We start from the raw sequence: 57,671 nt of genomic DNA, 5'->3' as shown, positions 1-57,671 counted from the left end.
GATAACTTACAAGGTTTTGCCGCCTGCTTAAGCTAGACTTTTCAAAGTGATTCTCGCGTTCCACAAAAAGTGAAAGCCTCCTCAACTACAGTTTAGTTGCAATCCCCACAGGCCTTCCTTCGACATGTCGTGGAAGCTTGGTGGGCCGGGCCCGAAACTGCCACTCGGTCCGGCTTTGCAAAGTCCGCTTCCTGCGCATTTACTCCGGCATTACCAACTCCGCGATGACATCGTCAGCAAGGCAAAGAGGCGCAAGCGCGACCGCCAAAAAACCGCCGAAGGTATTCGGGTGTCTTCGAGTGGCGCACTCAAGCCAGATGCCCTTAACTTCATGGGCTCAAGGGGGCACGATCATGACGTATGAGCATTTGTCACCCCGGTCGCAGGTGGTTACGGGGCAGGGCATCGCCGAAAGGATGGAGTATCTAATCGAGCTCCCGTATTTTCCAGTCAAACCTTTGGATCAGGTTGAATCCTGGCTCCGTGATGCAATTTCGACCCATGTCGATCGTCCGCTTAAACCTATAACATTTCTGCTCACCCCAAATGGCATGGGGGCGAGTTGGATGATCGACCGCGTGGCGGAGGCATTTCCTGCTTACCTTCAGCAAGATCAGCGAATTTCCTGTCATCCCGCTGTTGTTGCACACATTCCGTCCGATGGAAGTATGCGTGAAATCGGGGCCGAGGTTTGCCAGTTCGTTGGGGCTCCCAAACATCACATCGGCGGACCGGGCCCACATGCCACCGGATGGCTAAAACTGCTGACCCAGATCGGGACACGGATGCTGCTCTTAAAAGACATGCAGTCGCTGAGCAACCTTCCCAAGTCGCGCCAAGGCCCTGTCCTGAACATGATCAGAATTGCGACATCTCGCTATGGACTACAGACGGCGCTTGTTGGGCCACCTGAGCTGCATCCCCTGGTAATGAATGACCCGCAATTGGCTGATCGGACACAACTGATCGAAATTCAGCCCTTTAAGGCATCAGATCCCGCGCTTACTGTGTTTCTGGAAGCGTTCCAGAGGTGGTGTCCGCTGCGCCGGACATCTGACCTGTGCGATGATCAAAGCCTGCGCAAAGCCCTTGTTCGACGAACGGGCGGAACCACGCGCAACATGCTCGATGTACTGACCCAACTGGGGTCTTACGCGATATACAGCGCTGAAGAGCGGATCACTTACCAATTGTGGCGCGACTATTTCGCAAGGTCTGAATATGCTTGAGAAGTCGCTGCCAATCACGGTCGCACCTATCAGTGGAGAGTGCCTGACTTCATTCTTGATGCGCACGGCCGCAGTATACGGAGTCAGTGTGGATCGACTGATCCAGCATTGCTTGCCCGGGCAGGCGGCAAAAACATCAGCGTCGGCAGATGCCCTGACGATTAATTCCGACGACAATATTCTCGCGGCAATCGCAAAGTTACTGCGTGTATCTCTGGATGACCTTCGGGCAATGACACTGCCCGCGCATCTATTGTCCATCAGCCCTGGCCCTAGCACCATCGCGGTTAGCGGTGCTGCACGGGACCCCGATACACTTGAAGTAGCGCCAAGCCAGAAACTGCGATTTGGCTGGTGTCCGCTTTGCCTTATGGAAGATCGGGCAGGGGGCGGGGATCATTTCTTGCGTCTCGATTGGCCACTTGCCTTCGTCACGATGTGCTCGGCCCACAAACGGCCACTGATTGAACGTTGCCAAAACTGCTATCATTTCGTGGAAAACCCGGACTACGCGCTGTATCGCGATCAGATGGCGCTGATCTGTCCGCGTTGCTTTACGCCGCTTGACGCGCGATTGGGATATGATTTCGTTGCCAACCAGCATGCCCAAGGCTGGAACGACGATGCAACGCTCCAACCGGTTTGGGATCAGATCATCACTTACCAACAGTTCTTCCTGAAGGTTGTGCGACAGAGGGCAGGGCTATCTAAGAGGCAGCGCCTTGTCTCTGAAGTTCGCGGATTACTCGATCTTTTGCTCAGCGCCGAGAAGCCAAATGACCTGCGTCCGGTTGATGTGCTCGACAGCGCGTATTTTCCATTACCGGCCAAGCTGGGCTTCTCAACCCGTCAGTTGGCACAGCCGTTCCACATCTGTCATCTGGTGGAGCGTTGCAAGGCATTGGCAATCGTGATTTGCATGCTTGAAGACAAAGGTGAAGCGTTCGGGTTTGAATCTGGCGCAACACCTATGCACCGACTCCGAGAGCTAATGTACCGCAATACCTATGATCAGTTCGAGCGGCACATACTCAACATCGCCAGACTCGTGCTTCCAACCTAAAGGGGCAGTATTCTAGAACTTATCCGTAAATCGAGTCTCATAATAGGAGTCTCATTTTTAAGGGTACTTAACAACGATGGTACCGTTATATGCAACAGACGCATAATCCACATTATGTAAATATAGGTGCGGATTTAGTGCCTGATACTCCACGCAAGAACTCAGAGTGAGTACGCTTCACTCCAATTTGAAGCTCAACCAAAACTCACTTGCACGCGAACTGCTCAGAACGAGACTTGGTGATCAATATGTCAGCGGTGCATCCGCATTGATCCGCAGTGCAAGAAATGGGTGCGTATGGAAGTTCGAAGGTTTGTCCCAACGTCCCAATCGAACCGCCCACACCGCACGTCGCACGAAAGACTTGGCCGGATGCCTTGATACGCAGAGACTCGAGCCCCGCATTGCACCGATAACCCTTGAGCCGGTTGAGATTGCGCAAAATGATTTCATTTGCACGCAGACGGCTTCGGTTCCCGCAAGCAGTTCTTCCTACCATCGTGGCTCTGGGCAGCCTATCAGGATGTCCTGCACCACCCGGCAAACCAGCGTCCATGATCGCCATTTGCGCGTCTGAATACTCGTAGAGCTCGGTTTCAAAATCGACCCGAAGCGGTTTGAGCGAAATTGTTGCGTCAGGAAAGGCCTGGCGAAGTTCGAGGGCGTCAGCATGGATTTTGTCAAATTCGGCTGGCTTCATGGTGACGTTGATGTGTACGGGTACATCAGGAACCAAAATCTCCCCCACGCCTTTGAAGTGATCAAAATCTGCAAACTCACTGTGGTACGTTAAAATCACAGCGTTCAAGTGCGGTTTGATCTTGGTCCAGAACCGATGTGTCCGGGACGCATTTGAAATTAAACTCACCGAAAACCCACGCGCACTCGCCTCTTCCAAGATGCGTATAATCTGAGGGTGCATGGTCGGCTCTCCCCCAGTGAACTGTAGCCAGACACGTCGATTGCGGTGTGTGACGTAGTGGATTTGGAGCCGGTCGTAAAAGTCGACAACGTCATCCGGATTTTGCCAACGCACCGTGCCGTCATGAAGAGATTTTGGGCAATATGAACAGGCATAGCTGCACGCATTTCCGAGCATCCAGTCAACAAGCACAGTACGGGCATGAACTGCGTTTGTGTGCTCAAAAGAAACGTAAGTCGGTCCGTTGTTGTTCAAGTCAAACCCTCTGCCTCTGCAGCGCACAGTTTCGTACAACTTGACTCAAATCGACGAAGGACCCAAGCTTTCACTGTTTTTATCCAAATCATTTAGAGGGCCGGTACGATGATGACCGTAAGTCCAAGCGTGAAGTTAATTGTCGCTTTCTGTGTAAGGGCAAGGTTTTGCCTCGCTCTTCTTTGTCTCACGACCACACCTGCGTTGGCTGAAAGTCGTTGGGCACTTGTCTTGGGTGTGGGCGAATACGAAAGTCGCGCAATACCATCGCTCAGCAACGCTGTGAATGACTCTCGTGCGATTGCGGCGTCGCTGAACGACATGGGCTTTGAGGTCTATTATTTAGAGAACGCGACCAAGGCCAAAATTGAAGACACTGTTGATCAGATCGGACAAAAGCACCGGGGCGCAGAACTTGGTCTGTTCTACTTTGCTGGCCACGGGTTACAGGTCGATGGGAAGAACTATGCCCTGCCCTCAGATCTGGTACCGGCCGGGGCCGATTTTCTACAGCGCAATGCGATATCAGTGAACGATCTGATCAAGACGCTAAATGATTTCGACACGCAGTCGCTGGTTGTCATTTTGGACGCATGCCGCGACTCCCCTTTCCCTAACGAGGAAGCGATCGGGGTTGGCCTTGCGTTGTTTGACGCGCCTGACAACACGATAGTGGCCTATTCGACGGCACCAGGTGCGGTTGCATTTGACGGAGCGTATGGCAACAGCCCTTATACGGCTGCGTTGGTGACAGCGCTCGAAAGTGCGGAAACTGAGTTCCGGGACGTATTGAGGCTGGTGCGCGCGCGGGTTCGGTTGGCCACGGGCGGTGCTCAGACCCCCTGGTATGTCGACAACTCCAAGGAGGCCATCATGCTGCGCCCCCGGTTTGCCGAAGATGCCGAAGCATTGGCGCAACTTGTGTCCAACCGCGACATAACGCTTTCGACCACTGCGTGGTTGACCGTTGTGGACAGTGCGGATCCCAGAGATTTCGAGCAGTTTGCATCGCTTTTCCCCGAGGACACGTTGGCCGAAGTTGCGCAACGGCAACTGACGCTAGTGAGCGCAGAAGGAACACCAAGTTTTCCGTTGCTGGATTTGCGAGTCAGAGGTGCTGATGAGGACGTTCCCGGAGGGCTGCTGGTTCAAATCACTGCATGTGATATCTTGGCGACGGGGATTGGGGATCCTTTGGCTTTGGTCGATCCTGTCCCTCATGACTTGGTCAATACACGGGCAGCGATGCGGGCTTGTGTTGAGGCAGTTCGCGATGATCCCACGAATGCCAGGCTTCTTGGATTGCTGGCCCGGGTCCTCAATCTGGATGAAAGGTTCGAAGAGTCACTGCACTACTATGAACTTGCCGCAGTGCGTGGAAACCCGACGGCGTATACTGGCATCGCAACGGCATACCGGCTGGGTATGGGAGTTGAACCGGACAACGAGAAAGCGTTTGAAGCGGTTCAAGAGGCGGCGCTCCTGGGCTCGGCCCCTGCCCGGCTGCTTCTGGGCGTCTACTACCGCGAAGGCTGGGGACGGCAACAGTCATTCCCTGAGGCCAGACGTTGGATGAGGCTGTCGTTGGACGCAGGCTATGCCCCAGCCTACGTCGCTTACGGTGGCACATATCGCAAGGGCCTTGGTGTGCCAAAGAGCGATGAAACTGCTTTGGAGTTTTACCGAACGGCTGCAACGCTTGGAAGCTCAGACGCTATGAACCTTATCGGAAGGGCTTACATGGCTGGTAAAGGCGTTCAGCGGGACACCAGAACCGGTATCCGTTGGCTGGCCAGGTCAAGCGAAGAAGGAAACCCCTTTGCCGCATTGGAACTCGGCAAGGCCTTCCAAAAAGGCAACGGAGTTGAGAAAGATCTCGAAAAGGCCCTTTCTTACTTCCGTTTGTCAGCGCAGAGGAACTTCGTTGGCGCCCACAATTACATCGGCAGCATCCTGCGCACAGGAACTCGGAGCCGCCAACCCGATCTTCCCGAGGCCTATGCCAACTACATCATCGCAAGGGACGGTGCGTTGCTGCGAGACACGCGTGACTCGGTCAAACAGTTGAACGATGCTGAAATACGCATTGCATCAATTATAGGTGAAATGTCGTCTAAGCAAATCGAGAGTGGTGAGCAGATGGCGGCTGATTGGATAGAGCAGTACGGTCTGCTCGATTTCAATCTTGTCAGCGAATGATCCACGACACGCCCATCGCGCAGGCTCGCCAAGACCACGAAACCTGTCAGTTAGGCGACGTGCCGTTCGTTTTTCTGTCCTATGATGAACCGTGGGCAGATTGGAACTGGAGGGACTTAAAATCAAAGATTCCGACTGCAAAGCGTGTCCACGGAGTGAAAGGGCTGGATGCGTGTCACAAGGCGGCTGCGAACGCTGTTGACGGACAATGGTTGGTGACGGTTGACGCGGATACACGACTTGATCCGCGCCTGTTAGGTGCGACGATTCCGACAGCGCTGATGCATGATTTGTTTCGCTTTGATTGGCTCAGCAGAAATCAGGTCAATGGATTATGGAGCGGTAACGGCTCTGTCAAACTTTGGCCGACCAGGCTTTTGCAGGAAATGCGAACGCATGAAGCAGCGCCAGACGACAAGGTGTCGATGGACCATGACATCGGCGGTGTGCTTCCTGGTCGCTCAGGCCAGATTACCCGGCCCGAACGCGGCGCCTATACTGACCCTGCGCGGACTGCCTTGCACGGTTTTCGAGCCGGATACAGAGAGGCCGTATTCCTCTACCAGTTGGCTATTGAAGAGGTGGAAAGGCTGTCGCTGGACCAGTGGCAGCGAGCCAGTGTTGCCCGCGTTTTGGGCACATGGTGCACGATTGGGCGGCATGCGCCGAATGGGCATTGGGTTTTGTATGGTGCCCGTCTTGGATTACTTCACCACGCGCAGACGCAGTTGCGAGACCCCAGGTGTGTCAACGATTATGCGTGGTTGTCGGAGCTCTGGTCGCGCGACGTTGCTTCGCGATATGGGATCGCCGGAACCAACGGGCCGTGGAGGTGGGATTGGCTGGAAGACGACCTGCGCAAGATGGGCGACTGTATTCGAGCGGAGCTGAATTTCCCGATTGCCGAATTCGATACTGTCCAATCTCAATGGTTGATCGACGCGGACTTGCTGTCGGCAACCCCCGCGGCAAGTCGACATGATGCGATTGGGTACCTGACTATGATGGCAGCAACAGACACTCAAATCGCCGAGGTTGCCCGCGCTCTATTTGATGTCGCTCGGACGCTCGACCACCCTTCAGCGTTTCACAATACCGGACTGTCCTGTCTACGCGCCTGCCAAACCCCGACGTCAAAGAAGATGGCAGATTGGTACTTGCGTGCCGCCGATGCATTGGGGAACCCGCACGCTTCCGGCAAAATTGAACACTTACGTACAGAAGGCGTTGTTGAAGATAAAAACCGCCCTGCCCGGCGCGCCTGTGACTACCCGACGGTGCCAGCGGACAAGGTCAAGTCTTTGGATGCCGACGGATATTGCTTTGTCTTTGACAAGGCCGTTCAACCGACGATCGAGATGGAAAAACATGTGCCTGACCCCAGTCTGTGCACGGGGGACCGTGTGATCGGGTATTCGTCCTACTGCCAATTGACAGGTCAGATCATTCCTTCCGGCATACGGTTTGGCGCCGTTCGGACGTTTATGAACGCACCAGATCAGGTGCCGTACGCCGTCCTTCCAAAGCATTTGGGAGAGCGCCGTCAGCCCAAATCCAAGAAAGAAGCGGCACTTTTTGCGGAAAGCGATTTTAAGTCGGGCGTTCTATCGGAAAATGCAACCGTGTTGGTATGCGATGGCCCATACCGCGACGCTTACCTTGGCGCCGTCGAAACACTTCTCGGAAATGGAAGAATCCAAACTTGGCCGAAAGCTGACGCCGAATGGCTTAGGTTCTTGACGCCAGCGATTGCGCGCAAGCAAGCGTTTCTTGAAGCCGCAGACAAGTTAGATGAGGATACGGCTACAGCTCTGATCCGGACGGCGGATGCTGTGTGGGGACGTTTACCCTAAAGAACAGCTCTGGCTGCGCCTGCACTCTCACAAGACACGCCGTCTGCGAATGCAGCACCTTGCTGCTGATCAAAGGATTTTGTCTGACGAAACAAAGTGGTTCCATCGGGCGCCTGATACTCAAGTGTCACCCTATGATCTTCTGAGATCGAATAGAGGTCACCCTCCCCCATCTGAACTCTTACAGTAGACTTTGTGTCCACTAAGCGAACAAACAGCTCATTATTGTAGATGACCGCGGCACGCGGCGCTGACCCTGGGAAAGTGGCCCGGTTTCCAAGGGCAACCTGTGCGATTGTCCCGCAATTGACCATTCTTTCAGATCGGGTGCTGGCCTCAACGGTTGTACCAGCATCAACAATTGCAACATCCTTAAAGCCAGCGGCTTGAAAAGCGGCGGCAATCTGAGTGATCGATTTGGAGGTCTGAACGGACGACACGCCCCCTTCTGGTTTTTCAACCAGATACAATCCGTCTTCGTTCGGTATCGCATCGCATCCGGTCAACACGAGCGCTGCACATCCGGCATAAAAACAACGTGGAAGTATGGTCATCAGTACAGGCCCCCACCAGCAGATTGTTGACGCTGGCTGTCACCAACCCTTTCGCTCTCAACTGATCTGTTAACGCTCGGCGCTACCGATCTATCGGTGCCAAGAGCTTCGCCACATGAAGTGTCGATCCCACGTTGGTTCACGCACCCCAGGTTGACCAGCGCATTGACAGCCTGCTCGACAAATACACCTGCCGGATAGCTGCTGAGGTAGTTGAAATATGCACTTGGCGTGTTTTGGGAGACTGTGTTTTGCCACAGCCTGTTTTCGGCTTCGTCCGCGCTTGCTGCGGTCGATCCGAAAATCAATGACAAGAAAAATGCACGCCAAAAAAGGGCGAGGCGGGTGATCTGAGCCATTTCAATACAACCTAAAAATCTAATGACCGGATCATAGCAGAAACCAGCGGTTAATCAAAATAGGAATATCAACGTCAGGCTGCAAAGACAGAGTTTGGCCCGCACCGAGTGGCTGCAACCGACCTGATTTCCGATGCGCGGTTGCCATGCCATGTGCACCCAACAACCTGCCAGAATTGCGTGATGTGCTCTAAGCGGGCCATCAAATACTCTTCTGACGTCGCCGTCCCCGCACCCTCATCCAAGCTTGAGCGCATGTCCAATGGCACATATTCAAAAATTATTTCCGGCTGATTGATCAAAGTCGGTGGAAACATGTTGGAAATAACCAGACTGCGAAATCCAGACCGCTGACAAATGGCTTGGAGATCGTTCAGGCTGTCTTCGGCAGTTTTGGCATCATCCAGATGGATCAGCGCCCAGCTTGTTTTGTACACATCCTGCGCTGATGGGGCACCGTTCAATGAGACATCAACCGCCTGATGACCAGCGGAAATTGCTCGCTTGAACTTGTTCCAAACCATCAGGAAGCCTTGTCGCTGAAAATAGACAAACATCAATTCCTTGTTAGACTAACCTCAGTTTTTGCGAGAACACCAGTTTTGAGAGTCGATGTATTACTTGTTGGAGACTTTCGCTTTCCGGGCGGAACGTCCACGTCCATAGTCTCCGATGTGAGGGCGTTGCACGGCGCAGGCTACCGGGTGGGGTTACTGGCCTATGCGAGTAACCTTTTCGATGGGCGGCGCAGCTTTCACCCCGGGATTCGAGCGTTGGTTGAGGATGGCTTGGCTTATCTGGTTCCGCCCGGTCAACCGGTTGAGGCAGAGCTGTGTTGTCTACATCATCCGGCCGTTTTCGAACACCTGCCAGCGTTGCCCTTGGGGATCAGCTGTCCACGTTTTGTGATGATTGTGCATCATCCCCCCATCGATGCCGACGGAAATGAACAATATGATTTGTTGCGTACAATGCGCGTAACCGAAGCACAGTTTGGCCAGGTGGATTGGGCGCCCGTTGGCCCAAAGGTTCGCGACGCATTCAACAGGGTCACCTTGGCCCCTGCCCTGACACAATCAGATTGGGTCAATACAATCGACGCAGATGGGTTTCGCAAAAGTCGTCCCAGATTCAGGGGGCAGCCGCCGGTGCTTGGTCGGCATAGTCGGCCCGGTATCGAAAAGTGGCCGGACAGTGAAGCGGAATTCAAGAATGCTTATCCGGATACGGACCAACTCCGTGTTCGTCTGATGGGATGGGGCAACCAGCTCGATGAGATTGTCGAGGAACGACCTCAGAACTGGGATGTTCTGCCCTTTGACGCCATGCCGGTTGAAGACTTTCTGGCGGGTCTGGATTATTTCTCCTATTTCCATAGCGAGGTTTGGGTTGAAGCCTTTGGACGATCCATTCTGGAAGCAATGGCGACCGGTCTTGTTTGCTTCTTACCTGAACACTTTGAACCGCTCTTTCGAGACGCAGCAGTTTATTGCGAGCCGAGTGAAGTCTTGGACAAAGTACTGGGCTTTGAAAATGACCCCAATGCCTACACCAGGCAGTCAGAGCGTGCTTTGGACTTCGTGAAATCTCATTTCGGCCCGGACAAGTCCGTCGCTCGGGTTGCAGCGCGGATCGGCCCTCCGAACCGGCTGCCGAAAGCTACCGCTGCACGCAAGGCTGGTGTTCTTTATCTGACGTCCAATGGTGTCGGAATGGGCCACATCACCCGTTGTCTGGCAACTGCACGACGTTTGCCTGATCAATGTGACCCTGTCATCGTGACGATGAGCAAGGCCTTTAGCGTTGCCGAGAAACAGGGCTTCAAGGTTGAGTACTTGCCGTATTTCAGATCCATTGGGATTGAGTACAGTGATTGGAACCAAAAACTCTCGGTCGAGTTGGACATGGTTCTGCGATTTCACAGGCCCAATGTGTTGGTGCTCGATGGAAATGTTCCCTACGATCCCCTGCTTCGGGTTCTTCCGGATTTTCCGCAGATGTGGAGTGTCTGGCAACGCAGGCCGCTTTGGCCGGCAGATGTACGCGAAGATCTCCTGCAGCATACGTCCCAATTTGACACAGTATTGGAACCAGGTGAACTTGCTGCACCCGTTGATCGTGGCCCGACCGTTGAGCGTAGAATAGAGGCACGGCAAGTGCCGAGCATCCGGTATCTTGATCAGTCTGAGATGCTGGATCGCAGAGCTGCGCGTGCCTTGATCGGGCTCGATCCGGATCGTCCCGCATTTGTATTGCAACTGGGATCCGGCAACAATTTTGACATGCCGGGGGTCCTCAAGAAAATCTGCTCTATCGGCGATCCCGCTTTGCAGCCGCGCCCGGTTCAGCTTGTTTTCGCGCGATGGCGCATAACGCAAAAAGAGCCGGATTTGCCAGCGTTCGTGAAGACTTTGGATGTCTTTCCGATTTCAAGACTGCTCAATGCTTTCGACGGTGCGATAGCGCTGGCAGGCTACAATACGTTTCATGAGAATTTAGCGGCCGCTCTGCCCACTTTATTTACGGCCAACCAACATCCCGAACAGGACGAACAATGGCTGCGTGCAGACTATGCTGCACAATGTGGCTTGGCACTCAGTGCGCGCAGTTATGACACAATACAGTTCGAGCGAGCGCTACGCCGCCTTTTGGACCCGAAAACCCGCGAAACGCTGCGCCTGAACTGCAAGCGGGCAAGATTGGAAAACGGGGCGCAACAGGCAGCCGATCTTATTTCGACACTGGCCATGACGCGAAAACCAAGCGGTGTCGCGTTTCATGCAGTTTAGGTAGGTTGGCGCATGACCGCCCGCGTCACAATCGGAATGCCCGTCTTCAACAACGCTGAAACGTTGGAACGCGCGGTGTCCTCTGTGTTGGCGCAAACCTTTCAGGACTGGGAACTTTTGATCACGGACGACCAGTCCGACGATGAAACATATGTAATTGCACAAGAATTGGCGACCGCCGAACCGCGTATATCGGTGCGTAAGAATGATCGACGGATGGTCTTTCACAACTTTGAGCTTGCCCTGAGGGAGGCACGCACAGCCTACTTTGTCTGGCTCGCAGGTGACGATTATTGGGATCCGGCGTTTCTGGAAGAGACGGTTGCCGCGCTTGATGCTGCGCCTTCAGCGGTGTCAGCAATCCCTTCTGCAGAGTTCATCGGTGACTCGCCTCAGCCTATCCCCAACCTCGGATTTCTGAAGGGTCTCAAGACGGAGAGGATAAAACGCTATCTGGCCCATCCAGGTGGAACACGGATGTATGGATTGATGCGGACCGAGGCTGCGCGCGCTTCTTTTCCGATACAAGCCGGATACGCATATGATTGGTATTTCATGGTGTTGTTGCTCTCGAAAGGACCGCAGCTTTCGCTCCCCTCATGCCTGCTTTTTCGAGAGGAAACGGGTTGGATCAGCTATGCAGCATGCGGTGTGGAAGGTGCGAAACGGTCCAAACTCAAACGATGGCCAATCTTTGGCATCAGTTGGCAATTGCTCAAGACCAAGAGTATCCCCATCGGAGCACTGCCCGCCTTGCTTGCCCTGAATGCGCGCAAACATGAGGAGTACTTGGCGGTCAACGAACCAAGTGTTTTTTTGCACCGACTTGGCTTGTTCAAAAGAGTTGGGCTGCCACTATCAAATCGGAAGGATAAGCTTTCTGAACTTGCAGAGTATCACTCTGACAAAAATCTGAACTTCCCCGGTCTTGCGGACACTGCACCAACTTCAGCACCGGTTGTTGGACGCCAACACTCCGAAGTAACCGCCGTCGTGACATGCCGAAACGCAGAAGCATTGTTACCAGCGTTTATAGATCATAACCAAAAAATGGGCGTCGAGATCGTTGTGATTGACCATGGATCGACCGATGCCACGGAAAAGATCGCTACCGGACATCTGGGAACATCTGTCAAGGATGTCATATCCACACCCTTTACGGGTGCGTTTGATCTGACTGCTCAATTGGAACTGAAGTCTCAGGTCATACAAGCCCAAAAAAGCGATTGGATAATTCATGCGGATGTGGATGAATTCCTGACACCCAAAGATGGAATGACCATTCGGGAGGCTGTCAGTTCCGTCGATCAGGTCGCATTCGCATGCGACGAACACCTGCATCTGCCATTGTTCGATGATGAGGAGCACGATCGGTTAAACTTCCGTCGAACGATGAACCAAACCACAAGAATGATGGAGCGCGACGAAAAACAACGACTTTTTCGTCGCGACGCACCCTTGGATGTTTGGATGGCGACGGGCGGGCATACCATCACACGAAGAGTGGAAGACGTGGCCGCCGAGAGGTTGCGACTTGATCATTATCTTGGCTTTTCGCTGGATGATATCCGGGGGCAGTATTATAGCCGTGTTTTTGCCAAACGCGATTTGCAGAAACTATGGCACCTTAACCGAAAGGCAGCTGCGCAATTTGACATCGTTGGGGCCATTGACAGCCTGCCGTCGGAAACCGAGACACTACCCATATTTCGTCGTACCGAAGAGTCGCCAGTCAAGATCAACTCTGGCGCGGACCTCGTTGTTTTAGCTCAGAAAATAAATGATTTCGAAGATCTTTCGTCTCACTTGGCCGCTTCGTTTCCCGGGCTGCGACTGCATCTTGAAACGTCGATCATCCTCCCACAAACCGCACTCCCAGTACTGAACATCCTAAGCCATCCTGCTTGGATCCACCGTTTGGAGAATACCCGGGGGGAGGAACGGCAACAGGCAAGCGCATGGACGCGCCGACTGGCCAATGCACGGCAAACGGCCATAGAGCGGTCGACACCCTACGCCGAAATCCGCATGGAAGATCTCCGAGCCGGACGGGTCAACATGAGACAAATCCTCCAACGGATACTGCTCGGGGCCCCCAATGCCGAGAACAGCATAATCTTGGGAAGTGCGGAAACTATCTCGATGGAGCCTTACACGTCTCCCGTAAAAGACATCACAAAGTCTCTCGCCGCTGATTTGGGCTATCGGTGAGACACTATGGCCGATCGCATCGTTCTTCATGTAGGACCACACAAGACCGGATCGACGGCGCTCCAGCATATGTTTGCAACGAACCGACGCCTTTTGGCACGATACGGAATCCACTATCCGATCACAGGGCTCGATGGGGCGGCACATCAGGATGTGGCGCGCGCATGCTGGGGCAAAGATAGCTCTCTGCTGGTGGAATTGGCCAATGAGATGGACGAACACGACACGGTCTTCATCTCAAGTGAACTGATCTCAGCATTGGACAAAAAGGGGTTGGCGCGTTTGAAACCGGCCTTTGGCGAAACCCAAGTTGAGATTATCTATGTTATCCGTCGCTTGCCCAACTTACTGGCAAGCCATTGGCGCGAACTGATCAAACATGGTCAAAAACTATCGTTTGAAGAGTACCTTGAGAACGCTGTTGTTGACACCGGGCGGCCTAATCTTGTTCCTCCGCTGCCAATGCTGCATTTGGACCGTCTTTGCGAGTTCTTTGGGTCGGGCACCTTGCGCATTCTCTGCTACGATGCGCGGAAAAGTGATGTGGACAATTACGGTCAGGATTTCGTCGACGATATTTTTGGTATTGGTCACGAAGACGCTTTCAGGACCAAACAGTTAAACACGACCGCCCCAGACTGGCAGGTCGAACTTGGTCGCCACATGAACATACTTGGCAACACCACCCTGAACTACCCCCAGCGGCTCAATCTAAGAAAGAAACTGTTTGAGCGTATGGCGGATGATGCGTTGGGCTGGATGCCCGATTTTGCCGCTCAGTATGACGCTGCCGTACCGATCAATCTCTCGGATCAAACGGACTGGATCGCGCAAGAGCAAGAAGCGGTTGTGCAGACGTATGGTAGCCATTTTGTCGATCCTGTTGAAAGCTATCTGGCGCCCACATCAAAGCAAATCCGACAACTGCCGCTGGGCATGCTCTCACCTCAGCTCAGATCCAATATAGAAATTCTTTTCAAAGAGTTGTCAGCGAATCTCGATCCTTCACCGCCAGCCGGATAGGTCGATCCACACCTAACAAATGGCCAAAGAGCTGAACACAAGTGTTTACCTCAAACCTGTAGTTGAGCTAGATTTGACGCATTGATCGAATGCATAGAAGTAGCTCAGTATTCAAACAAATTTGGTGGGCATTGCACGGTTTTTCGAACCGGAGTCTGCCGCACGACAATGGTGTTCCGCCACCGCAAAACAGGTTCACCCACAAAGAACTGCAGCTAAAGGGAGGCGCCCGCGATGATAGCAAATGAAACGCTGGATGGAGTTGCCATTGGCATCTTTCTTGGTGTGCAAGACGGCGCAGCACAGGTTGTTTTTGCTGGAAACCCTAAGGACAAAGCCATTGCTGCAAGGTCAACCGTTGCACTGGGGTCAGAGGACACGGGATGCGAAGTAGCACTCCTATTCGAAGACGGGCGTCGTGATCGGCCACTCATCATCGGTCGTATCGTTCAACCAGGAGTGTTCGAGCCGGAACGGCCAGCGGTCGACATTGTCAGAGATGGTGACCGTGTGATCATCGAAGCGAAGGACCGAATTGATCTTCGCTGTGGAAAAGCGCGTATCATTCTTGAGAAGGATGGACATATCACCATTCGTGGCAGTTATCTGGTCAGCCACGCCTCTGCATCCAACCGGATCCGTGGCGGATCGATCAACCTGAACTAATGGCGGCCCCTGCCCTACCCAATATCCTTCGACAACATGCCGAACAGGCAGCGTTCCTCTGGATGCAATATGACGCGACTCTACAGGAAAAAACTCCGGAAAACCCGGATGACCAAGAAGCCCATGAAGAAGAAATTGCTCGACTGACCGAACGGTTGGAAGCGCATCTGGATGGTCTTCGAATTGCTGGCGCCGAGGGGCTGGCAATGGCCGAAGATCGCCTTGCCGAATTCCCGGAACCAGGCGAATTGTTCGTCGTCCGAATGCTGCAGCCGAGTGCGAAGGATATGCATGTGGCAAGTTTGGAAGTGGACAAAGTAAGGGCGTACTTGGAGCGTCATATTTGACCACAAGTCAGGATTCCTCCGACAATGCTCCACTCTTGAGGTCCTCGATGCCGACATAGGACCACTTCCCGCTTCTTCGCTGAAACATACCGGCCAGATCAGTCGCCCAAAGGGTGTCACCAATAGTGACAAGGCTTGTCAGTGGAAATGGTTCGCGCGCACAGCCCGTATTGTATGGGATCAACTCTTCATCTTCATGGATGTACAGGTTGTGCAGATTGGATGCAGGGTACTCGGCAATAGCGATAAATCGGTCCCCGTCGTTCAACGCCGTGCGATGCAGGGATGGCTGCTTGTCAGCAAAGAAAAGCTCAAAACCATTGTCGAAATCGCCTTTGTAAATTTCCGCTCCGTTGCTGTCACCAGACAACACGATATGCCCGTTTTCGGCATGACCAGAGATGAGTCTCGCGCCGGTCGCTATTTCGGTCCTCGCGACGTTGTCCTGACGCACCCGAACGAGCACGCCAAGCGCACCACAGAACACATAGTCAGAACCTGCTGCAAAACCGGCATACAGAGGAGGATGTTTTCGTGCGTACTCTTTCACTCTCTGAGACTGAATTTGCGCATCATCAGAGTCTGGTGGTTTCGCGCTTGGTTCCAGCAAGGGTGTCCATTGCTTGCTCGACCAGGAAAACCGCCACAGGTTCTGATACTCACCACACGCATAGACTTGATCTTCGTCACCCGAAACTGAGTAGATGAAGAAGTCTTTTGGTGGTTGCGGTGCTCCGAAGAGTTCTTCTTCAGACGGCTGCAAGGCGAACAATGCACCATGCGCAACTATCCACACCAAATCACGGGTTTTGTCATAATGTGCGCCTTGGACAGAGCCCTCCCCCTCCACGTTGAAAGACTCAAACGTCCATTTTTCAAAATCAACCTTGTAGACAGACCAGTTGTCTTCATCTGAATCGTCAATGGCGATGGCGTGTGTTTCTGAGATCGGAAGCGTAAACATTCGAATGGCCCTTCAGCATTGCGGCAAGTTACCCAAACAAACGCGACTGACGCTTGTCCTTGGAGGCTTGGCTTCGTGGTTTGAACTTCTTCAGGTTTTTGTTTTGGCTTTTCGCCGTCGAGTATTGTTGAGCGATGCACTTCTTCGCCTGCTTCGCGCACTCGCCATCAACAGCGGATTGGTTGTATTCGACACATTCATCAAGCAGGTCATTCGCTGTTTTCAATGCATTCGCCACTGACGGAGGAGACATCTCGCGGAAACGTTCGTCAAACTGATGCAGGAAACCGTGACCGCGCAGCGTGGCAAGGCTTGTTGTTCCGGTTGCCGCTGCGTACGAGCGGCCGCTTTGCACCGTTGCATCCCTGTTGGCAATTCCACGCGCGGATCGTGGATTGGCCTCGCAAGCTGCTGAACCGTATGCGTTACCACCCACGCATATACAACATCCTTCGCCTTCAGATGGAAATGCTGGGTCACTTGGCGGAGTACCGCGATTACCCTGTCTGACGTATTGGTCTGGAATTATATGGTGCGCCTGGCCCCCGCGCGCGTTACACGCGTCCTTTGTTCCATCATAGGACCCAACAAGGCAGTTTTCGCTTTCGAAGACAACTGGCGGCCCCGGTATGCCCGCGACGATCCAAGGGGCATCATCTCCCGGATCGCTCGCATGGTTGGTCGTTGCCATATCCGTGAACCGCACCACACCCTTGCTTTCCACTTTTACATCCATTGACCACTTTTTCGCGTAAGCCGCGCCTGTGTTCTTTGATGTGATGATACCTTTCTTCGGGGCGCACCCTGCCTCATCCCCAGACACCTTGGACCACTTACTGGTATTCTCCATGCTGACTTCCTTACCTCCGATCAGCACCTTGCTACTGCCTTTGGTTAAATCGCTGTCCATGGCGAAATTCGGATAAGGAATAGGCACACCCGGTGGGGTCGCTGGAGTTTGAGGTGGGGTAAAGCACGTGTCAGGGAAGGCTGCGATGATTTTGCAGCTTTGGGCCTTTGCCGAAATCTCCAGATTGTTGGCAAAAACAGTCATGTGGTGAGGCCCCCAACAACCGCAACACCACACGCGCCATCATCGGCCGAGGACTCGATCAAAAGCGGCTTTCGATGAGCGTAGTCTTTGCGCACCGCAGCGAGAGCCCATCCCAGCATGACCGGCACCACCGCCGCACCTATGTTTCCTAAGGCCGCTGCAATTGGCCAAATCGGGTGCACTTCACTGCGTTCGCGTTGCGTGCGCAATGAGGCAAGCTCGCTTTGTTTGAACCAAAAAGTTTCGCCAATCAGGTCACCGATTTTCACCCCGATTTCATGTAGACCAAGACCAGCCTCAGACAGTGCATCCTTGTAAGCGGCAGTCATCCCCTCCCCGCGCAATGGAAGATTGAAACCATCTTCGTCCTGACCGTTGAGAAAATGTGCTTCTTCTCGAGACAGGCCAATGCCACCAACATTCATGCCGGGACCCGTCCCTTTACAAAGAACTGCCGCGGCAGCCTCTCCGGGAAGAAAACCCTCGGGATTGTCGGCTGTTAGAAGACGTTGCTGAGATAAATAGTGCTGGATTGTACGCCCTGTCAGATAGCTATCGACCCCTAAAATCACGATTTCATGGTTAGGATCCCTGGCAAGGGCCTTGCGTGCGGTGCTGAGCGCGACGATGCCAGAAGGGCGGCCGTGCGCCACCAGCCGACTGCGCAAGGAATAGTCCAGACCTAGGTTCGTCTGCACCCGATTTAGAAAGCTCTCGGCATCAAGAATGGGCCGCCCCGGTCGTTCTTCTTCTGGCAAGCACAGGATGACCTCGACACTCCGGCGATCATTGGCCCGCTTCAACACTTCCAACAAAGCACCCGCTGCCAGGTGCGCCCATCGTTTCTCTCCGATCCACTGTCGCGGCAGAGGCACAGCTGCGCCCCTTAACCATTCTCCGCCCGGCCCTGCGAAACGCGTTTCGGCAAAGCCATCAATGCGGGCGCGCAATGCTGCACAGGAAGACGGCGCATCCAAGCCAACTGCCGTGACCATACCTGCCGCAGAGATGCGCAATCCGTTCACGCGTCTTCGCTTTCGCCGCCGACTTCGGCAACAGCACGGATGTAACGACGTCCTTCTTCGCGGGTGCGAACCATGGGTTCCGTTGGCGGCCCCAGCCAGAGCTCGTTAAACTCGATAAATGCCTTTTGGATTCTCGCTTCCAATCGCCAGACCAAACTGAACTGTCGCGCTTCGGTGTCAATCAAGAGAGTGTCGGCCGCGACATCCTGTTCAAGGCATATTTGACCATTTCGAAACAGCGTGACCGGTGTTGTAGTCTTAGGCAAAGCAAACTGTTCCCGACCCTCAGGAGTGAGGCCGACCAGAAGTACCGGGGCGCCTTCGCGTAACACACGCAGCCATTGATCCTCTGGTGCAGACTGGAAATAACGGTCATCAAAATCCGGGGGGAGAAATGGAAAGATGTTGTCGACATAGTTCTGATCGTATGTGCCAGCATATGGTGCGCGATCCGGCCAGTTCCGACCAATCGGACCCAACGCCATCGGTTTGTAGCTGCCGTAGGGTGATGTGACCTCTTCACCGATGGCTTCGGTAAGCGGCAGTGCAAGACCTGCAAGTTGGTCCTGATAGGCGGGAGAGGCAAAACCACAACCGACGGGATTGTCGTCGTAGGCCTTGGGCCTTTCGTCTTCGGGGTCAAACGTGTCTTGTCCCCCAAATGCATGGTCGTACCCGATCGGAACCCGGCGGAATGGTAGCGCCTTGGTGGCACGGACTACGGGGCCGATCACCTGCCATTCACGGTAGCCCACGACATCAAACTGTTTCGACCAATCATCAACTCTGACACCGACGCGAACCCGGTCCGCTTGTTTGCCTTGCGGAGCATACGCTGCCCCGTGGACGATAACCTCGGGATGTGGCTTGCGAAACGCGAAGTCAGTTTCCCGAACCGGAGCGGAATAGGCTGGTTCACCGGAATACTCATCAGCCATGGTCAACGGTGTCTGTACTTCGGCCAGTTGTGGAAGTTGGCCAGCTTCTGCTGGAAAATCCCACGTCCCCTTGAACACAAACGAAAGATACTCGCGCCCGGCTTTATCCAGCCCCATTGTTTTTTCATGAACAAAGCGGGTTTGGTTATAGACTTGCATCACCGCGCCCTAGGAGAAGTCATACGAGAACCCGTCATCGCCACCTTTGACCGTGACCGACGTCAATTTAGACCCATCAAGCGTGCGATCCAAAAGCTGACGAGACATCTGAGGCAGCAGAGTGTTCGTCAGGATCGCATCTATCATTCGCCCACCGCTCTCAATCTCGGTGCAACGGGCTTTGATCAGCTCGAGAGTGCCTTCGCCAATGATCAGTTCTGCATCATGCTCTTTCTCAAGGCGCTTGGCGATGGCGTTGAGCTTGTGCCCGGCTATCACTTCGATCATCTCATCTGACAGTGGATAGTAAGGAATGGCGACAAGCCGCCCCAGCAAAGCTGCGGGGAACACCTTGCGCAGGGGTTCCTGCAACGATGCGGTCAGATCGTCGAGATCACAGCCCACTTTGCCTTGTTCGGTCATGGCCATGATCTCGTCGGTGCCACAGTTCGACGTCAGCAATATGAGCGTATTTTTGAAATCGATCCGGCGCCCTTCGCTGTCATCCATCATGCCCTTGTCAAAGACCTGAAAGAATATCTCATGCACATCCGAGTGAGCCTTTTCGACCTCGTCCAACAGGACAACTGAATAGGGTCGTCTTCGGACTGCCTCGGTCAGAATGCCACCTTTCCCGTAGCCGACGTAGCCCGGGGGAGCGCCCTTGAGTGTGCTGACAGTGTGCGCCTCCTGAAACTCGCTCATGTTGATCGAGATCAGGTTTTGCTCGCCGCCGTACAACATGTCAGCCAACGCAAGCGCGGTCTCGGTTTTGCCAACCCCGGAAGGTCCACAGAGCATGAATACACCAATTGGTTTTTCAGGGGCTGACAAACCGGCGTAAGAGGTTTGGATACGCGAGGCGATCATTTCAATCGCATGATCCTGGCCGGTCACGCGACTGGTGATGGTTTCCACCATCTCCAGTGCTTTTTCCGCCTCGCTGGCCATCATCCGACCAGCGGGTACGCCAGTCCAATCCTGAATGACGGACGTTACTGCCGCCGTATCGACGGATGGCAGGATCAGCGGCGTTTCACCTTGCTCCTCGGTCAGTTCCGCTATTTTCGATTTTAGTTCGGAAAGGGTGGCCTCACGTTCTGCTGGATCCAAGGCTTCTTCTGCCTCCTGATCTTCGCTTTGCGCGTCGATTGATTGTCCGGTGGATCGGAGTTTTGACCTAAGATCAATAATATCGGCGACCAAAGCCTTCTCAGCCTCCCAGCGGGCATTTTCGCGCTCCAGTTCACCCTCAACGATTTTCAGATCGGCGGCGGCTTGGGTGGCCCGGTCCGACGCGTCAATGCCAATGACTTGTTCGCGCTCGGCAATGGCCTGTTCGAGTTCCAGTGCAGTCTTGCGCCGCGTCAGGTCTTCAATTGCGGCTGGCGTTGCATGCTGAGATACCGCAACGCGTGCGCTTGCCGTATCCAAAAGACTGATTGCCTTGTCGGGCAACTGGCGCGACGGGATGTAGCGGTGAGAGAATTCGACAGAAGCAGCAATGGCTTCATCGAGTATTTCCACTTGGTGATGTTTTTCCAAGACGCCCGCGACGCCGCGACACATCCGCGTGGCAACCTCTACGGATGGTTCCTCCACTTTGACGACCTGAAAGCGCCGAGTCAGCGCCGGGTCTTTTTCGATGTGTTGTTTGTATTCATCCCATGTGGTTGCCGCGACGGTGCGCAACTCACCTCGAGCGAGTGCCGGTTTCAAGATATTGGCGGCGTCGCCGGTTCCTGCCGCCCCCCCTGCCCCGATCAGCGTATGCGCCTCGTCAATGAACAGCACAATCGGTGTCGGAGAAGACTTCACCTCGTCAACGACGGACTTCAGCCGCTTTTCAAATTCGCCCTTCATCGAAGCGCCAGCCTGCATCAACGTTACGTCCAATGCCCATAGGGCAATACCCTTCAGTTGCGGAGGAACATCCCCTTGGGCGAGCCGCTGAGCGAAACCTTCGACAACCGCTGTTTTCCCGACGCCGGCTTCGCCAGTCAGGATCGGGTTGTTTTGTCGCCGCCGCATGAGAATATCGACCATTTGGCGAATTTCAGGATCGCGGCCGATCACCGGGTCCAGCCTGCCGTCTCTCGCATCTGCGGTCAGATCGGTCGCATATTGCTCAAGCGCCGATTGTCCACCCGGTGCAGGTTTCTTGTCCGGTGCTTCAGGCGTCGAACCTTCGACGCTGTCTGCCAAAAGTTCGTCCAGTTGGTCTGCCAAGGCGGCGCCATCCAGTTTGTCGAATTCCAAGCTGATGCGGAACAACAGCCCTTCCAACACCCCTGTTTTGAGCATGGCAAGAAGCAGGTAAGCCGAGCGCACCGTTTCATCACCATACTCCAACTGGCCCAGTGCCCACGCTTCGCGGATCGCAAGGAAAAGATGATCGGAGAATTCCTCGACCGCGCCTGCGCCAGAGGGTAGACCGTCCAAGGCTCGGGTGAGATCGGCGTCCAACTTGCCCTGATCAACGCCCGATGCGGCAAGCAACAGACTCAAATCGCTTTGCGGCTCCGCAGCGATGGCGTGTACGAAATGAGCAAGCTCAACATAAGGGTTTCCACGCGACTTGGCGGCGCCAGCCGCAGCAGAAAAGCTTTTTAGGCACAGTGGGTTGAGCTTGCCTACAAGCTCTTTTCGCTTGATCGCACCGGACGCGGCAGATTGGGCCATGTTCAGACCCTCCTTCTGGAAAATGGACTTCTTCAAAACACAAGCGGGCAAAAAAAATGTCGCGCCCACAGTCAGGCTAACCTATCGTGAATTCAAAGATAAAGACATTTTTGAAACCGGAATCCCAAGAATTTATGAGGGGTTGATACATGACAGGTCAGTTGCCGGGCGACATCTTCACCGTTGGGCAGGTCTTGAACAACACCTATCAAGTTGATCGCATCCTGGGGCGCGGCGGCACCGGCGAGGTGTATCTGGCATCTAATCAGATTACGGGTCGGAAGGTCGCCATCAAAGCGTTGAATCGCAACTTCTCTGGCAATGCCGATTACATCGAACTGATGAAACGTGAGGAGCAAATTCGCGCAATCCATCATGATGCTGTTGTGCGCTACACGGAATGCTCCCTTTCTGATGACGGCCATGTTTTTCTGGTGATGGATTTTGTCGACGGTCCGCCGCTGTCAGATGAAATGGCGCGGCGACAGATGTCTGAGCGGGAACTGCTGATCATTCTGCACCGCGTCTTGGGAGGCCTGGAAGCAACCCACAACAAGGGCATCATTCATCGCGATCTTTCGCCTGACAATATTATCCTGAAGGAAGGCGATCCTGCTCAGGCAACAATCATAGACTTTGGCATCGCAAAAGACACCGCTTCTGGTGCGAAAACTGTCGTCGGATCTGATTTCGCGGGCAAGTATGAGTATTCTGCTCCCGAACAAATCGACGGTCACGTCGACGCACGCTCGGACCTTTATGCCCTCGGTGCCACGCTGTTGGCAGCGTTTCGCGGCGAAACACCTTTCGCCAGCGCCGCTGTGGGCGAGATCATTCGCCGCAAGCAAAGTGCACTCGATACAGCAGAAGTGCCTGACAAACTGAAAGGGTTCATAGACCGGCTCACCGCGCCGGATCCGAACAGTCGCCCCGCCAGTGCGGCCGAAATCCTGCGTGATGTCGACATGGCGGTTGCTCCGTCCGGTCGATCGACTGAACTCGAAAAAGAACCTCGCAAGAAGCGGGCTTTGGTCCCAGTTTTGGCAACGCTGGGCGTGGTAGTGGTAGGAGGCGCCCTATGGGTTGGCGGTGCCTTCGATCCCCCTGCTCCCGTTGAGACCTACAAGCTGGATTTCAAATTCGATACTTCAGGCCCACCGGCGCTTACGACATTTGCTCCAACTGACGAGGATGCAACCGCCTTGAGGACGAGCGTCACCGCCGCGTTTGGCGCAGCTCCTATTGGCAACATCACTCTGGCGCGCGGCGTGCCAGATGATCAGTGGATAAAGAACGCCTCCGACATCATCTCAGTTCTCGCGCCTCTGGAGAGTGCCGAGTTAAGTGTTTTGGAACGCACGGCCCAGATTACTGGTCTGGCCGCCAACGTGGATAAAAAATCTACAGTGATCCAAAATCTGCGCACATTCGCTGCGTCAACAGGGTGGACGATCACAAGCGACCTCAACGCTGGGCCACTTGTTGTGACGTTGGCTGACATACAGTCAAAGCTGTCTGGCTTGGCGGATTGCGGTCCACTCGAGGTGTCCGGCGACACGGATGGTCGCTTTGGACTGACCGCAGCAATTGACGTTCAGGGCAAGGTCGCCGACGTCACAACACGCACTGCTCTGATCGACGGCCTGACACCGCAGATCGGTGAACGCGGGTTGAACGTTCAGGTGGATGTCTTGAACCCACAACTTTGCGCAATCCGGCAAATCCTGGACGATGTTCCAATTGGCGATGTTTCCATCGCCCTCTCCAATGGCGAAACCGGCGAACGCAATCTCTCTGGTGTCTTCACGACAGGTCAAAACCCTGTCGTGGATATTCTTATACCCGACACATACGCTGATGGTGCGCTCTGGGTGATGGCAGTGAACCCGGACGGAACTTTGTTCCATCTGGTGCCCAACATCAACCGACAAGAGTACCGCATCGCCGAAATGGCAGAGGTGGAGGGCGGGCTGCGTCGGATACGCGTTCTGCACACGATTGACGAATTCCTTGCCGACAACAGCAAGGCCGCGACGCGCATTGCCGACACCAATTACGGGAAGTCCGAAATCATCGCGATTTTGAGCGACGAATCACTGTTCGACGGTCTGTACCCAACAACAATGAGTGTGGACGGCACCGTCGAGGCCCTGGAAGGGGTCATGAAAACCCGACCTGAGAACGTTCGCGCGGTCAGGTTTTCCATCATTGACGCACGCCCGTGACAGGAAAAATTTGACCGAATCGGACATTTCTACAAAGCTCAAGTCACTTTTTGTTGTAGCTTTTTTGTCTAGGAATTTCGTATGGAGCTGTCTGGCTTCCTTAGTACTGTGGACTCGGAATCCCCCTCTGGCGTTGATCTGCGCAACGAGGCCGCTTTTCATGCGATCGAACGACAGCTGGAACCTGCAGCGCGCGAAGTTCGTAAATCGGAACGTGAAGACGATCCACCCACGGTTGCAAATGTGGGATGGCAAGACCTTTTTGATGATGCCGCAACGTTGGCTGAGACAGGTCGAGATTTGCGACTCTTGGTGATTGTCGTTCGCGCGCTCAGCAATACAAACGGACTTGCCGGGCTTGTGCAGGGATTGCAGCTGATCACGCAAACACTGGACCAATACTGGGATAGCGTGCACCCGATGTTGCGTGACAGGGACTCGCCCAAGGATGCTGCCTTGCGCCGCACAAATGCGCTCAAACAGCTCGAAAACGATGACAACGGGCTCCTTGGCGATTTGGAAATGAACGCCCTGCTGCAACCGCGCGGTATCGGAATTATCACCGGCCAAAATATGGCGGACGCCGCACGCACCGATTTCGAATGCATCAACGAAGCGCCGCAAGGATTGTCTGAAGAGGACAAGGTCAAAATACTAGCGCGCCACGAAAAGAACCAAGCGCGCGTCATTGCGGCGTGCCGCGCCATTGCAACAGAAGACCCAGACGTTGCAGACACCCTGAAGGCCGACGTCGCCACAGCTCTGGCTGAGCTTGCCAGGCTTTGTGAGGCCTACTCCGCATTGGGCAAGTTCGAGGACGGTACAGGCCTCATTTTTCCGGAACTTGAGCTGTTTCTGACTCGCACCAAACAGGTGATGGAGGCGAACATGCAAGCAAATGCGAGCGAACATCCAACCACACAGATGGCCACGTCGGGAACAGGAAACGGGCCTGCACCAACGGCCCCGGCGCAACAGACATACAGTTCAGGCGTCAACAGCCGCGAGGACGTGATCGCCAGCCTCACTCAGATTATCGAATTTTACAATCGTACCGAACCAAGCAGCCCGATCCCCCATCTGGCGGAACGAATGCGGCGTATGGTTCCAATGAACTTCATCGAGTTGATGGAAGAAATCGCACCCAGCGGGATCAAGGAATTCAGAAACGTCGCTGGTGTTGGCAACGGCAAAGCAAAGTAATTTCAATGAAGGACGTAGCAAATCATGGCAGACAGCAAACAGAAGGTCATAGAGCGTAATCGCGCGCCAAGAGTGCAGATTGCATATGACGTAGAGCACTACGGCAGCCCGACGACGATTGAGTTGCCGTTCGTGATGGGAGTGGTTGCGGACCTCGCCGGGGCTTCTGAGAGCAAGGAAGCTGTGAGGCCCATCGGCGAACGAAAATTTGTCGAGACTGACGCAGGCCGGTTCCCGAAATTCATGGAAGCGCTCGCGCCACGCGTAAAGGCAAGGGTAAAAAACACCTTGCCTGGCAAGGACGGCGAAGAAGCAGACGAAGAGATGTTTGTCGATCTGACCTTTGAGTCCATGTCAGATTTCACTCCGGACAAAGTGGCGCAACAGGTGCCCCAGCTGAATGAGCTGCTGAAGATGCGGCAGCAACTGGAAGAGTTGCTGAGCTACATGGACGGGCGCGTCGACGCCGAGAAGCGAATTGCTCAGCTTTTGGCGAACGAGCCGCTTTTGGCGGAGGCAGCAGAAGCTGCGATGAGCAACAAAGACGGAGAGGAGGGTTAAGCCATGGCCGATACAGAAGCACAAGGCGCGTCAAAGGAAGAAGAAACGCTGGATCTTGGTGAATTCTCCGCTCTTCTGGAAAAGGATTTCCGGATCAAGGACAGCGAAAGCGACAAGCTGAAAAACCTTGTGGGGAACCTAGCACTTGCAGCGAAGGAGCGCAGCGGTGCTGCGACGATTTCCGGAAATGCGGTCAAGTCAATCAAATCTCTGATTGGCGGTATCGACAGTCTTTTGACCGATCAGATGAACGAGATCATGCATGCCCCTGAGGTACGCGAGATCGAAGGCACATGGCGTGGTCTCCACTATCTGGTGAACAACACTGAGACGGATCAAAAGCTCAAGATCCGAGTGATGAACATCACAAAGGAGGATCTTGCGGACCACCTTGAGGATTTCGAAGGCCAGATGTGGGATCAGGCCGATATGTTCAAGAAGGTCTACACCGATGAGTATTCCATGTTCGGCGGTGAACCTTTTGGTTGCATCGTCGGCGCTTACGAGTTCTCGCAGCATCCAAAGGATGTAGGTATGTTGCGCAACTTGTCCGGCATCTGCGCCGCAGCACATGCTCCATTTATCGCTGCTGCAGCCCCACAACTGTTCCGTATGGACAGCTGGCAAGAGCTGCCAAACCCGCAGGATCTGGAACAGATCGTATCCTCCCCTGACTACGCAAGCTGGCAATCCCTTCGTGAAAGCGAAGACGCCCGGTACATTGGGCTCACGATGCCACGCGTTCTGGGTCGCTTGCCCTACGGTGCCGAGACCGTTCCAGTGAAGGGCTTCGACTTTGAGGAAAAGATTGAGGGCAATCACGAGAACTATGTCTGGATGAATGCCGCGTTCGCGATGGGCGTCAACATCAACAGATCACACAAGCTTTATGGTTGGGGCACCCAGATTCGTGGCGTTGAGTCCGGCGGCACGGTGATGAACCTGCCCGTGCACACATTCCCGACCGACGATGGCTCTGTCGCGATGAAGTGCCCAACCGAAATCGCGATTGACGATCGCCGAGAAGCGGAGCTTGCGAAGCTGGGCATGATGCCCATTCTTCACCGCAAGAATACCGATACCGCTGCCTTCATCGGAGCGCACAGCCTGCAGGACGACGAGGCCCGCGCTGGACGCCTTGTTGATCCTGATGCGCAAGCCAATGAGAGGTTGTCTGCAAACTTGCCCTACCTGTTCCCGGTCAGCCGGTTTGCGCATTACCTCAAGGCGATCGCACGCGACAAAGTCGGGACGTTCAAGGAGCGTGCCGACATGCAGGTTTGGCTCTCAGAGTGGATCAACCGCTACGTGCTGGCCAACACGGCAATGGCGGACGACACGGCAAAGGCAAAACGTCCGTTGGCCGCAGCCGAGGTAGAGGTGGATAGCGTTGAAGGCCGCCCCGGCTACTACAATGCGCGTTTCTTCCTCCGCCCCCACTACCAGCTTGAAGGCATCAATGCGTCGCTCCGGCTGGTTTCGGAACTTCCATCGGTGAAGGGCGCATAAGCGCCCTCGCCTTCACCTTTTGGCATAAGGAAATTTCAAAATGGCAATTACTGGCTACCTTCTCATCGACGAAATTCAGGGTGAATCGCAACGGGCTGATCACGAAGACGAAATTGATATCGTTGGGGTCGAGTGGAAAATCGCCCAAGCCGCATCAGCACAAATCGGGCGCGGACGGTCTCGCAGCCGTGCGCAAGTCGGTGCTGTGAAACTGACCAAAACCAAGGATGCCGCATCGGCCTATCTTGCTTTGGCTTGTATGCAGGGCAAATCCTTTACATCCATGACTCTTGCCATACGCAAGGACAGCGGTGACGCGCATTTGGACTACCTCATCATCACCATGGAGAACGCCACGATCTCGTCGTTCCGCATGGCCGGTGGCGCGAACCTCGGCAAGGACTCTTACGTCGAAGATGCCGACGCCGACAGTTTCTCGGACGGAGCGACCGACACAATTCTCGAAGAGATCGGTGTTGTGTTTGAGAACGTGACCTACAAGTACACGGTTCAGGCTGATGACCACTCCGCCGGTGATGAACACGAAATCACATTCGACATCGCCGCGGGCGTCTAATTTATGATGCCCAGAGGGGGATCAATTGGCGAACCACAGGCCCAAAGCGAGGCGCTTCAGCCATCGCTTTGGGATCGGTTGGTCAACGATCTTCCGGGGTTAGATGCGGAGATTGATTCACTTCGTCGCGGCCTTGCCAAAGATCTTGGTGGCGCGGAAAAACTTGATGAGCTTCTGGAACATGGCGTGTCTGCATCTGCTGACGACACGGTTTTGGACGACGACACCAAGAAACGCCTGTTCCAGCTGACCCAGAAACAAGACCGACGCCGCACCATTCAGGCCAGTGGCATAATGGTGACACGAGAGGTTCTACGAGAAGCCGTGCGGCGCGACATCGAAATGCTGTTTAACGTGGAACGTATGGAAGCCGAACCGATGATGACTGATCGGGAAGCCAACAGATATCAAACCGCGAAGGACCTGCTGGCGGACTATCCGCAGGTCCAGACTTCGGTTCTCAACTACGGTGTTCCATCCTTTGCCGGCCGTACAAGTACAGATTTCGACAAATCCACCTTGCGACGAGAATTGAAGCAAACGCTGATCCATTTTGAACCGCGGCTGAAACCGGACAGTATCCGGATCAACATCCGTCAAAGCGAAAAGATCGGCATGCGTATTGATGTGGATGCCACATTAATGCTGTCGCCCACGCCAGAGCGGCTCAGGTTATCGACCACTATTGATCTTGATAGCGGATCGGCTGCCACCGTGCTGGAGGATCGCTGATGGATGCCACGTTTCTCAGCTATTATGAAGATGAGCTGACACACATCCGAGACCTCGCAAAGGAGTTTGCGCAACTTCACCCTGCCGTGGCGCGCAACCTATCGCTTGATAGCGTCCCCTGCCCGGATCCTTATGTAGAGCGGTTGCTTGAGGGTGTCGCATATCTGTCGGCGCGGACACGTCTGAAAGTTGACGCGGAAAGCAGTCGCTATGTGCAAGCGTTGCTGGACGCGCTGTATCCCGATCTGGTGGCGCCTGCGCCTGCGATGTCGCTTATAAAGTTTTCGCCTGGAGACCAGGTCGAGGAAATGGTTACGGGGTATACGGTACCGCGGGGAACCAGCATGGTTTCCGGGCTGCGCGATGGTCTTGCCACGCGCGCCCGGTACACGACTACGCAAGACGTAACTCTTTGGCCGATCAAGATCGAGGCGACAGAATACCTGCAGGATATCGGAGCGCTGCAAGCGGCCGGATTGGGAGACGACTTGAACGGCGCTCGCCACGCGGCAGGGATCAAACTTCAGCTCAGCTCTGCGTCCGCCATACCGTTGCCCCAGATCGAGATTGATCAGTTAGACCTGTATCTTGGCCATCAAGCGCGCGGCGGACAGTTGTTTGACGCGATTCATGGGCACGGCACCACTTTGGTGGCGCGTGGCAATAGCGAAGGATACTCTCAGGCTGGCCGTATTGAGATGATCGGAACGGCACTCGCGGAGACTCTATTGCCGCCTGTGTCGGAGTCGTTTCAGGGCTACAGCCTTTTGCGCGAATACTTTCTGATGCCGGAACGTTTCCACTATGTCCGGTTGACTGGCTTGCAAAGTTTCGTAAGGAAATCAGACGGCTCGGTCGACATCATCATCCTTCTGGACAAACAACAACCTGACCTGGCGGACCTTTCGGTCAAAGACTTCCAGCTTTTTGTAACACCCATCGTCAATCTCTTTGAACGTGAATGCAACGTCGTGGAATTGGACCGGGCCCGAACCGCGCATCTGGTCCACGCGGATCGCACCCGCACAATGGACTTTGAGATATTCCGGCTCTTGCGCGTCGAAGATGTGGAAACAGATGGACCGCAATCCGCGATCCCATCTTCTTTTGCTGCCACATCAGATAAAGGCTCGCGATTATCCTATGCCACGAAAAGACGCCCAAGGCGTCCGGTGGAAGACGAAATTCGGCGTGGGCAGATGCGAACGTCTTATCCAGGTGATGATTTCTATATCGCGCTCAGCCACGATGGTTCCGCCGCCACGCGCGACGTTCGTCGTTTAGACATCCGTGCCCTATGCACCAACCGTGACTTGCCGATTTTGGATGACACCCCAGTCTTAACACTCGAGACTGGTGCGCCTGTGGATGACATCACTTTGCTGCAGGCAATCAAACGCCCCAGGGCCAGCTTGCAAGCGACGCTGCCGTCCGCCAGCGCGCGCGAAACGCGTCGTGACGAGATTGCATGGCGTTGGATCAGCCAAATGGCACTGAATCAAGTTTCACTCACGGAGACTTTCACAGATGCGGAACCCATTCGGGCGCTATTGTCGCTTTATGCAGATCGAGGTGATCCAGTTTTGAAGCGCCACGCACAAGCGCTGCGCTCCATTTCTGCTAAACCAATAATGGAGCGCCTGCCAATCGCCGGCCCCATGTGTTTCGGACAAGGGACCGAAATTGGTCTCAGCCTTGATGAGGCAGTGCTGGCCGGACACTCACGTCTGTTGATGTCCGCCATTCTGGCGCAGCTTTTTCGTCGCCATGCCGCCATCAATGCCGTTGTTCGCACAAAAACCATTCTCATTGGATCGCAAGAGGACGTCTCATGGCCGCTCAGCCTCGGCAATCGCGCGATGATATGAGCGATACTCTCGCTCAAATTGCAAGTGACGCAGGGTGCAGCGAGTTCTTCGCCCTTCTCCGGCGTATTGAGGAAACCGATGGCCGTCGGTTTGGTGCAATGGGCGGACCGGAGAACGAGCCTGCGCGACTGGGTCAACACATCAGACTTTCCTTTGCGACACGCGATGTCGAAAGCGTTTCTGTCGACGGCGACCAAACACAGGTTAGTGCCAACGTTCTTGGCTTGCTGGGACCTGAGGGTCCCATGCCGCTTTTCATGACCCGATGGGTGATGGCGCGCCTGTCGAACCGTTGGTTCGCAGGCGACAGTGATGGGGTCACATCTGACACGGCGTTTCGAGATTTTTTGGATGTTCTGCAGCATAGATTGATTGCTCTCTACTGGCGCGCATGGGCCGATGCGCAATCCGAAGTCCAAGCGGGTCGTGGTGACGGGCGCACACCCGCAATCATTGCCAGCCTAGCGGGGTTGGGATTGCCTGGCACGCCCGATCCCGATCATGACAAAGCTAAACTTGCGCATGCCACGAAGCTCGCTGTGCGCACGCAATCGCCAGAGCGTTTGGTTAGCTATCTGGAAGACGTAGCTGGCGCGCCGGTGTCTCTGAATGAATTTGTCGGTCATTGGGGCGAAATCCCGCGTCATCAACAAAGCCGTCTCGGAATGGCATATTCCACACTCGGCGCCGCAGTTGTAGTCGGCGAGCGGTGTTTCTCGCGTCAACATCGGGCCGAACTGCGATTTGGGCCGCTTTCATTTCAGCAGTTCAAAGAGCTTCTGGACGACCCAAAGAAGCGCACCGCTATCCGTCATGCTATCCTGTTTGCAAACGGACATGACGTCACCTTTGACATTCGGCTTGTACTGGATCGTGCCGAGGTTCCAGCTGCGCGTCTCGGAGGTTGCCAATTGGGCCGAACCGCCTGGATCTTGCCCAAGAGGGACCGCGACGCTGACGAAGTGACCTTCCGTTTGGAGGATGCAGCGTGACCGTAAATCTGATCATAGAAAGCGCAGCAACACCACAGGCCCGCATGAGCTTCACTTACGAGTTTGGGCAAGTTGTGATTGGGCGGGGTGCAGCTGCCGACTGGCAGCTTGATGACCCTGAACGTTACTTGTCCCGCAGTCACTGCATTCTGGCGATGGCCGATGGAAAACTGACGGCAACCGATGCAAGTCGCGGAGGAACGTTTGTGGATGGTTCCGAAACCGCGTTGGGGACTGGCAATTCAGTTGTGCTGGAAGATGGTATGCGCTTGCGTATGGGAGATTTCGTCTTCCGGGTCGATATGGCTGCCGACACGGTCCCAAATGAAAATCCGGAAGTACGGCAACGCAAACCTTCGCCATTCGATTTTGGTCAAGATGATACGCTAGTTCGGCCCGAACCTGCTCCGCGCCCTGAGAGCTTACCCGATCCGTTTGACCCCTATGATCGCGCGCCGGGGCACACGGGCGCTGAGCAGATCGAAAGATCATCACCTAAACCTTTTGGCCTCGACGATCCGTTTGATTTGGACCTTGGGGAAAGGACGCAACCGGCGGCGGTTCCATCCTCCGGCGGCTACTTCGATGCCCCCATTTCACGTGATGAAGCAATTACGCCTGCAGAACCCCAGGACCAGGAACGGGAAGACACAGTGGTTGTGGAATTCGCCGCAGGCACTCAGCCCGAGGACACGAATGCGGCGACACCGCCAGAAACCGTCAAAACCGTCACAGATGATGAGGTCCTGGCTGCTCTGCTCAAAGGAATGGGCCTGGGAACAGAAGCATTTGGCTCTGATCCCGTAACGCAAGCCAACGAAATAGGGCGTCAGTATCGCCTTCTGATCGACGGCGTGATGCAGCTTCTGCGGGCACGGGCAAGCGCCAAACAACAGGTCCGTGCGGCGCAGACGTTGATCTCGAGCGCAGACGTGAACCCGCTGAAGTTTTTGGCCACGGCCGATGATGCGCTGGACGCCATGATCTCCGGCGATAGGCCAGGCTATCAGTCCGCCGAAGATGCAATTGTGGGCGCTTACCGCGATCTGGCTGATCACCAATTGCGAACATGGCACGCACTGCAATCGGCACTTCGGCGCATGATTGATCAGTTCGATCCAGAACAGATTGAAAAGGAAATTGCCGAAACCGGCGTGCTTGAAGCTTTGCTTGCAGGGGGCAAATCCGCTCAGCTTTGGCAGACCTACACTGAAAAATACAAGGACATCGCCCGCGCCGCCGAAGAACGTTTTCTCGGTGAGGTCGGTGACAATTTTCGCGACGCCTATGAAGGCAATGGGAAGGAGACACCAAGATGACATTCACACGCCGCAATGCTATTCTCTCAGCGGGAGGTTTCGCCTTTCTGTCAGCTTGCCTGGCGAATGAGCCCGTACCCGGTTCCATTATGGCAACGGCCAACATGACCGCCGGTGCGAACCCCGGTCCTGATGGCAGTGGACGACCATTGACGGTGACGCTGGTTCAACTGCGGTCCGCCAATCAGTTCTCCAGTGTGGATTTCGCGACGTTGCAGGATCCGGAGAGCGCTCTCGCCGCGGATCTTGTGCGAGCGGACACACTGGTGCTGGCCCCCGGCGGTACGGCACAAGGGACATTCCCGGTCGAGGTGCAGCAAGGCGCTTCGACCCTTGGGATTGTCGCTGGGTTCCGTCAGCCCGGTGGCAAGGTGTTCCGTTTGACGCAAGGCTTGCCTGCGACCGGCGATGTACTGCTCAACATCTCGGTCACCGGCTCTGGCCTCTCGGTTTCTTAATAAGGACGATAAGTCACATGAACGACGCCAATCGGGTGATCTGGTCAGAGGGGCTGTTCCTGCGCCCACAGCACTTGCAGCAACAGGATCGCCATACCGACGTTTTGGTACGGGGTGCACTGCAGGCGCCTGAGCATCAAAGCTACGGATTTACGCTGCTTGAGCTGGACAGTGGCGCGATACAAGCGGGACAAATCGGGCTAGGAGAAGCGCAAGGCATTTTCCCAGATGGCACACCTTTCCTGCTGCCAGACATGAGTATCGGAACCAAGGCTCGACCCGTGTCCGCGGGTACGAAAGCTGGCGTCGTCAAACTCGGTATTCCGGCGCTGCAACCAGGCAGTGCAACAATGGACCCCGAGAGCGGAGGCGCACAAGGGGCGCGTTACTTGGGACAAATCACCACTGTCCGAGACACAATCAAGGGCGGCGCGGACCCGGTGGAGATCGAGGTCGCCCGGCTTGCGCCCAAGCTCTTTCTCCCCGAGGATTCCACGGACGGTTACACCGTTCTCCCGATCGCGCGCATTGATGGTCTGCTTGCTGATGGGTCGGTCGCACTCGACCCTGATTATCTCCCCCCTGCCCTCGCAACCGCAGCAGCCCCTTGGTACGCCGCCTTTCTACAGGAGGTACTGACCGGTCTGGATAGGATCGCACAAGCGCATGGTGGCGTGGTGATGGGCGGCGCGGGCGCATCTGTCGAAAACCTGCTGATCCTTGAACTGGCAAATTCTGCCCGCCCACGCATTGCGCATATGATGGGTCAAAACCTCTTTCATCCGTCTTCTCTGTTCCTCGAACTTGCCGGATTGGCCGGACGGATGGCGACGTTCGGGTCCTCAGCCCGCACCATGACAGAACTGCCAGCTTATCAGCATGAAGACCCACAGCGCAGTTTCATGGCCATCGCTGACACCCTGCGGTCGCTCATTCTGTCGTTACGGCACGTTGAGCAGAAATCCATCTCTCTCAAGGTCGCGGGGCACTCCAAAAACGTCTGGACTGTCCGGTTGGATGACAGCGGGATCATAAATGATCACCGGATTGTATTGCGTGTTGGTGGAGATATGTCGGAAGCGCATCTGCGCAAGATCTTTGCAGAGCAGGCCACCGTGGGTGCTGCGGATGAGTTCGACACACTTTGGAAATCCAAGCTGACGGGCATTCCACTGAAACCACTGCATTCGCAGCCTCGCGAAATTCCATATGATGGTGAACGTCTCTGCCTTGAGCTTGACCGTACGTCCGACCATTGGGCCAAGCTTGCAGATGCGCCGGGATTTGTTCTCGGGGTTGCTGGTAAGCTTGAGAAAGAGCCCTTGATAGATTGCTACGCGGTGAAACGATGACGGACGAGGATCCCTTCGGTCTGGAAACGGACGCCGGGCGCACTCGCATCCGCCCTGCGCGCGCAAAACCGTCACCGCCTGCGCCCATACCGCATGCCGGAGCCATTGATACGTCCGCACGCATGCGCCAGAACCGGGCGGGCGACAATCCACTTCTGTCAAACTTCGGACTGCTGCTGGGGTTAGCACCAGAACTTGAACGGGCGCAGCAGGTGGAAAACCCTGAAACCTTGCGCGCCCGGCTGCTGGACAATCTGACATACGCGCGCGACGGGGCTGTATCGGCGGGTGTCCCACTCGCCCGTGCTGACCAAGCGGCCTGGTTTGTTGGAGCGCTGCTAGACGATATTGCGCTCAACACACCTTGGGGCGGACAGTCGCATTGGCCCGCTCAGCCACTTGTCGCGTCGCTTTATGGTGACGTGGACGCAGGCGAGCAATTCTTTATGCGGGCCGAAGACCTGCTGAGATATCCCGAACGTGACCCAAACATGTTGGAATTGGTGTTTCACTGTTTGTCGTTTGGCTTTCGCGGCAAACATCGCAGCACAGGAGCTGCAGGTGACGGCGCTTTGTCTCAAATTCGAGCGCAAATGGCCCGCCAACTTCGTGACCTCGACGCAGAGGCCGCCCCCCTTTCACCCAATTGGAAAGGTGTCGTGGCCGCGCAAGAGAAGGAAAAATTCATCATCCCGGTTTGGGCCATGATGGTGATCGCCTCTGTTGCAATGCTGCTCAGCTATGTCTTTCTGTCGATGCGATTGTCGGATCAATCTGAAGTTCTCTACACTGCTGCAAGCGCCCTGCCCCCTTTGCAACCGGCCGAGATTTACCGACCGGTTCGGGATACCGCGCCGCCCGCCGAAATTGAGCTTGAGGTGGTCAGTCTCGATATGCTGCCGCTTTTTGCTGCGGCTGCTCCTCAAGATGATCTCTCGGCCCTAAAAGGTCGCGAGGATGTATCGCTGACGGTGCTTGCCGTTCAGGCAACGAACCCCGAGGTCTTTCGCTCGGCCAAAGCGGACCTGAACACTGAATATCTGGACCTTGTGCATTCCATTGCAAAGGTAATCATTGAAAATCAGGAATTCATCGGGTCGGTGATAATCCTCGGTCATACCGACAACATCCCTGTCCAACGCTCCAATCCATTCGGGTCAAATCAGCGATTGTCCGAGGCGCGGGCACAGACCATTGCCGATATCCTGATTTCACGCGGCGTGTCGATTGACTTGATCGAAGTACGTGGACGCGCGGCTACAGAACCAATTGCTGACAATGCGACGTCAGAAGGACGGGCTCAAAACCGCCGGATCGAGATCCTCCTTGGAAAGAAGGTCTGAGAAATGAAGATCCTGAAAAAGCTCTTTGGCTTCCTCTTTTCCCGCTTCTTGTGGACGCTCTTTGGTATCGCGCTGCTCTGTGGCCTGATTTGGTCCCTGGGTGGGATTGTGAAGATCGGTTCGGTCGCACCGCTAGAATCCGCCGTTGCTCGGATCGTGACCATTGGTCTGATCTTGATTGTCTGGCTCGTATCCATGCTACTGAGGCAAATGCGGGCTGCGCGGGCCAACCGTGTTTTTGTCACTGACCTGGCCGCACCACCCGAGCCCGAGGAAGGAGCACCCGGGGACGCCAACATTGCCGAGATCGAAGGCAAGTTCAAAGGTGTGTTGGATCAAATGAAGCGGTCCAAACTGGGTGGGCGCAAATTCCTGCGCGACATGCCCTGGTACGTGATCATCGGGCCGCCAGGCACGGGCAAAACAACCGCCTTGCGACAATCCGGTTTGCATTTTCCGATTGATCTATCCGACGACCTAAAAGGGATCGGAGGCACGCGGAACTGCGACTGGTTCTTCACGGAAGATGTCGTTCTGATCGATACGGCCGGCCGATACATTGAACAGCAGAGCGACTCGCAGGTCGATGCGGCGGAATGGTTTGGCTTTCTCAAGATGCTCAAGAAGCACCGCGGAAGGCGAGCTCTGAACGGGATTGTTCTCACCCTATCCGTCAATGATCTCTTGGAAGGCGACGACTCCATTCGGGAACACGGCCGTATCATCCGGGCGCGTCTTGCGGAGTTAAAAGATGAACTCGGCGTCGATCTTCCTGTATATCTTCTACTGACCAAGACCGACTTAATCCCCGGATTTGAAGCCTTCTTTGGCGACCTGACAACGCGCGAACGCGAGCAGGTCTGGGGCAGCACTTTCAATGTCGAGGCCGGGCTTGATCCGGAGATTGTCGATCGGGAGATGAAAGCCCTCCTCAGCCGGCTGGAGAGCAAAAGCACGGCCCGCATTGCCGAAGACCTGCCGATTGAGGAACGCGCGCAAGTGTTCCGCTTTCCAACTCAAATGGACACCCTGACACGTCCATTGAAACTGCTTTTGGATGTAGCCTTTGGCGAAAGCCGCTACGAAGAGGCCGCGCGCCTACGCGGCTTTTACTTCACGTCCGCCACGCAAGAAGGCTCTCCGCTGGATGCGATGGTCGCCGGTATGGCGCAGAACTTTGGGATGCCAGCGACCCAAACCGCGCCTCGTCGTCATGGAGACAAACGGTCATTCTTCTTGCGGGACTTGATGACGGACTTGATCTTTCCAGAAGCCGGATTGGGCACATTCGATGCCAAATCCGTGGCCCGTCATCGTTGGCTCTGGCGGGGAACTCTCGGGGCAGCCTCATTTGTGACTCTCGTCGCGATTGGGCTTTTTGTAACCTCTTACGTTCAACAATCCCGTGCTATTGGGGCCTATGAGGATAACCTCAAGGCTTTAGGACCACGCCTTTCGAACGTTGCCTCCCGACAGGCGCCAACCGATCCGCTTGATCTTAACATCGCCCTTGATGCGGTCAGCGAAGTGGCCCGGGCCAACACTGTGAGAACTGCGGGACTCCTGTCGTCTATCGGCCCCAGCGCACAAGAAGACCGTGAACTTGCCCAAAACATCGCCTATGAACGGGCTCTTGATCACATTCTCACGCCACGGATGGTTGCCCTGCTCGAAGCAACGATGTGGCGTCAAATCCGCGACCCTGAATACTTGTTGGGCGCGCTCAAGACCTACCAGATGATGACTGGGCTCGCGCCCTTTGATGCCGATTTCGTCACTACTTGGTGGCAAGAGGAACTGCCACAATATGCACCTCTGGATCCTTTCGCAGGTCCGGAAGCAGCCCAACACCAACTGGCCGCCATCGCCATCATGCAGACCCAAACGGAACGGCCTGACCCGGACCCGCAACTGGTCAACAAGGCGTTGGAGATTGTTTGCACCATTCCAATCAGCAAACGCGCATATGCGACCTTGATGAATGACCCAGACGTTGCCGGGCTGCCCCCTTGGATTCCGGCAGAGCATATGGGTCCGAACGGACAGCAGGTCTTCACTCGATTGTCCGAGAAAACATTGCGCGTCGGAATTCCCGGTGCCTTCACCTATGACGGATTTCACACCGTTGTTGCCCCGCGCGTCGGTGCCGTGGCCGTTCAGGCGGCGCTCGACCGCAGTGTCTTTGCAGGCGGTTGTCCCGAAAGCGCGGGCGCGTCGGAACGCAGCATCGAAGCGGATGTAACAAAGCTCTACTTCGACGATTACATCGAAGCTTGGGACGGGCTTTTACGTGACATTCGGGTGAGCCCGATTACCGATCTGGAACGTGCTCGTACCAATCTCAAGGATCTTGCGGGATCCGACAGCGCGCTCCAGCGTTTTTTGACAGCCGTGGTTCTCGAAACGGATCTGACTGATCCCCGAGATGACGGGCAAGTCATTGACGTCACATCTGGTTCCGGTCTGTTGGCGCTCGCGCGCAAAAGGATCTCTGGTGTGGCGCGGCTGACCGACGATGCACGTCTCGCCGCTTCAGGCATCAGCACCGATGCCGCGCTGGCTGAAGCGCTGGAAGGGCGTCCGGTTGCAGACCATTTCGCCCCATTGAAAGCCACCGTAAAGGAAGTGGACGGCAATCCACCGCTTGTCGGCGACACGATCGCCGCGCTACAGGCGCTGTCAAACGAAATTCAAGTCATCGCTGCAAGCCCGCAACCGGAACAAGCATTGGCCCGATCCGGTGGTCTGTCTGTGTTGACCGGTGCGGTTGCCAACGAAGCACGTATTTTGCCTGACCCGGTCGACGACTGGATTGCGGGGATCGCGGCGGATGCCACTGCCGTCAGTCGCGACGGAATTGTTGCGCAACTGAATGCGAGCTGGCGCGCTGATGTATTGCCCTTTTGTCAAAAAGCCACGCGTGGCCGATATCCGTTTGACCGATCGAGCGGAATTGACGTGAACATCCTCGATTTTGCCAGACTGTTTGGCGCAGGCGGCTTGATCGATGGCTTCATCGAAAACGAACTGAGTGACTTTGTGAACACGAGCAACCGTCCCTGGCAGTGGCAAGCCGACTTTGGCCTCAGCGACGAGGCGCTCGCTCCCTTTGAAAATGCGCGGGCCATTCGCGATGCTCTGTTTCCTGGTGGGGCTGGCCCGGTGATCGGCTTTGTCCTTGTGCCTCAGGATTTGTCGGCAAACGCGGCTCGTGTCTCGCTTAATGTTGATGGTCAACTGCTGACATACGCCCACGCCGCGGCGGCCGCCCAGCCTCTCACATGGCCGGGGCCAAATGGCAGCAACTTGATAACGCTGTCATTTGCACCTCTTGATACCGGCGTGGAGGTTGTACAAACGCAAACCGGTGCGTGGGCAATTTTACGTTTGTTCAGTGAAGGCGGTCTTTCACCCAGTAGTTTGCCAGAGGTGTTCAACCTCAACCTTTCGCGCGGTGGCTATACAGCCAGCTTCCAGCTTCAAGCCAATTCCGTAGAAAACCCCTTTGATTTGAAGGTTTTCTCCGGATTCAAATGCCCTGAGTCCTTTTGACCGGTTTTTACGGCAAACTGCCACGGCACGGAGACTTTGTATCACGTGGGCTGAAGCCAGGCGTCAAACGGGCGTTGGACCAATTGCTTGCAAAACTCGCAACTGCAGATCTGCCTGAGGATGGATTGCGAGCAAGCCTTCGCTTCGAAAACCAGATGTGGCTTGCGCTCATTCTACCCAGTTTCGATGCCCCGGGGCGCTTCTTCCCACTCGCAGTCATGGTCCCTTTCATGGATGAAAGTTTCCAAGAGGCCGAGGCCCGCTGCAAGGACCTGACTTCTATTGCTCAAAGCGCAACATCCGGTGCGCGGGATGCGGATGAATTGTTGGGGGTGCTGCCGATGTTGGAATTCGACGCTGAGATGCCGGACGTGCCAGAGGCAGCCTGGACATCATCGACACCCCCGACCCCGTTGGCTCAGGTCTTGTCTGACATCAGTTCTGATTGATCTTGCTGCCTTTCAACGTGATTTCGCCGCCCGCCTTGATGTTTACCTTACCGGACGCATCCAGGGTGATGTCTTTGCCCTCAATGGAGATGGTGCCATCCTTCTTGAGGATAACCTCAGATTTTCCGACTTTCAGGGTGATGCTGTCATCAGCGGCTTCCAAAAGTAGGTTCTTGTTAGATCGAAACGCGGCGTCGTCCTCAGCACTGTGGAAACACTTGCCGGTGACCATATACGTGCCTTCACCTTCGACCCAGAAACTCTGGTCGGCTTTAACTTTTATTTCTTGCGATTTGCCGATGCTGACGGATTGACCGCCATTGATTTGCCAGCTGTCATCTCCTGAAACCCCGTGCTTTTGGTAGGCCCCCACCGTAACGGACCGGTAGCCCGCAACGGTATTAGACTGCCACGCTCCAACCGCGCGGCTTTCCATGCCTCCCACTTTGATGTTCCGCAAACCACCGACAGTGATCTTCTGATCAATCAGAACATACTGCGAGTGCCCTTGCATGATCTGTTCATCGCTGTCGCCATCGACCGTGATCGTCTCATTCCCTCCAACATGTAGCGTTCGATTGTCTCCTACGGTCTCGTGATCATTTGCCCCAATCTGAACGGTGCGGTTGTTTCCGATGCCGGTAGACTTGTCATTGCCAACCAACTCCGCCCGATCATGCACAATCTCCTGCCGCGCATCGTTGCCAACTTTCTGGAAGGAATCATTCCCGATCTCTTCGCGGAAATTGTGCCCGATATCCCGACCTTCATCGTTCTTGATCAGTTCGTTGTGGTCTTTCTGCGCTTGGAAGTAGACCTCTTCCGACCCTGCCTTGTCTTCAAACCGCAGTTCATTGAACCCGCCGCCACCAAGCGAACTGTCGGATTTCCAGCCCGACTGCGTGGCGTTTCCTGGCAACGCATAGGGCGGCATTTGCGACGCGTTATAGACCCGGCCTGTGATGATCGGTTGGTCCGGGTCGCCTTCAATGAAATCAACGATGACTTCCTGCCCGATCCGCGGAATCTGAATAAAACCATAGCCGGACCCTGCCCAGACGGATGACACCCGTACGAAGCAGGATGAATTCTCGTCTGACCCACCCAGGCGATCCCAATGAAACTGGACTTTCACGCGGGCATACTCATCGGTGAAAATCTCTTCCCCCGACGGACCAACAACCACTGCGGTCTGTGGACCTCGCATGACCGGCTTCGGGGTTCGGCGCGGTGGGCTGTATTCCTCAGTTGTCGGCGTTAATTGGAAATTGACGACATAACCTTCTTCGACGTTCTGTTCTCCTGCCCCGTACTGACCATCCCAAAGCGTATAATCCGCAGACAACACCGCGTATTCCGTGGCATCGCCCTCACGTGGAAAATCTTCCAAATCAAAGATCATTCCAGAGTTTACGCCGATCACGGTCGCAACCGCCTTGGCTCGGGCCACTGGCGATTTCAACTCCTGCATACGCAGGAGCGAAAGATGGTCACCACGTGAGAGTTCGTCGTAGTTACCGGGGTAATGATAGCGTTCCAAATCACCCAAATCATTCAGGCCAGGATTGGTGCTTTTTGACATCAAATCTGCGGATGGTTTTGTGAAATCGTAGTCTGTCTGGGCAACCTCGCCGGTCGTCACGCGGGCGATCCAGGAAAACTCGGTCATCCCTTGTGTGTCTTCAACCGCAGGTGACAGGTCGGGGTAATAGCGAATGCTCTCGTGCCCTGTCCCCGGCACCAAAGCCGACAAGGTATCCGCCAAAATCAGGGTCTGATCCGCATCACCGTACTCAAAAAAGAAAAAGATGCCCTCGTGCTCCATCCACCGCATAACGAAGTCGAGGTCGCTTTCCCCGTATTGCACGCAATAAGGGATCGGATCGTAGGTCGCCTCCAAGCGGTTCTCAAACTTGGCAACGGAGTAGGCCCCGAAGACTTCTTCAAGAATTTCAACAATGCTCAAGTTCTGAAAAATCCGGTTGTCAGTCGATTGAGACAGAAACCAGAGCCACGGGCGCAATGTAGCCGAATAATGCGCGTCCACACCTTCAAGCTTGGTCAGTGAAAACTCCGACACGTAGCCACCCAAATAGACTGGATCATCGTCACCCAGTCCAATTTCGATGTTCATCGGTTGGCCCAGTACGTCGTCAACGGGCAAAGCCGGATCATCGCTGAGCATTTCGACCACGAAGCGATAGCAGTCACTGACGGCATCGCGCCCCGTCATCTGCGAAAACAAAAGTGTTTCCGGGTCCAACGGTCCACTCAGCCTAAACGCGCGTCCTTCGGCCATGAAATGCCTCTCGCAATCAGATCAACTCAAATTAAATTGGCGAAACCGCCCACTACAATACCAGTAACATACAGCAAAATTTTTGCTTCGTCTTCACAGCTGAGACGGACAGGCAAAGTCCGCCATCAGCGGCCGGATCGAGACCGGATTGACTGGCTCTTCAAACTGTATTTCCAGAAAAATTCGTCCAGTCTCATCCCTCAGATCGACCAGAAAGCGCTGCCCCTCGTCACGCGGTCTGACCCGCACGCCATCTAACATCCTGTGCATCCCCCAGGCGCCGGGATGTGACAGCGAACCGCTTTCTGCACCACCGTTGAATTGCACCGCCACACCCTGTTCAGCCACCGGACCAGGCCACTCTAGACGACTGGCAGCGCCAGACGCACGCAATGACGTCGTCTGTCCACCAAGCCGAATACTGGCCTGTCCCCGCTCAGCCAATGTAGCAAGCAACATTTCTGCCCCTAAACCTTTGCCGCCGAACATCCCGTTGCTGATTGCCATACTATGTTCGAGAAACGTTGCACTCTCAGGCGAAAGCCCAGCAAAGCGCGCTTCGGTTTTCCAGCGCCAAGGTCCATCCTCAGTCTCCAGATTGGGACGGGCATATTGCGCAAAGAACTGCGGAAGCAGGCCTTGCTGACCAAAAAAGTTGATCGTAGTTGCTACCGGCACTGCAGCACCATCTCCAAATGGATAACGGCCCTCCAACTCTGCCTGACACGCTGCTTGAATCCGAGCCCATTGTCTGGAGATTGGCGTATCATCTGCGACCACAGGCGCACTGATTTGTGCAAGGGTATCCTCGACCAATTGCACAACAAGCCGAGGCGCGGCACGCAAAGACTGAATTGAGCGCGCCCGCTCGGCCACAGCAAGGATGGCGTGATCCCCCCGCGCCGCATCTTGCGCGCGCGTCACTAGCGCAACGTTTACGGCGGCGAACAGCGCTGCGATCTCCTCCATCCGCCCCTGTTCGACATATTGAATTGCCGGTCCGAAACTACGCGCAATTTCGGTCTGGAAAGGTCGTGGGCGACTGCGATCCCGCCCTCCAATCTCTGTCCAGATCTCCTCAAACAAAGCAGACAAGGGCGAGTTGGCCTGTGAAAGTGTCCCGGAAACAATGATCGCGCGATCAGGGTCATCAAACGGTCGCACCCGCAGATCGGCGAGCCATTTCGTCCAGGCTTCAATCGTTTCCGTCTGCAGTCGTTCCATCACCAGGTCGACAGTGCCGTTCTGTCGCGGCAACGAGCGACCAAATAAGACTTCCGTCACTTGCCTGCTTTTTGTAACCGCGACGCCCGCCGAGATGGTTTGCGCCCGGTCCCATCCCGCCCGAGTGTATAAGCCAGGAATCTCCAACAGAGCGCCGCTGCGCCGGATCGCCACATCCGAAAGGTTAGGCAGGGCCTCCGACGCCGCCCAGGACGCCAGGGATAACACATCGGGCGAGCGGATCATCTCCAGCCAGGCCCGATCAACCTCATCCGTCTCCGTGGCGATGTTGCGAGCCTGCTCCAAGAGGACTGGCTCAGCCGGTACAAGCCCCTCAATCGGACCGGTCAGCGATGCAATATGTTCTGAAAAACCAGTGAGCCCCAGTGCCTCTTCCCGCGCTTTTGCCCATCCAATCAGAAAGGTCGGTTCCCACTCAGTTTGCCCGATCAGGATGCCATAGGCGCGCAAACTGTCATACAACGTCAGTCCTTGTCCTTCAGTTGCCAACGCAAACTCTATCGCATCCGCCAAAAGCGGACCGATCGCTTGCGCTGCCGCTTGGCGATAGGAGGACTCGGCGCCCCCCTTTGCATCAGCAAACGGCAAGGTCAGCAAGTTGCGCAAAGGCGCTTGGGCGATCGCTGCTTCTACGTTTTTGAGATCGCTGGACAGCGCGCCAAGGCGCGAAAGAATAGCGGCGCTCTCCCGCGTTTTCTCCAACTCAAGGGCGCTCTGAAATTCCGAATACGCTGTATAGACTTGCGTGTGAAACCTTTGCTCCAGCCATGCCAGATAGGCCGCCATCCCAATCACTGAGGTTACAAGTAAAACCGAAAGGATCGGTACGATGCGAACTCGCGCTGCCTTCGGTCTGGACTGGCCTCGGACTGTTGAAAGCACGTGGGTCAAAAGCGCTTCAAGTGCGGGATAATTTTGGTCCAGTGCGATGCGCCGAAACTCCCGCAAATCTGCTTCGCTGACATCTCGTCCCTCAAAGATGGTCTGCTGTGCCAGGGCCCCCCACTTGGTTAGATCCGTCTTCGGCAAGGCCCTAACCCTGTGGTCAGCGAAAACGGCCAGTGCCATCCGGGCCGGTCGCAAGGTCACCGTCGGTTCACCTGCCCGTTCCGCACGTTGTGAAAACCTCCTCAAACGGACCGCAAGCTCATCCACAAGGCGCGGCACATCGCGTGTGTCTTTCGGACCAAGGCCATCGACAAACTGTCGGAACGCAGCGGCCTCTTCCTCCAGCGCCGTCATAGCAACCCTTCGGCGGCCCACTTGCGTAATGTCTCCACGCCGACTTCGAAATGCATACTGTCTTCTCGTGAATATGTCGCGCCCCAGTACCAGCCTTCTTCGTTGAAAAGCTCGGCAATCAAAAGCAGCCCGAACTGTGTGGATCCATCACCAAATCCATCGAGGCGTCCTTCAAGTTTGAGGTCGATTGCTGTTCCCCAGGAATGGTTGGAGATGCCAGTGCTCGATCCCCGGATCAGACGCGCACACAGCGCCCCAGCCGTGCCAATTGCAGCATGGATATCCGGTTCCTGCTCTTCTAAGCGCTTCAAGATACGTTCCAGAGAATCCAATGCCGGGCGGATCATGGTGACTCTGATTGGACCGACTTGCCGGGTTTCCAACAAGGCGCGCAGACTAGGATTGGTAACACTCTGGCAATTCACGCCATAGGTTTGACGAGGATTGCCAAGGACCTCGCGCATGATCCTGTTGCGAGGCTGCGAGATGTTCTTGTTAAACCGTTCGTCGGCAAGGATCATCTGTTCGGTCATATCCTTGGTTTCGGAATGCTCGCCGATCTGGTCGAAACCACGCAAATTGGTGGGAGAATTGACAACCGCAGGTGCACGATTGGCCGCTTCGCGCGCCTCAGCCAAGGCTTTGCGCAGTTCTTCGATTTGACGCTTGGCCGTTTCAATCTCTATCTCCTGCACTTCAAGGGTACGGCGCAGTTCACGCACTTCAACGGTTGCTCGGTTCAACCGCACGAGCGCGCCACCGTCTTCGACCTGCAAAACCGCACCGACTAGCGCGAAAGCCACTGCGCCCATGACCAAACCAATGGCAATTATTGTCGCTGCAACCAAGTTCGCCTGCACGCGCCCTACCCTTCTGTTGCTGTCACAACAATAACCGACACATTGTCTGGCGCTCCCGCGTCCAGTGCCGCCTGCAACAATCGGGCTGCTGTGGCGTTGTCTGGCCTGTTCAGCACCATTATGTCCGCAAATCTCGCATCTTCCACAGCACCGCTTAAGCCGTCACTGCACAGCACCAGCCTGTCTGCAGACTGCAACGGCAAGACAAATGTATCGACTTCAACCTCTGGCTCCGCGCCAATGGCGCGGGTAACCACATTCCGCTCAGGGTGCAACCGTTCTGCCTCTTTGCTCAGGACACCCTGATCAATCAGTTCCTGGATGTGGCTGTGATCCTTGGTCATCTGCTTCAACTGACCCCGCCGCCACAAGTAAATCCGGCTATCTCCGACCCAGGCGCAATAAGCGACGTTTGCGTCCATAAACGCGGCAACGACCGTCGCTCCCATGACCGTACCGTCGGCTGCCGCAAAAACTGCCTTATTGCTGCGCTGAAGTATTTCGACCAGACTCACCTCTGGATCATCTGTACGGGTCAATGTCGCCAGGCCGTCGATCACCATATCTGCGGCGACATCGCCGTGGCCATGGCCTCCCATTCCGTCAGCCACCGCCCACAGTTCTCCATTGGGATCGATCAGTATCGCGTCTTCGTTTCGATCTCGCACCAGTCCTTTGTGCGTGAAGCCCGCACCCGTGATGCGCAACGGCGCAAGTGTCGGGGCCGATCTCAAGAGCGCTCCGCAACAGTGTCAGGTTTTGCCCAAAATAGGAGCAATTCTGGTCTGTACATTTTAAAAAACCGAAGCCGGCAAAACGTTGAATTTTTCCCAATGCTACAGTATTCTGAGAGTATACCCTAACGATTTTCTTTTTGGTGATACTATGCGCACAATCTCTGCCGCGGCAGCGGCGCTTCTTTGTTTGACTGGGCCCCTAATAGCCCAATCGATCGACCCAAACGACATCATGCAACGCTTTCAAGCACAGCGTGACGCTTTCAGCAGTGCGGGGAAGAATGGCCCGACGCGGAACCTTACTTTGATGACTGTGGACGATCTGGATGTCGAAGCGCAGGTCGATAGCCCAACATTGGGCGCGCCCCAAGCCTCAACCGAACTTCAACCTCTGACACCTGCACCGTTGGACGGTACGCAAACGACGTCGATTACAGGTTTAAATCCGCCAACTGCACCCAATGCGGAGAATGCGCCCCAGATCGCGTCTGCAAACCCATCGGTGGCAACATACGGCAAGCTTGCGGACGAATTGCAGGTGAATCTCTTTATCAATTTTGCCTTTGATAGCGCCGCGATTGGGGCAGACCAAACCCCTATCCTGGATGAAATGTGCGTCGTGATGCGCGACAGCGACATCAAAGTATTCCAAATTGTTGGTCACACAGATTCTGCCGGATCGGATGCATACAACGAACGTTTATCGCGCCTGAGGGCTGAAGAGGTTGGCAGGTACCTGACCGCGAGTTGTGGCATTCAGAGCAATCGCCTGACCACTTTAGGGCTTGGTGAACGCTTTCCGCGCAACACCGAAGATACCCGTGCCGACGAAAACCGCCGCGTGGAATTCCAAGCCCTTAGCTGACGCTGGATCATTGTGAGGTCAGATTGGTAGGTCCGCGAGCGTGATTGTTTGCGGACCTATTGTGGCCGGCAACAGCTGACATCTCGCCGGACATCAAGCCCAAACTCATTTTGGGCAGCCCGATGAGTTTTAGATATTAAATATCAATGAACTATGTATCGTAGCTCACCTTCACCCCAGTGCGTATCCAGCCCCTCGAACCGTGCGCACAGGATCCGCTCCGCCAAAGCACGTAAGCGCCTTGCGCAGACGACCAATGTGCACGTCAACCGTCCTTGTATCCACGTAGATATCGCGACCCCACACCCGGTCTAGCAATTGCTCCCGGCTCCACACCCGTCCCGGTTTTTCCATGAACGTGCTGAGCAACCGGAACTCTGTCGGACCTAACTTCAGCTCGTCGCGACCGCGCGTGACCTTGTGACTTTCTGCGTCCAGAACGATGTCATCAAATTCCAGTCTTTGACCAACCGTCGCAGGTCGAACACGGCGCAGCTGACTGCGCACGCGCGCCATAAGTTCGATCACTGAATATGGTTTGACCACATAATCATCGGCACCGGTTTCCAACCCACGTACCTTGTCGACCTCTTCGGACCTGGCAGACAACATGATCACGGGAATACTGCGTGTCTCAGGTTTGATCTTTAGCCTGCGGCAGACTTCAATCCCTGACAGGTTCGGCATCATCCAATCCAACACGATGATGTCAGGCAAATCCTCTTCCACGAGCAACAGCGCTTCTTCACCGTTCTGGGCGCGGCTTACGGCAAATCCTTCGGCCTCCAGATTGTATGCCAGCACCTCACGTTGTGCGGGTTCATCTTCGACAACCAGAACTCGGGGCTGATCGACGGACATATGCCTTGTCTCCTAAGCCTGAATGGATGTTTTGTCGGCCTTCTGCCGGTTTTCTTCCGGGGTCGATCCGGTCACCAGATACACAACCTGTTCGGCAATCGACGTTACATGGTCACCCATGCGTTCAATGTTCTTCGCGATGAAATGCAGATGCATACACGCCGTAATGTTGCGCGGATCCTCCATCATGAAGGTCAGGAATTCGCGGAACAATGCGTTGTACATCTGATCGACTTCGGCGTCGCGATCAATCACGTCCTGCGCCAGCTCTGCATCACGCGCAACGTACGAGTCCAATGCATCCTTGAGCATGCGTTCAACTTCTTTTGCCATGCGACGCAGCGCACCGGCACTGTCATTCACCGGTGCCATTTGGGACAAAACACTCGTGCGTTTGCCCATGTTTTTTGCATAATCTCCAATGCGTTCCAGGTTGGCGCTCACCTTGATCACAGACAGAAGAAGACGTAGGTCGATGGCAGTTGGCGCGCGCAGCGCAATCACGCGCGCGGCCTCCTCGTTGATCAACTCTTCCAGCTCATCAATGGCCTTGTCGCCCTTGCGAACCTGTTCCGCCCGCTCTTCATCACGGGTTTCAAGGCTGATGGCCGCCTCAAGAATTGCGTTTTCAACCAGGCCACCCATCTTCATGATCTGTGCCTGGATCGCTTCAAGGTCTCGGTCAAAGGCCGATGCGATGTGTTGGTCTTGCATGAATCTGCTCCTTAGCCGATGCGGCCAGTGATATAGCTTTCGGTCCTTGGATCGACCGGATTGGTAAAGATCTGGCCCGTCTCACCGTATTCAACAAGATTGCCGAGGTGGAAAAATGCCGTCTTCTGGCTGACCCGCGCAGCCTGTTGCATCGAGTGGGTGACAATCACCACGGAATAGCTTTGGCGCAACTCGTCGATCAGTTCTTCGACCTGAGCGGTTGCAATGGGATCAAGCGCCGAGCACGGCTCGTCCATCAGCAAAACCTCAGGTTCCGTTGCAACGGCACGCGCGATGCACAGCCGCTGCTGCTGACCACCGGACAGCCCGGTTCCGGGCGCATCCAAACGGTCTTTCACTTCATCCCAGATTGCGCCCCGGCGCAGAGATTTCTCAACCAGCTCGTCCAGTTCCGCCTTGTTCTTGGCAAGGCCGTGGATGCGGGGACCATAGGCTACGTTGTCATAGATAGACTTCGGGAATGGGTTCGGCTTTTGAAAAACCATACCCACTTTGGCGCGCAACTGCACCGGATCAACCTTTGGGTCATAGATGTCTTCGCCGTCGATCTGGATATCCCCTACCACACGACAAACATCAATTGTGTCATTCATCCTGTTGATACAGCGAAGAAATGTTGACTTCCCACAGCCTGACGGTCCGATGAATGCGGTCACCGTCTTGTCATCAATTTCGACATCCACGTCCTTGATGGCGTGATTGTCTCCATAGTAGACCTGCACACCTTTGGCCGCGATCTTGACGTCGTTTGTGTCCACGTCTCTCTCCAGAATTCTCATGTCGTTCATGGCGGCCCCCTACCAGCGGCGTTCAAACCGGCGCCGCAGGATAACGGCGATGGTGTTCATGGTGATCAGGAACAGCAACAGCACGATGATGCCGCCCCACGCTTTCTCGGTAAAGACCGCGTCTGAGCGTGCGGCCCAGTTGTAGATTTGTGCCGGTACGGCCGAGTTCGGCTCGATGAACCCATCGACAAATGTGCCCGGGTAGCGTGCAACAAACCCCACCATGCCAATCAGCAGCAGCGGCGCAGTTTCACCAAGGGCTTGCGCCAGGCCAATGATGGTACCTGTCAGAATGCCCGGCGCGGCCAGTGGCAGAACGTGATGAAACACTGCCTGCATTTTGGAGGCCCCTACCCCCAGTGCCGCATCGCGGATCGACGGAGGCACGGCCTTGAGCGATGCACGGGTCGAAATGATGATCGTCGGCAGTGTCATCAGCGTCAGCACCAAGCCACCAACCAGCGGCGCCGATTGCGGCAGATGTGCAAACTGAATGAACACAGCAAGACCCAAAATCCCGAACACGATCGAAGGCACAGCGGCCAAGTTGGAAATGTTGACTTCGATGAAGTCTGTGAACCTGTTCTTGGGCGCGAACTCTTCCAGATAAATCGATGCGGCCACGCCAATCGGCAGGCTGAGTACCAGCACGACCAGCATCATGAAGAATGAACCCAGCACCGAAGCACCGATGCCAGCCCCCCCGGGATTGTCGACGCCCGTGTCAACACCGGTCAGGAAATTCCAGTTGAAGACTTGTTTGATCAACCCTGCTTCTTGCATGGCATCGATCAAATCGAAGTCCTCGGGCATGAAGAAACGGTTGCCGCTTTGTAGGTCATCGCGTTCGAACGTACCTTTAAGATAGCGATCAACACGAGATGCCGCCGCCAGTTCAAATGAGATGGGCGTGCCCAGTTGATCTTCATTGGCGCGGTAGAAGGCACGCAGATCACCGCCCACCTTACCCAAAAGACGTTCAATGGCCTTTTCATCGAACTCAATTTCGACGCCTTCGCCATCCATAGTCTCGGTCAGGGACGTAACGAAGTAGTCCGTATATATACCAGTCTTCAGCAAAGCCTTTTCGGCGGTGTCATATTGTTCCTGCGTCAGCGTGAACGGCACTTCCACTACGGCCTGACGGAAGGCTGGCAAGCCGGAACTCAGGATTGCAGCAAGAAGAGCAATCAAAAAGAACATGCCCGTGCAGATTGCGCCAATGCCATATGCGCGGAACCGACGCTCTGCCGCATTCCGTTTCTTTGTTCGGGCGTCTTCATGCGCCAAGGACTTCGCCGGACGCGCATTTTCGGGTGTCATGGCTGCATCAGTCATTACTCATATTGCTCCCGGTATTTGCGCACGATGTAGAGGGCAAAGACGTTCAGCCCGAGCGTCATGATGAAAAGGGTCATTCCAAGGGCGAAAGCAACAAGCGCCTCCGGTGAAGCAAAGTCACTGTCTCCGGTCAGCTGCGACACGATCTTGGCCGTCACGGTTGTCATCGCTTCAAATGGGTTGAGGCTGAGCCGGGCTGCGGCCCCTGCCCCAAGCACGACGATCATGGTCTCGCCAATCGCACGGCTTGCTGCCAACAGGATCGCACCCACAATGCCTGGCAAGGCTGCAGGCAGGACCACCTGTTTGATTGTTTCGGATTTGGTTGCGCCAAGGCCATAGGACCCGTCGCGCATCGCCTGTGGAACCGCGTTGATGATGTCATCAGACAACGAGCTGACGAACGGTATCAACATGATACCCATGGCAAGGCCTGCCGTCAGGACGGCGCGCTGCCCCTGCATCCAACCCAAGCCATCATCACCAAAGACAGACAGCAGGATTGGCCCGATCGTCAGCAACGCGAACAGGCCGTAAACGATTGTCGGGATCCCGGCGAGGATCTCAAGCAGCGGCTTGGCAATGCTGCGCATCTTTGGACCCGCGTATTCCGAAAGATAGATGGCTGCGAAAAGGCCAATGGGCACAGCCACCAACAAAGCGACCAGTGAAATATACAGCGTGCCCCATAGCAGGGGCAGAATCCCAAGGCTCGATGCGCCCCCACGGCCAGAGAAGCTGGGTGCCCATTCGAGCAGAAAGAAGAAATCGGCTGCCGGGTACAGCCTGAAGAATTCAATCGTGTTGAAGATCAGCGAAAGAATGATCCCGATTGTCGTGAGGATTGCGACCGAAGCGGCCGCGATCAGAAGTGCCAGGATACCCTGTTCAACCGTGTTTCGGGCTCGAAAGGACTTGCCACTTTCCATTGTCCCCCAAGCAGCACCAGCAGCAGCGACAAGCAACACAGCGATTGTCATCAGCAGGTTCGATGTCTGGCTCATCGCGCGGTAGGCTTGCGAAGCCTGCAACACTGTTTGCGTGATCTGACCAGTTACGACCTGACCCGCATCTTTCAGCACCTGCACAACGTCTTCGAGATTGGCGTCAGCATTCCGTGCCGTGTCTTCATCCAGCAAACCTGCGCCTACAGCGTTTGAAAGCCCGTCTGCGGTGCGGCGAACATCGGACATAACAAGACCGACATTCGATCCTTCCGCGATTTCGCTGTCGGGGATCATCTGAACGATACGACTGTCAATGAACAGGGACTGCCCGAGCAACCAGAGGATCATCAGCCCGAAGGCCGGAACAACCGATTTCATGAGAGCGTTGGAGCCATAGTAAATCGGCAGCGAGTGAAGGTTTCGACTGTCGCCACCGGCGCTTGCCAAAGCACGCTGGCGCCCCATGAAGAACCCAACCGCCGAGATCGCCAGAACGATCAGCGCGAGCCAGAGAATAGGCATTTGTCCCCCAAAAACGAAAGCCGCACTTTCGCGGTCTTGTCAGCAGAAACCGGGCGGCAGTCCATCGCCGCCCGATCTTTTGTTATGGCAGTTCTCAACAATCGCTCAGCTTACGAGCCGCTGCCCATTGTTTGTTCATCAGAGATCATTTGCTGCGTGTCGGCCAGTTCTGGATCGGATACCAAACCGTAAGCTGCCAGCGGACCATCAGGGCCAGCGACCTCGTCAGCCACAAAGAACTGCGCGTATTCTTTCAGGCCGGGGATGACGCCGATGTGGGCCTTCTTGATGTAGAAGTACAGAGGACGCGACACGGGATACTCACCCTTGGCGATGCTTTCGGTTGTTGGCTCAACGCCCGACATTGTGGCCACTTTCAGCTTGTCGGTGTTGTTTTCGTAGAATGCCAGACCGAACACGCCGATGGCGTTTGTGTTGGCATCGATGGATGCCAGCGTTTCGGTGTAGTCGCCGTCGATATCGACGGAACGGCCGTCCGTGCGCACGCTCAGGCAGGCGTCTTCTGCATCGTCCTCGGACATGCCGCCAGCGATCATCGCTTCCATGGCACCCGTGGCTTCACAGCCAGCTGCAATTACCTTCTCCTCGAACACTTCACGTGTCCCGTGCTTGGTGCCGGGGATGAAGGCAAGGATGTCAGCTGCGGGCAGGTCGGCGTTAAAATCGGACCATTGCGTGTGCGGGTTATCGACCAGCGCACCATCTACCATGACCTTGGGGGCCAGCGCGTTGAAAATGTCGGATGGTGTGAACGCAGAGTAATCTGGACCCTGGATTTGCGAGGCAAATACGATGCCGTCATAGCCAATCCGGACTTCGATGATGTCAGTCACACCGTTGTCAGCGCAGGCTTTGATTTCCTTGTCGCGGATGGCGCGCGATGCGTTCGCGATGTCTGTGTGCTCGGTGCCGACACCTTGGCAGAAACGCTTGAGGCCAGCGGAGGAACCACCCGATTCCACAACAGGTGTTGGGAAGTCGAAGTTTTCGCCAAAGGCTTCGGCAACAATCGAAGCGTAGGGCAGAACGGTGGACGAACCGGCAACCTGAACCTGGTCGCGCGCTACTGCGGTCGTTGCAGCCATGGCCGAGAGGGCCAGCGCCGACGTGGTGAGTTTCACAAAGGACATGAATGTCTCCTGTCTGAGCATTTTCTTAATGATCCCCCCCATGAGGATCTTGGCGCCCGTCTAGGCACCGCTCGCAATCCTTTTGTGACAACTGCGTAACAGTTTTATGACAGCAGGCAGTTTGCCGCCGCGTCATCCGAAACTTTTTTGTACCGGCAGAATGACTGTAAAGGTTGCGCCCTCGCCTAACGTGCTTTCAACCCGCAACCGGCCCCGATGGCGATTGATGATATGCTTGACGATGGCAAGGCCCAGGCCAGTACCACCAAGCGCACGGCTCCGATGATCATCCGCCCTGTAAAACCGCTCTGTAATGCGCGGCAGATGCACGGGATCAATGCCAGGTCCATAGTCCAGAACCTGGACCCGCACCCCCGGTGCGCGCAGGGCCGGTTCCCGAGCGCTGGTGTTCACGCGAACAGTGACGCGCCCGCCTGATCCCCCATATTTGATCGCGTTTTCGGTCAGATTCGTGAATACTTGCTTCAATTGATCGGCATCCGCGATCAGATGCACGGTTTCATCTCCGAACTCACGCTCAAACGTGACACCGGCTTCGTCCGCAAGCGACCGCAGGGTCCGCAATGTCGAATCGAGCACATCATTCAGGACAACAACGTCTGTCGGGCGCACGCGCTCGTCGCCCTCTACCCGGTTCAATGACATCAAGTCCCCGACGAGGCGATTCATACGCTCTGCTTCATCCTGCATGATGTTCAAGAAACGTTCGGCCGCCGCGGCGTCATTGCGTGCCGGCCCGCGCAGCGTTTCGATGAAGCCCATAAGTGCGGTCAGCGGTGTGCGGAGTTCGTGACTGACATTTGCGACGAAATCCCGGCGCATCTGGTTGGTTTGCTCGACATGAGTGACGTCTTCGAACACCAGCACCGCCAAACCACTGCCATCGCGTCCCAAACCCGGTACCGCGCGCACGCTCACGCTAAATGTTGTGTCCTGTGCACCATCATTGCCAAGGTAGCGCGTTGTCCGCGCCTTGCCGTCTTGCAGTGTGGCCTCCACAGCATCAAGCAGTGCAGGCTGGCGCAACATCGTCACGTAATTCCGATCCAACGCCTGTTGGCCGATCAGTGTAAGCGCCTCGACATTGGCTGCCACGATCCGTTCGGAATCATCAATGGCGAGCGTGGGCAAAGGAAATGCCGCAAGCAATGCGCCCAGCACATCGTCCCCCATTGCCTTGCCCCCTCTTACGCCAGTGCAGCCTCGACTGCGCGTGTGAACACATCGCACAGCACATCCGGGTCTTCGAGGCCAACCGAGATGCGGAAGAACCCCTCGGACATGCCCAGCTCCGCACGTTTCTCGGCCGTCAACGCCCGGTGCGAGGATGAGGCCGGATGCGAGATCGTTGTTCCAATATCGCCAAGCGTCGGGGCAAAGTTCAAGCCATCAGCCCCTCGGGCAAAGGCATTGGCCGCCTCGCGCCCGCCGTCGATTTCAAAACTGACCATGTTGCAATACTGGCCCTTGAGCAGCGCTTCGGCGCGCGCATGGTCCGGGTGGTCACGACGGGCCGGATAGATGACCCGCTTCACCCCGGGCAAAGCCGCCAGGTGCTCGGCCAACTTCGCTGCTGTCGCTTGTGCCCGATCATAGCGCAATTCAAAGCTCAGAAGCCCCCGCTCGGCCAACCAGCAATCAAAGGGGCTGGGCGTCATCCCGGCTGTGACGGTAAAAACGCGCAACCGATCATTGATGACTTGGTCCTTTGCCGCGACATAGCCCAGCATCACGTCGGAATGACCAGACAAAAGCTTGGTCAACGAATGTATGACGATATCTGCGCCATGATCGAACGCTTTGAACGCCCTTGGCGTGGTAAACGTATTGTCGATGACCAACAAAACGCCCGCCTCTTTCGCTAACGCAGACAGGCCCAACACGTCCGCAACACGCAAGGTCGGGTTCGAAACAACCTCGACCAGGATCATCTTGGTCTCGGGGCGCAGGGCCGCCCGCACGGCATTTGCATCCCCCGGATCGACCATCGACGTCTGGATGCCCAAACGTGGCAAGTCTTCCGACATCATGCGCAGCGATCGGCCATAGAGCTGGGTACCGCCAATCACGTGGTCTCCTGACGTCAGCAGCCCCAGAAGGACAGCAGATACAGCCCCCATACCCGACGAAGTCAGAACACCCAAATGCGGCGCGCCCTCCATGCGGTCGATGGCCTGTGCCACGACATCTGCATTCGGATGGCCTTCACGGCTATAGGTATAGCCATGCAGATCGCCGTCATACTGGGCATCCAGCATGTCTGGCGTGTCAGATGCATAGACGACCGAGGGGCTGAGCGGCGTCACAACGGGTCGCGATGCGCTGTCCGGCAGCGGCGTCGGTCGCACGAGCGACCCTTTGGAGTTCGAGGTCATTTCAGAAGTTCCGTATGATAGGTCTGCGAGCTGAACGTGATGTCGACAATCAACCAACAGGGACGCGGCAGATGTGCTGCAATCAGATCCACTAGGTCCTTTTGCAAGGCAGCGGTAAATGCGGCGTTTCGATGAGGCTTGGCCAATAGTGCAACGGACGCCTTCAGATGGGTATGCAGGAAGACGGATGCCGGATACGCGCGCCCCTTGGTTTCCCCTGCCCCGTCATCATGGCGCAGAATGCAGGCTTCAACCTCTGCCAGGATCGCCTTGGCGTCGATATCAAGATCGCTTGAGTAGCTGAGTTCGCAATGCGGCATCAGCTCTGTACCTCTTTCATCGTTTCGCGGAAGTTGCGCATGTTCTCTTGGTAATGAAGCGCAGAAGCGCGCAGACCTTGGATGGCCTGTTCGTCCAGTTCCCGCACCACCTTGCCCGGCACGCCCATGACCAATGATCCATCGGGGATTACCTTACCCTCCGTGATCAGCGCCCCTGCCCCAATAAGGCAGTCCTTGCCAATCTTTGCACCGTTCAGGACCGTAGCGCCCATGCCGATCAGGCTATTTTCCCCAATCGCACATCCATGCAGCATGACCTTGTGACCAATGGTGCAACCGGGCCCGATAGTGAGAGGATAGCCCGCGTCTATGTGCATGACGCAATTTTCCTGCACATTTGTGCCCGCGCCGATGCGGATATCCTCGTGGTCTGCGCGGATAGTGCAACCAAACCAGACACTTGCACCTTCTTCGAGGATCACCTTGCCAATCAGATTGGCGTCCGGCGCAACCCATGTGTCGCGCGCAATCTGCGGGCGATCATTGCCCAATGCATAGAGTGTCATGGCAACTCCTCGAACTCGGTTTGAAGGACGCGCACATGGTCGGTCAGCTGTGGTTGCTGCAATCGACGCAGGCGCGTGGCGGTGATGATTGTTTTCAGATGCTCTTCAGTTTCGTCCAGATCATCGTTGACCAAAACATAGTCGTACCCGCCCCAATGGCTTATCTCGTCCCAGCTTTTTTGCATGCGGCGGGCAATTGTCTCCGCGTCGTCCTGTGCACGTGTTTCCAACCGGCGCCGTAGCTCAGCGATCGAAGGTGGGAGGAGAAAGATCGACAATGTATGCTGGCCAAGGACAGAGTTGGTGATCTGCTGCGCACCCTGCCAATCGATGTCAAAAAGGACATCCTGCCCTTTGTTTATCGCATCCTCGACTGGTCCCTTTGGTGAGCCATAGAAGTTGC

The 57,671-nt window shown here is 55.4% G+C and carries 48 protein-coding genes and 1 pseudogene; 25 read left to right on the top strand and 24 right to left on the bottom strand.

The annotated features are described in order from the left end of the window. Positions 1-353 precede the first annotated feature (353 nt). The 3 genes and pseudogenes from AC6RA8_RS00825 (at position 354) to AC6RA8_RS00815 (ending at position 2,292) form a co-directional block, all read left to right on the top strand. Entirely contained in the window at positions 354-1,229 is an 876-nt protein-coding gene (locus AC6RA8_RS00825; RefSeq protein ID WP_500350228.1) for a TniB family NTP-binding protein, read from the top strand. Beyond that, positions 1,222-1,680: pseudogene (locus tag AC6RA8_RS00820) on the top strand (TniQ family protein); the annotation flags it as partial. The gene AC6RA8_RS00825 and the pseudogene AC6RA8_RS00820, both read left to right, overlap by 8 nt. A gap of 42 nt (positions 1,681-1,722) precedes the next feature. Next, positions 1,723-2,292: a hypothetical protein gene (locus AC6RA8_RS00815; protein ID WP_500350278.1), complete on the top strand. Its 570-nt coding sequence runs from the start codon at positions 1,723-1,725 to the stop codon at positions 2,290-2,292. A gap of 205 nt (positions 2,293-2,497) precedes the next feature. On the opposite strand, the gene AC6RA8_RS00810 is transcribed toward AC6RA8_RS00815, so the two are convergent. Then, positions 2,498-3,469 (bottom strand): radical SAM protein, encoded by a 972-nt coding sequence (locus tag AC6RA8_RS00810; RefSeq protein WP_500350227.1) that lies wholly within the window; start codon positions 3,467-3,469, stop codon positions 2,498-2,500. Between the two features lie 204 nt (positions 3,470-3,673). On the opposite strand from AC6RA8_RS00810, the gene AC6RA8_RS00805 reads away from it, so the two are divergent. Further along, positions 3,674-5,668, top strand: coding sequence for a caspase family protein (locus AC6RA8_RS00805; RefSeq protein ID WP_500350226.1), 1,995 nt, complete (start codon positions 3,674-3,676; stop codon positions 5,666-5,668). Between the two features lie 386 nt (positions 5,669-6,054). Then, on the top strand, positions 6,055-7,521 hold the full coding sequence (locus AC6RA8_RS00800) for a hypothetical protein (RefSeq protein WP_500350225.1): 1,467 nt from the start codon (positions 6,055-6,057) through the stop codon (positions 7,519-7,521). On the opposite strand, the gene AC6RA8_RS00795 is transcribed toward AC6RA8_RS00800, so the two are convergent. From AC6RA8_RS00795 to AC6RA8_RS00785, 3 genes are all read right to left on the bottom strand, one after another. Beyond that, on the bottom strand, positions 7,518-8,075 hold the full coding sequence (locus AC6RA8_RS00795; RefSeq protein ID WP_500350224.1) for a hypothetical protein: 558 nt from the start codon (positions 8,073-8,075) through the stop codon (positions 7,518-7,520). The two genes, AC6RA8_RS00800 and AC6RA8_RS00795, sit on opposite strands and share 4 nt — an antisense overlap. After that, on the bottom strand, positions 8,075-8,434 hold the full coding sequence (locus tag AC6RA8_RS00790) for a hypothetical protein (RefSeq protein ID WP_500350223.1): 360 nt from the start codon (positions 8,432-8,434) through the stop codon (positions 8,075-8,077). The genes AC6RA8_RS00795 and AC6RA8_RS00790 overlap by 1 nt, the downstream gene beginning before the upstream one ends. A 74-nt stretch (positions 8,435-8,508) precedes the next feature. Beyond that, a complete protein-coding gene (locus AC6RA8_RS00785; RefSeq protein ID WP_500350222.1) occupies positions 8,509-8,991 on the bottom strand; it encodes a hypothetical protein in 483 nt (160 codons plus the stop codon). Between the two features lie 768 nt (positions 8,992-9,759). Here AC6RA8_RS00785 and AC6RA8_RS00780 point away from each other — a divergent pair. The 5 genes from AC6RA8_RS00780 (at position 9,760) to AC6RA8_RS00760 (ending at position 15,470) form a co-directional block, all read left to right on the top strand. Next, the gene (locus tag AC6RA8_RS00780) at positions 9,760-11,223 is read left to right on the top strand and encodes a hypothetical protein (RefSeq protein WP_500350221.1); all 1,464 of its coding nucleotides are present in this window, start codon (positions 9,760-9,762) and stop codon (positions 11,221-11,223) included. 12 nt (positions 11,224-11,235) lie between these two features. Beyond that, complete coding sequence (locus AC6RA8_RS00775) at positions 11,236-13,434, top strand: glycosyltransferase family 2 protein (protein WP_500350220.1); 2,199 nt, start codon at positions 11,236-11,238, stop codon at positions 13,432-13,434. Positions 13,435-13,440: 6 nt separating this feature from the next. Continuing rightward, positions 13,441-14,457, top strand: a complete 1,017-nt coding sequence (locus AC6RA8_RS00770; protein WP_500350219.1) for a hypothetical protein — start codon at positions 13,441-13,443, stop codon at positions 14,455-14,457. A gap of 234 nt (positions 14,458-14,691) precedes the next feature. Further along, positions 14,692-15,123 (top strand): DUF6484 domain-containing protein, encoded by a 432-nt coding sequence (locus AC6RA8_RS00765; protein ID WP_500350218.1) that lies wholly within the window; start codon positions 14,692-14,694, stop codon positions 15,121-15,123. A gap of 62 nt (positions 15,124-15,185) precedes the next feature. Beyond that, a complete protein-coding gene (locus tag AC6RA8_RS00760; protein ID WP_500350217.1) occupies positions 15,186-15,470 on the top strand; it encodes a hypothetical protein in 285 nt (94 codons plus the stop codon). A gap of 7 nt (positions 15,471-15,477) precedes the next feature. Here the strand turns inward: AC6RA8_RS00760 and AC6RA8_RS00755 are convergent, their stop codons facing one another. The 5 genes from AC6RA8_RS00755 to tssH are packed head-to-tail and all read right to left on the bottom strand — an operon-like array spanning position 15,478 to position 22,292. After that, positions 15,478-16,434, bottom strand: a complete 957-nt coding sequence (locus tag AC6RA8_RS00755; protein ID WP_500350216.1) for a hypothetical protein — start codon at positions 16,432-16,434, stop codon at positions 15,478-15,480. Positions 16,435-16,462: 28 nt separating this feature from the next. After that, a complete protein-coding gene (locus tag AC6RA8_RS00750) occupies positions 16,463-17,488 on the bottom strand; it encodes a DUF4150 domain-containing protein (RefSeq protein WP_500350215.1) in 1,026 nt (341 codons plus the stop codon). Continuing rightward, positions 17,485-18,513, bottom strand: a complete 1,029-nt coding sequence (locus AC6RA8_RS00745; RefSeq protein WP_500350214.1) for a 3-oxoacyl-ACP synthase — start codon at positions 18,511-18,513, stop codon at positions 17,485-17,487. The genes AC6RA8_RS00750 and AC6RA8_RS00745 overlap by 4 nt, the downstream gene beginning before the upstream one ends. Further along, positions 18,510-19,610, bottom strand: coding sequence for a DUF2169 family type VI secretion system accessory protein (locus AC6RA8_RS00740; RefSeq protein ID WP_500350213.1), 1,101 nt, complete (start codon positions 19,608-19,610; stop codon positions 18,510-18,512). The genes AC6RA8_RS00745 and AC6RA8_RS00740 overlap by 4 nt, the downstream gene beginning before the upstream one ends. A 9-nt stretch (positions 19,611-19,619) precedes the next feature. Beyond that, a complete protein-coding gene (gene tssH / locus AC6RA8_RS00735) occupies positions 19,620-22,292 on the bottom strand; it encodes a type VI secretion system ATPase TssH (protein ID WP_500350212.1) in 2,673 nt (890 codons plus the stop codon). 149 nt (positions 22,293-22,441) lie between these two features. Between tssH and AC6RA8_RS00730 the strand changes: the two genes are divergently transcribed. From AC6RA8_RS00730 to AC6RA8_RS00665, 14 genes are all read left to right on the top strand, one after another. Further along, positions 22,442-24,517, top strand: coding sequence for a serine/threonine-protein kinase (locus AC6RA8_RS00730; protein WP_500350211.1), 2,076 nt, complete (start codon positions 22,442-22,444; stop codon positions 24,515-24,517). Positions 24,518-24,598: 81 nt separating this feature from the next. Beyond that, on the top strand, positions 24,599-25,720 hold the full coding sequence (locus AC6RA8_RS00725; protein WP_500350210.1) for a type VI secretion system protein TssA: 1,122 nt from the start codon (positions 24,599-24,601) through the stop codon (positions 25,718-25,720). Positions 25,721-25,744: 24 nt separating this feature from the next. Beyond that, positions 25,745-26,281 (top strand): type VI secretion system contractile sheath small subunit, encoded by a 537-nt coding sequence (gene tssB / locus AC6RA8_RS00720; RefSeq protein ID WP_500350209.1) that lies wholly within the window; start codon positions 25,745-25,747, stop codon positions 26,279-26,281. Between the two features lie 3 nt (positions 26,282-26,284). Next, positions 26,285-27,790, top strand: a complete 1,506-nt coding sequence (gene tssC, locus AC6RA8_RS00715) for a type VI secretion system contractile sheath large subunit (protein ID WP_500350208.1) — start codon at positions 26,285-26,287, stop codon at positions 27,788-27,790. A 40-nt stretch (positions 27,791-27,830) separates the two neighbouring features. Beyond that, positions 27,831-28,367, top strand: a complete 537-nt coding sequence (locus AC6RA8_RS00710; RefSeq protein ID WP_500350207.1) for an Hcp family type VI secretion system effector — start codon at positions 27,831-27,833, stop codon at positions 28,365-28,367. A gap of 3 nt (positions 28,368-28,370) precedes the next feature. Further along, positions 28,371-29,099, top strand: coding sequence for a type VI secretion system baseplate subunit TssE (gene tssE, locus AC6RA8_RS00705; protein WP_500350206.1), 729 nt, complete (start codon positions 28,371-28,373; stop codon positions 29,097-29,099). Then, entirely contained in the window at positions 29,099-30,967 is a 1,869-nt protein-coding gene (tssF, locus tag AC6RA8_RS00700; protein WP_500350205.1) for a type VI secretion system baseplate subunit TssF, read from the top strand. Before tssE ends, tssF begins: the two co-directional genes overlap by 1 nt. Beyond that, a complete protein-coding gene (gene tssG, locus AC6RA8_RS00695) occupies positions 30,964-31,959 on the top strand; it encodes a type VI secretion system baseplate subunit TssG (protein WP_500350204.1) in 996 nt (331 codons plus the stop codon). The genes tssF and tssG overlap by 4 nt, the downstream gene beginning before the upstream one ends. After that, positions 31,956-33,278 carry a type VI secretion system-associated FHA domain protein TagH gene (gene tagH, locus AC6RA8_RS00690; RefSeq protein WP_500350203.1) on the top strand — a complete coding sequence of 441 codons (1,323 nt, stop codon included), beginning with the start codon at positions 31,956-31,958 and terminating at the stop codon, positions 33,276-33,278. The genes tssG and tagH overlap by 4 nt, the downstream gene beginning before the upstream one ends. Further along, positions 33,275-33,736 carry a type VI secretion system lipoprotein TssJ gene (gene tssJ / locus AC6RA8_RS00685; protein ID WP_500350202.1) on the top strand — a complete coding sequence of 154 codons (462 nt, stop codon included), beginning with the start codon at positions 33,275-33,277 and terminating at the stop codon, positions 33,734-33,736. Before tagH ends, tssJ begins: the two co-directional genes overlap by 4 nt. Positions 33,737-33,753: 17 nt before the next feature. Next, positions 33,754-35,088 (top strand): type VI secretion system baseplate subunit TssK, encoded by a 1,335-nt coding sequence (gene tssK, locus AC6RA8_RS00680; RefSeq protein WP_500350201.1) that lies wholly within the window; start codon positions 33,754-33,756, stop codon positions 35,086-35,088. After that, on the top strand, positions 35,085-36,431 hold the full coding sequence (gene icmH, locus AC6RA8_RS00675) for a type IVB secretion system protein IcmH/DotU (protein ID WP_500350200.1): 1,347 nt from the start codon (positions 35,085-35,087) through the stop codon (positions 36,429-36,431). Before tssK ends, icmH begins: the two co-directional genes overlap by 4 nt. A 3-nt stretch (positions 36,432-36,434) precedes the next feature. Further along, a complete protein-coding gene (gene tssM / locus AC6RA8_RS00670) occupies positions 36,435-39,983 on the top strand; it encodes a type VI secretion system membrane subunit TssM (RefSeq protein ID WP_500350199.1) in 3,549 nt (1,182 codons plus the stop codon). Further along, a complete protein-coding gene (locus AC6RA8_RS00665) occupies positions 39,980-40,432 on the top strand; it encodes a TagF domain-containing protein (protein WP_500350198.1) in 453 nt (150 codons plus the stop codon). Before tssM ends, AC6RA8_RS00665 begins: the two co-directional genes overlap by 4 nt. On the opposite strand, the gene AC6RA8_RS00660 is transcribed toward AC6RA8_RS00665, so the two are convergent. From AC6RA8_RS00660 to AC6RA8_RS00645, 4 genes are all read right to left on the bottom strand, one after another. Beyond that, the gene (locus AC6RA8_RS00660) at positions 40,419-42,731 is read right to left on the bottom strand and encodes a type VI secretion system Vgr family protein (protein ID WP_500350197.1); all 2,313 of its coding nucleotides are present in this window, start codon (positions 42,729-42,731) and stop codon (positions 40,419-40,421) included. The two genes, AC6RA8_RS00665 and AC6RA8_RS00660, sit on opposite strands and share 14 nt — an antisense overlap. A gap of 93 nt (positions 42,732-42,824) precedes the next feature. Continuing rightward, complete coding sequence (locus AC6RA8_RS00655) at positions 42,825-45,218, bottom strand: ImcF-related family protein (protein ID WP_500350196.1); 2,394 nt, start codon at positions 45,216-45,218, stop codon at positions 42,825-42,827. Next, positions 45,215-46,078 (bottom strand): M15 family metallopeptidase, encoded by an 864-nt coding sequence (locus AC6RA8_RS00650; protein ID WP_500350195.1) that lies wholly within the window; start codon positions 46,076-46,078, stop codon positions 45,215-45,217. Before AC6RA8_RS00650 ends, AC6RA8_RS00655 begins: the two co-directional genes overlap by 4 nt. Positions 46,079-46,083: 5 nt before the next feature. Then, positions 46,084-46,812 (bottom strand): PP2C family protein-serine/threonine phosphatase, encoded by a 729-nt coding sequence (locus AC6RA8_RS00645; protein WP_500350194.1) that lies wholly within the window; start codon positions 46,810-46,812, stop codon positions 46,084-46,086. 85 nt (positions 46,813-46,897) lie between these two features. Between AC6RA8_RS00645 and AC6RA8_RS00640 the strand changes: the two genes are divergently transcribed. Beyond that, positions 46,898-47,680: an OmpA family protein gene (locus tag AC6RA8_RS00640; RefSeq protein WP_500350193.1), complete on the top strand. Its 783-nt coding sequence runs from the start codon at positions 46,898-46,900 to the stop codon at positions 47,678-47,680. A gap of 171 nt (positions 47,681-47,851) precedes the next feature. Here the strand turns inward: AC6RA8_RS00640 and phoB are convergent, their stop codons facing one another. The 11 genes from phoB to AC6RA8_RS00585 form a co-directional block, all read right to left on the bottom strand. Then, positions 47,852-48,541, bottom strand: coding sequence for a phosphate regulon transcriptional regulator PhoB (phoB, locus tag AC6RA8_RS00635; RefSeq protein ID WP_500350192.1), 690 nt, complete (start codon positions 48,539-48,541; stop codon positions 47,852-47,854). Positions 48,542-48,553: 12 nt separating this feature from the next. After that, positions 48,554-49,255, bottom strand: coding sequence for a phosphate signaling complex protein PhoU (phoU, locus tag AC6RA8_RS00630; RefSeq protein ID WP_189370805.1), 702 nt, complete (start codon positions 49,253-49,255; stop codon positions 48,554-48,556). A gap of 11 nt (positions 49,256-49,266) precedes the next feature. Beyond that, entirely contained in the window at positions 49,267-50,064 is a 798-nt protein-coding gene (pstB, locus tag AC6RA8_RS00625; RefSeq protein ID WP_189370806.1) for a phosphate ABC transporter ATP-binding protein PstB, read from the bottom strand. A 9-nt stretch (positions 50,065-50,073) separates the two neighbouring features. Further along, positions 50,074-51,402, bottom strand: coding sequence for a phosphate ABC transporter permease PstA (gene pstA / locus AC6RA8_RS00620; protein WP_500350191.1), 1,329 nt, complete (start codon positions 51,400-51,402; stop codon positions 50,074-50,076). After that, positions 51,402-52,874 carry a phosphate ABC transporter permease subunit PstC gene (gene pstC / locus AC6RA8_RS00615; RefSeq protein ID WP_500350190.1) on the bottom strand — a complete coding sequence of 491 codons (1,473 nt, stop codon included), beginning with the start codon at positions 52,872-52,874 and terminating at the stop codon, positions 51,402-51,404. Before pstC ends, pstA begins: the two co-directional genes overlap by 1 nt. A 110-nt stretch (positions 52,875-52,984) precedes the next feature. After that, a complete protein-coding gene (locus tag AC6RA8_RS00610; RefSeq protein ID WP_500350189.1) occupies positions 52,985-54,025 on the bottom strand; it encodes a substrate-binding domain-containing protein in 1,041 nt (346 codons plus the stop codon). Between the two features lie 132 nt (positions 54,026-54,157). Beyond that, on the bottom strand, positions 54,158-55,219 hold the full coding sequence (locus AC6RA8_RS00605; protein WP_500350188.1) for a sensor histidine kinase: 1,062 nt from the start codon (positions 55,217-55,219) through the stop codon (positions 54,158-54,160). A gap of 14 nt (positions 55,220-55,233) precedes the next feature. Next, complete coding sequence (locus AC6RA8_RS00600) at positions 55,234-56,421, bottom strand: trans-sulfuration enzyme family protein (protein WP_500350187.1); 1,188 nt, start codon at positions 56,419-56,421, stop codon at positions 55,234-55,236. Further along, the gene (locus AC6RA8_RS00595) at positions 56,418-56,741 is read right to left on the bottom strand and encodes a hypothetical protein (protein ID WP_500350186.1); all 324 of its coding nucleotides are present in this window, start codon (positions 56,739-56,741) and stop codon (positions 56,418-56,420) included. Before AC6RA8_RS00595 ends, AC6RA8_RS00600 begins: the two co-directional genes overlap by 4 nt. Beyond that, entirely contained in the window at positions 56,741-57,268 is a 528-nt protein-coding gene (locus tag AC6RA8_RS00590; protein ID WP_500350185.1) for a gamma carbonic anhydrase family protein, read from the bottom strand. Before AC6RA8_RS00590 ends, AC6RA8_RS00595 begins: the two co-directional genes overlap by 1 nt. Next, the coding region (locus tag AC6RA8_RS00585; protein WP_500350184.1) for a nucleoside/nucleotide kinase family protein at positions 57,265-57,671 on the bottom strand (407 nt) is incomplete at its 5' end. The genes AC6RA8_RS00585 and AC6RA8_RS00590, both read right to left, overlap by 4 nt.

It is taken from the genome of Tateyamaria sp. (assembly GCF_059783535.1).
Note: the sequence above shows the minus strand (reverse complement) of the source record. Positions and strands in the feature narration are given on the sequence as shown.

Bases quoted from the DNA above. Each gene is read 5' to 3' on its own strand.
- AC6RA8_RS00825 (WP_500350228.1), top strand. From the start codon at position 354: ATGACGTATGAGCATTTGTCACCCCGGTCGCAGGTGGTTACGGGGCAG.
- AC6RA8_RS00800 (WP_500350225.1), top strand. From the start codon at position 6,055: ATGCGAACGCATGAAGCAGCGCCAGACGACAAGGTGTCGATGGACCAT.
- AC6RA8_RS00795 (WP_500350224.1), bottom strand. From the start codon at position 8,075: ATGACCATACTTCCACGTTGTTTTTATGCCGGATGTGCAGCGCTCGTG.
- AC6RA8_RS00790 (WP_500350223.1), bottom strand. From the start codon at position 8,434: ATGGCTCAGATCACCCGCCTCGCCCTTTTTTGGCGTGCATTTTTCTTG.
- AC6RA8_RS00785 (WP_500350222.1), bottom strand. From the start codon at position 8,991: ATGTTTGTCTATTTTCAGCGACAAGGCTTCCTGATGGTTTGGAACAAG.
- AC6RA8_RS00780 (WP_500350221.1), top strand. From the start codon at position 9,760: ATGCCGGTTGAAGACTTTCTGGCGGGTCTGGATTATTTCTCCTATTTC.
- AC6RA8_RS00775 (WP_500350220.1), top strand. From the start codon at position 11,236: ATGACCGCCCGCGTCACAATCGGAATGCCCGTCTTCAACAACGCTGAA.
- AC6RA8_RS00770 (WP_500350219.1), top strand. From the start codon at position 13,441: ATGGCCGATCGCATCGTTCTTCATGTAGGACCACACAAGACCGGATCG.
- AC6RA8_RS00765 (WP_500350218.1), top strand. From the start codon at position 14,692: ATGATAGCAAATGAAACGCTGGATGGAGTTGCCATTGGCATCTTTCTT.
- AC6RA8_RS00760 (WP_500350217.1), top strand. From the start codon at position 15,186: ATGCAATATGACGCGACTCTACAGGAAAAAACTCCGGAAAACCCGGAT.
- AC6RA8_RS00755 (WP_500350216.1), bottom strand. From the start codon at position 16,434: ATGTTTACGCTTCCGATCTCAGAAACACACGCCATCGCCATTGACGAT.
- AC6RA8_RS00750 (WP_500350215.1), bottom strand. From the start codon at position 17,488: ATGACTGTTTTTGCCAACAATCTGGAGATTTCGGCAAAGGCCCAAAGC.
- AC6RA8_RS00740 (WP_500350213.1), bottom strand. From the start codon at position 19,610: ATGCAAGTCTATAACCAAACCCGCTTTGTTCATGAAAAAACAATGGGG.
- tssH (WP_500350212.1), bottom strand. From the start codon at position 22,292: ATGGCCCAATCTGCCGCGTCCGGTGCGATCAAGCGAAAAGAGCTTGTA.
- AC6RA8_RS00730 (WP_500350211.1), top strand. From the start codon at position 22,442: ATGACAGGTCAGTTGCCGGGCGACATCTTCACCGTTGGGCAGGTCTTG.
- AC6RA8_RS00725 (WP_500350210.1), top strand. From the start codon at position 24,599: ATGGAGCTGTCTGGCTTCCTTAGTACTGTGGACTCGGAATCCCCCTCT.
- tssB (WP_500350209.1), top strand. From the start codon at position 25,745: ATGGCAGACAGCAAACAGAAGGTCATAGAGCGTAATCGCGCGCCAAGA.
- tssC (WP_500350208.1), top strand. From the start codon at position 26,285: ATGGCCGATACAGAAGCACAAGGCGCGTCAAAGGAAGAAGAAACGCTG.
- AC6RA8_RS00710 (WP_500350207.1), top strand. From the start codon at position 27,831: ATGGCAATTACTGGCTACCTTCTCATCGACGAAATTCAGGGTGAATCG.
- tssE (WP_500350206.1), top strand. From the start codon at position 28,371: ATGATGCCCAGAGGGGGATCAATTGGCGAACCACAGGCCCAAAGCGAG.
- tssF (WP_500350205.1), top strand. From the start codon at position 29,099: ATGGATGCCACGTTTCTCAGCTATTATGAAGATGAGCTGACACACATC.
- tssG (WP_500350204.1), top strand. From the start codon at position 30,964: ATGAGCGATACTCTCGCTCAAATTGCAAGTGACGCAGGGTGCAGCGAG.
- tssJ (WP_500350202.1), top strand. From the start codon at position 33,275: ATGACATTCACACGCCGCAATGCTATTCTCTCAGCGGGAGGTTTCGCC.
- tssK (WP_500350201.1), top strand. From the start codon at position 33,754: ATGAACGACGCCAATCGGGTGATCTGGTCAGAGGGGCTGTTCCTGCGC.
- icmH (WP_500350200.1), top strand. From the start codon at position 35,085: ATGACGGACGAGGATCCCTTCGGTCTGGAAACGGACGCCGGGCGCACT.
- tssM (WP_500350199.1), top strand. From the start codon at position 36,435: ATGAAGATCCTGAAAAAGCTCTTTGGCTTCCTCTTTTCCCGCTTCTTG.
- AC6RA8_RS00660 (WP_500350197.1), bottom strand. From the start codon at position 42,731: ATGGCCGAAGGACGCGCGTTTAGGCTGAGTGGACCGTTGGACCCGGAA.
- AC6RA8_RS00655 (WP_500350196.1), bottom strand. From the start codon at position 45,218: ATGACGGCGCTGGAGGAAGAGGCCGCTGCGTTCCGACAGTTTGTCGAT.
- phoB (WP_500350192.1), bottom strand. From the start codon at position 48,541: ATGTCCGTCGATCAGCCCCGAGTTCTGGTTGTCGAAGATGAACCCGCA.
- phoU (WP_189370805.1), bottom strand. From the start codon at position 49,255: ATGCAAGACCAACACATCGCATCGGCCTTTGACCGAGACCTTGAAGCG.
- pstB (WP_189370806.1), bottom strand. From the start codon at position 50,064: ATGAACGACATGAGAATTCTGGAGAGAGACGTGGACACAAACGACGTC.
- pstA (WP_500350191.1), bottom strand. From the start codon at position 51,402: ATGACTGATGCAGCCATGACACCCGAAAATGCGCGTCCGGCGAAGTCC.
- pstC (WP_500350190.1), bottom strand. From the start codon at position 52,874: ATGCCTATTCTCTGGCTCGCGCTGATCGTTCTGGCGATCTCGGCGGTT.
- AC6RA8_RS00610 (WP_500350189.1), bottom strand. From the start codon at position 54,025: ATGTCCTTTGTGAAACTCACCACGTCGGCGCTGGCCCTCTCGGCCATG.
- AC6RA8_RS00605 (WP_500350188.1), bottom strand. From the start codon at position 55,219: ATGGGGGACGATGTGCTGGGCGCATTGCTTGCGGCATTTCCTTTGCCC.
- AC6RA8_RS00600 (WP_500350187.1), bottom strand. From the start codon at position 56,421: ATGACCTCGAACTCCAAAGGGTCGCTCGTGCGACCGACGCCGCTGCCG.
- AC6RA8_RS00595 (WP_500350186.1), bottom strand. From the start codon at position 56,741: ATGCCGCATTGCGAACTCAGCTACTCAAGCGATCTTGATATCGACGCC.
- AC6RA8_RS00590 (WP_500350185.1), bottom strand. From the start codon at position 57,268: ATGACACTCTATGCATTGGGCAATGATCGCCCGCAGATTGCGCGCGAC.